Consider the following 57,671-nt stretch of genomic DNA (forward strand, 5'->3'; position numbering starts at 1 on the left):
CAGGAAAACGCAGTCGGCCGCGATGGCGGGCGGCTTGCCGAACTTCAGCGTGAAATCCACGCGCTTGCCCAGCAGCAGGATGCAATCGGCCTGCGCCAGCATTTGCGCGAAGGCGCCCAGGCTGGGATCGGCGACGCCGCGCGGGCTTTCCATGCCGATGACGGGGATGCCGCTGGCGGCCTCCAGTTCGCGTGCACGCGCGAGCGCCGGTCCCATCATGGCGGCCGGGCCGGTCAGGATCAGCGGCCGCCGCGCGGCCCGCAGTCGTTCGAGCAGGGACGCGGCGACGCCTGCATCCAGCGCCTGCGCGATGGCATCGAAGGATTGCGGCGCATCGGTTTGCGAGGTGCATGCCGCTTCCAGCGCATCGGTAGGCAGGCCCAGGCTGACCGGACCCGGGCGTGCCGAACGGGCGATGCGCATGGCCGTGCCGACCTCGCCGGCCATGGCGTCGGCGTTGCCGACCGTGGCGGACCATTTGGCCAGCGGTTCCGCGACGTCGGCCTGGCGCATTTCCTGGAAGGCACCCATGCCGATCTGGTTGTTGGGCGCGTGGCCGGACAGCAGCAGCACCGGCGATTCCGCCATCGACGCGGTGTACAGCGCCGACACCGCATTGGCGTGGCCGGGCCCGCCGGTGACCATGGCCACGCCGACTTCTCCCGTCAAGCGCGCCCAGGCATCGGCCATATGCACCGCGGCGGCCTCGTGGCGCACGTGCACCAGCTGGATGTTGGCGTCGATGCACGCATCGAACACCGGCATGATGTGATTGCCGGACAGCGTAAAGATGCGCTTGACGCCGGCGGCGCCCAAGGTCTGCACGAGCGCGTCGGCGCCATTGCGGGATCGGGTCATGATGCGGTCTTCCTCCGATTGTGGTTCTACTTGATCTGTATGTTCAGCTTGCCGCCCAGGTCGCGGAACAGGCGGTACTGTTCTTCCGCGAAGCGCGCGGTGGCGGCCGGCGCCATGACGTTCGGCACGGAACCGATATTGCGCACGCCGGCCAGCCATTCGTTGTCCCTGGACAAGCGTAGCAGCACATCGGCCCATTGCCGCACCAGGGGCGCCGGCATGCCGGGCGGGCCGTACAGCGCGCTCCAGCCGCTGATGCGTTCCAACTGGGGAAAGCCGGCTTCCTTGGCGGTGGGCACGTCGGGCAATTCGGGCAGGCGCTGCGCGGTGGTAGTGACCAGTGCGCGCAGGCGGCCGGCCTTGACGTTGCCGATCAGGGCCGTGACGTTGTTGCAGCTGAACTGCACTTCCCTGGACAACACGGCCGCCGTCGCCTCGCCGCCGCCCTTGTAGACGATCTGCGCGGCGGCCTGCGGCGGCAGGCCGGCGGCATCCAGCAGCATCTGGGTCGCCAGGTTCAGCACGGTGGCCGGGCCGGATGTACTGTAGTTGAGCTTGCCCGGCTGGTCGCGGATGGCCTGCACAAGTTCGCCCAGGGTGCGGTAGGGCGCGTCGCCGTTGACGACGCACACCATGGGGTTCAGGTCGAGCAGGCCCAGGGGCGTGAAGTCGTTCCACTTGTATTTCAGGTCAGCCTGCAGCGCGGGCAGGATGGCTTGCGAGCCGACGCGCGCCAGCAGCAGCGTGTAGCCGTCGGGCGCCGCTTCGCGGACGAACATCGAGCCGATCGCGCCGTTGGCGCCGCCCTTGTTCAGCACCACCATGGGTTGGGGCAGCATGGCCTGCACCGCCTTGGCCAGGTTGCGCGCCGCCAGGTCGGCATCGCCGCCGGCGCTGAAGGGCACGACGATGGTGATCGGGTGTTCGGGATAGCGAGGCTCGGCCGCCGCCGCCGCCGCGTTCAGGGCGCAGGCGAGCAGGGCGGCACAGGTCAGGATGGCCGTGCCGCGGAATGCGGCCCGGCCGCGCGCGGGCTGCCGGTGCCTCGGACGGGCCGCGGCGAAGGCGCGGCATGCGATGCGTTTCATAAGGGTCTCCTCCGGCGGCGTCCAGCCCCGCCGGGGTTGGCGCCACGCTGTTATCGATGTTTTTGTCCTGACCGGAGTCGCATTGCCGCCGGCGGCCCCCGGGATACCTTAGGGATAGCGATGCATGCGCCAGGCAGCGGCGCAGTTTATTGTTCTATATCATCTATATAAATCAAAAGCTAAATATTCTTCGGTCGAGACAAAGCAAATCTTCCTCTGCGCCGCCCCGCGCCAGAGGCGGCGCGCGCCCCAGCCATGTCCTCCATACGCACCCTGAAGACCTTCCTGGCCGTGGCCCGGCACGGCACCTTCGCTGCCGCCGGCAAGGAGATCGGCCTGACGCCCGCCGCGGTGGGCCTGCAGATCCGCGCGCTGGAAGAAAGCCTGAATTGCCGCCTGTTCGACCGTACCGCGCGATCCGCCGTGCTGAACCCCGCGGGCCGCGCGCTGGTGCCGGAAGTCGCCGACATCGTGCGCCGCTACGAATCGCTGGGCACCGAGGCCGGCGGCGACGGCATGTCCGGGACCATGGTGATAGGCGCGCTGGTGTCCGCCTTGATGGGCGCCTTCGCCGATGCGTTATGGACGGTGCGCCAGCGCTATCCGCGGCTGGATGTGCGCCTGTTCGCCGGCCTGTCCAGCGATTTCGCGATGCGGGTCGAGCGCGGCGAGCTGGACGCCGCGATCGTCACCCAGCCGCCGCATCCCTTGTCGTCCAATCTGCTGTGGACGCCGCTGTATGCGGAACCCATGATCCTGATCGTGCCGCGCAAGCCGCATTTTCCCCTGGCGTCCCGGGTGGACGACGTGCTGGGGGATGCGCCTTTCCTGCGTTTCGAGCGCAACACCTGGACGGGGATCCTGGTGCAGGAAGTGCTGGACCGGCTGGGCGCGAGCGTGCGCGAAAGCATGGAGTTGAATTCGGTGGAGGCCATCGTCGAGCTGGTGCGGCATGGCTTCGGCGTGTCCATCGTGCCCCGCTTGGCCAACGTCGCCTGGGCGCAGGACCGTGCGCTGCGGGTCGTGCCCCTGCCGGGCGTGGAGGTCTATCGCCGCGTCGGCCTGCTGGAACGGGGCCGCCACAGCCGGATCGCCTTCACCGAAGCGGTCAAGGAATACTTTGCCCTGGCATCCGAAGCGCCCCAGCCGCCCCACGAGCCCGGCCCGGATGCCAGGCGCGGCACCCGCCGGAAAACCGTGGCGGCTTTCTGATATAGTTGCGCCCTTCCCGCGAAACCGGGTCCCGCCGTCGATCGGCGGGCGCGCCAGGATCGGGGGGGACGACTTGAAGAGAAAGAAATTCGTGCTATAATCTTTCTTCTTTGCAGTACAGTAGTAATTTGAGCAGTACCAAGCGCCCGTAGCTCAGTTGGATAGAGTACTTGGCTACGAACCAAGGGGTCGTGGGTTCGAATCCTGCCGGGCGCGCCAATATCACTGCTTGATTGGTCAGACAATCAACTCAGGCAGTCAAAACGGCTTGAAGGTTCATCCTTCAAGCCGTTTTTCATTTCCGGACGGCTCGCCGTCCGACTCCTCCCGCCTGATTTATCCCGATCTAATCGATCGTCGCCCCCGACCGCTTCACCAGCGGCACCCACTTGTCGATGTCCTGCTGGATGAACCGGGCGAACTGCGTCGGGGTCTCGTCGCGGAAGACCTCGTAGCCCAGCGCCTTTAGGCGTTCCTGCAGCTTGGGGTCGTTCATGACCGCGCGCGTGGTCTCGTTCAGGCGGTCGATCACGGCCTGGGGGGTGTGGGCGGGGGCCAGCAGGCCGAAATCGACGGAGATCACGTATCCCGGAACGCCGGCTTCGATCATCGTGGGGATTTCCGGCAGCAGCGGCGAGCGTGCTTCGCCGGTGGTGGCCAGCGCCTTGACCTTGCCTTCCTTCACCAGCCCTGAGACGCTGGGCGTGTTGTAGAAGCCGAAGTCGACTTCTCCCGCCATGACGGCGGTGACGCCCTGGGGCGCTCCCCGGTAGGGAATATGCGTGGCGTTGGTATCGGTCAATGCCTTGAGGTTTTCGGCCGACAGATGATGGGTCGTGCCATTCCCGCCGGACGAAAACGTCAGGCGGCCGGGATGCTGGCGCATCGCGTCGATCAGCGCCTTGACGGAGTCGTACTTGCCGCCCTGCTTGACGATCAGCACGTTCGATCCGCCGGCCAGGTAGGCGACCGGCGCGAAGTCCTTCTGCGGATCGTAGGGCATGGTCTTGTACAGCCCCAGGTTGATGGCCCAGGTATTGTTCGACCCCATGACCAGCGTGTACCCGTCGGGGGCCGAGCGCGCCACGTAGTTCATGGCGATCAGGCCGCTGCCGCCGGCCTTGTTTTCCACCACGACGCTCTGGCCCAGCCGCTCGGAAAGCCCGGGCTGGATGGCGCGCGCCAGGATGTCCGCGGTGCTGCCGGCGGCCAGCGGCACGACGAGCGTGACGGGACGCGACGGGAAAGTGTCGGCCTGCGCCGAAAAGCCATAGCCGGCCAGGGCGGCCAGGCAAACCCCTAGTATTTTTTTCATGACGACTCCGACGGTCGATATTGGCGATACGCGGGCGAACCGCTACGTGCCTGTCGCTGGCGTTGCGCAGCGCACCAAAGCCCAGCCAGCGTATCGGACGCCACGCCCCGTCCCTAGGCCGCCGCGCTTATACCGTCATGTCGTCGCGTTATGCCCCGGCGCGCTTGCCGTAGGATTTGATCGTGTCGCGCGCCACCGAGGCGAAGGCCTGCGCGGCGGGCGACAGGGGATAGTTCGCCAGCCGGACCAGCGAAATCGGCCATTCCAGTTCCGGCTCGCTCAAGGGTATTCCCTTGATGCCGCGGGGCATCACCATGGTCGCGATGCGCGGCATCATCGCCACGCCCATATCCGCCTGGATCAGGCCCAGGGCGGTGGAAACCAGCACGGCGCGCTGTTCCACCCGGGGATAGATGTTGTGGGCGATCAGCTTGCGGCTGATGGCCAGCCAGGCATGCGCGTTCGGATTGAGCTGGATACAGGGGAGTTCGGCCAGGATCCGGGCGTCGACCGACGCGCGCCGCGCCAGCGGATGGTCGTCGCGGACGAACAGCGCCATCCCGCAATCCCAGAGATTTTCGACGACCAGCTTGGAGTCGTCGGGGGCGATCAAGGCTCCCAGGCCGATATCCGCTTCGTGGGCCAGCAGCTTGGCGCGGATGTGGTCGACCACGCAGTCCACCACGGTGACTTCGAGCTCCGGGTGCTTCTTGTGGAAGCGGCGCAGGATTTCCGGCAGCAGGGTGGCGGCGGTCACGTGCCCCACGGCAACGTTCACCGAACCGGCCTTCAATTGCGTCATCTCGCGGCACTCGCGCAGCACGGCGTCGATCGACAGCACGGCGCGGCGCGCCACGTCGACAATGGCGCGTCCTTGCGGGGTCAGGCAGGCGTCCCGGCCTCTGACCACCAGGGTCTGCCCCAGTTCGGCTTCCAGCCGCCGGACCAGGTGGCTGACCGAGGGCTGCGACATGCCCAGCTGCTCGGCCGCGCCGGTGAAACTACCCGAGTCGCCCACCGCGATCAGCGCGCGCAACTGCCGCAGCGACACGGGTTCCGAAGTGTCTTCCATAGCCTGGCGTCATGGAGAAATAGCGTATATACCATAGGAGCATGCCTGGCGCGCGCTTAGGATGCAAGGGTCCATACTGACCCGCGAGTCGTCCATGCCGCATTCCCTGTATGTCCGCCACTTGATGGGCGCCGCCGCCATCGAACCGACCGGCGAGTTCGAGGCCGGCAGCTTCGCCTGTTTCACGTTGACCTACACGGCCGGCTACTTCGGCATCGACGACACGGGTTCCCTGAAGATCGTGCACCGCTTCGCCAGCGACATGGGCAAGCCGCAGTTCGACGATCCGCAAGGCTGGAATTACACGACGGTGGAAGCCAGCAACGGCGCCGTGCTGCAGGTCGAATACGACGGCAAGCGCAACATCCGCCCCTGGGACAAGACGCTGTTCATCCGCGTCGTGCGCGGCTACCTGGAAGAGGGCGATCGCATCGTGGTGCGCTTCGGCGACACGCGCCAGGGCTCGCCCGGCATGCGGGTCCAGACCTTCCACGAACCCACCTTCGAATTCCGCGTGCTGGTCGACGCCTTCGCGACCTACAACTACACCGAGCTGCCCAACTCGCCGACCATATCGGTCGTGGCCGGGCCCGCGGCCAGCTACAAGGCGGTCCTGCCTTCGCTGGTGGAACTTGGCCAGCCCGTGCGGCTGGGTTTCAAGGGCGAGGACAAATGGGGCAATCCCTCGCATCGCGTGGCGGGCGACTTCAGCTTGCGCGGCAATCTGGACGTCGCTGGCATGCCGGCCGGTTTCACGGTGGCGGCGGGCGACTATGCCACCGTGATCGAGAACATCGTGCCGACGCAGGAAGGGGACCTCGAGATCGAAGTGCTGCGCGACGGCCACGTGGTGGCGCGCAGCAATCCCTGCCGCGTGTCGGCCCGCGTCGCGCGCCGCCATTTCTGGGGCGACCTGCATGGCCAGTCGGAAGAAACCATAGGTACCAATTCGGCGGAAGAGCTGATCGTCTTCGCGCGCGACCGCGCCTTCCTGGACGTCATGAGCCACCAGGGCAACGACTTCCAGATCACCAGCGACTTCTGGCGGGAATTGAATGTCCTCACCGCCAAGTACAACGAGGATGGCCGCTTCATCATTTTTCCCGGGTACGAATGGTCGGGCAACACCGGCCTGGGCGGGGACCGCAACGTCATGTACCTGCGCGAAGGGCGTCCCATTCATCGCTCATCCCACGCGCTGGTCGATGACCTGAGCGACCTGGACAGCGACTGCAACAGCGCCGACCAACTGTTCGACGCCCTGAAGGACGAGGATGTCGTCGTCTTCGCGCATATCGGCGGACGCTATGCGGACATCACCTTGTCGCATGACGCGCGCATCGAACGGTCGGTGGAAATCCACTCCGATTGGGGCACGTTCGAATGGCTGCTGGAGGACGCCTTCAAGCTGGGCTACCGGGTGGGCATCCTGGCCAACAGCGACGGCCACAAAGGACGTCACGGCGCCAGCCACCCCGGCGCGTCGCTGTTCGGCGCCTACGGCGGCCTGAGCTGCCTGATCGCCGACGAACTGACGCGCCCCGCGATCGCCGAAGCGCTGCGCCAGCGGCGTCACTACGCGACGACCGGCTGCCGCGCCTATCTGGACGTGCGTGCGCATTTCGCTCATCCGGCGCAGTGCTGGTCGGACGATCCGAAACTGGGCCAGCCGGTGACGCAGCGCCAGGTCGACAGCGTCGAGATGGGCGCGATCGTCGATTACGACGGCGACTTCGTCGAGTTCGAATTCGACGTCGCCACCCACGGCGCCATCGAACGCGTCGAAGTGCGCAACCGGATGGAAGTCGCGCATACGCTGTATCCCTACGCCCCCGGCGACCTGGGCAGCCGCATCCGCCTGGTCTGGGAAGGATCCGGCTATCGTGGGCGCGGGCGGCAGACCGTCTGGGATGGCGAGGCGACCCTGGACGGCAACGCCTTCGTCGATCCACAGCCGATCAATTTCTGGAACCTGGACAAGACGCTGGACCATCCGGAGCCCGCGCGCCTCTGCTGGAAGTCGCTCACGACAGGCGGGTTCAGCGGCGTCGACGTACGGCTGGCGGATTCGAACTCGGGCGTCCTGAAGGTGCGTACCCCGCTGATCGAGGTGGACGTCGACGTGGCGGACATCGGCCTGTCGCCCATCGTGCGGGAGAATGGCGGCCTGCAGCGGCGCCTGCAGATCTACCGCCTGCCGGATGTGAACGAAGTCCGCCGCATGCGCCGCCGGGTGCGCGTGCCGCTGCATGCCGGCGAGGATAATGCGATCTATGTACGCGTGACGACGGAGGACGGTTTCTTCATCTATTCCAGCCCTGTCTATATTTCGAGGAGATAAAGACCGCCCCGTCGGACGCCTCCCGATCAATAGATGATGTTGGGCGCCAGCTTTTCTCCTGTCAGGAAGCGCTTGTGCGACAAGTGCCGGAGCTCGGGCGCCGCGGCGCCATTCACGATCAAATCAGCCAGCATGGTTCCTGCGCCCATGGAGCTGCTGAACCCGTGTCCGCTGAAGCCGGTGCAGAGATAGACATTGGGCATGCCGTCCACCGCCGATACCACCGGGATGCCGTCGGGCGTATTGTCTATCGCGCCGCCCCAGGCGATATCCAGCCGTTCCGGTCCGAATCCGGGAAATACTTTTGCCGACGCTTCATAGGCAGAGCGTACCAGCGACATATCCGGCGCGGGGTCGAGCACGCGGTTTCGTTCGAAGGGCGATCGGTTCAGGTACAGGTAGCCGAATTCGTTCCATAGCTGGCGGAAGAATTCACGGCCGAATCGCAGGTTGATGCTTTTTCGGCGGCTTGCATACAGGCCCATGAAGCGCGTCCCGTATCGCAGGCTGTTGGGGACGATGGGCACCGATCCGCGGCCGCTCTTGGCCAGGATGTATCCACCGGCCGGCCGTTCCCGCAGTGAGAACTCGGGCGCCTTCAGCGGGCCTCGGAAATCCAGCTGCATGTCGTCGCGGGTCTTGGACGCGGATGAATAGACATTCAAGATCGGCAGCACGATTTTGTGCTTCACGCAGAACAGCGAAGACCAGGCGCCGCCGGCGATGACCACCGAACCGGCCCGCACGAGGCCTCGTTCGGTCTCGACTCCGGCAACGTTGCCTCCTTCGAAATACAGCCGGTTGACGGCACAGTTCTGCTGCACCGAAACGCCCATGCGAGCGGCATGCCGGGCGATGAGAGGTACCGCGCATGACGGGTCGGCGTATCCGTCGTGGAAAGTGCGGACGCCGCCTATCCAGGGACTGCCGTTTTCCGCGTAGACTTTGTTCGCCTGTTCGCGGCTCAGCATTTCGGCGCCGACGCCGGAGCGTTGCGCGAATTTGAACCATTCCTCCCAGCCCGCAAGCTCGGATTCGCTTTGCGTGACGAACGTGATGCCCGTCTCGCGAAAACCGACGTCCGCGCCGATCTCGCTGGATATTTCCGACCAGCGCCTTACGCTCAGCTTGGCCATGCCCAACTCGCGTGTGTCGCGGCCCAGCGTACGGCACCAGCCCCAATTTCGGCTGCTCTGCTCCGCGGCGATCCGTCCTTTCTCGAAAATGCCGACGGTCTGTCCTCGCTTCGCCAGCTCATATGCAGTTATCACCCCCGCGGCACCCCCGCCGATAACCGCGACGTCCACGTGTTTGGGCAGGGGGGTATTGAAGTCTATCTTCAGTAACGGCTGTCTCATGATGCTGATCGTTGGCGGCTATGCATTAGCGGGCTGCAGTTGCGGATATTGCTCTTTCAATTCGCCGAAGATCTCCGCGATCACCGCGGGACCCTGCGGGACCGTGCCCTGTCGTTCCCGGGCTTCCAGCGCATCGAAAATCCTGATCTTCAGGAAATGCCGCCAGTTCGGGGGGACGTCGGCAAGCACCGACGTCAGTGCGCCATAGCGTTCCTCCGTCCAGGAACGTTCGAATTCGTCCCGCCCCGGGCCGTAGTCGAAGTGCCTGGCCTCGGTGGCGGGCGTCTTCCCCTGCGCGGCCCGCAGGCGACCGGTCGCCGGGACGTCCACCGCACCATCGCGCACAACGACGAAATAGTCGTTCCTTGCAGACTCGACCGACACGTATCCGCAGCGGACGTCGTGCGCGACGCTCTCCGGATCGCGTTCGAGCGCGGGACCGTAGCCGCCGCCGCCGCATCCTTCCAGGCGGATCACGTCGCCCGGCTGGCAATGGATCAGATCGTTGACGCCCAGATTCTCTTCCCGCGCCGTGCCAGGATTGCGCAGGAACCTGGACACCGAACCGGCTTTGCCCCCCAGCACTCCCCAGGACGCGAAGCGCGACTTGTCGCGGTTGCGCGCGGTCACGATGGAGTTGGGCGCGAAGACCTTGAACTCCATCGCGGTGCCCAGGCCGCCGCGGAACTTGCCGACGCCCGCGCTGCCCGGCACCAGGCCATAGCGCGTGATCCGTATCGGCACTTCGGCTTCGTTGATCTCGACGGGAGTGTTGCGCAGGAACGCCACGATGGCGCCCGATGCTTCCGAGCCGTCGCCGTCGAGCGCGCCGCCGGCGCCTCCGCCCACGGGACCGATCGCTGCGATGACGTTGTGGCCGCTGCTCGAGGTTGTGCGCACGTTCATGATGCTCATGCCGCCCGCCGGCGACGCCGGCATGCGGTCGGGCAGGGCAAGCGAGAACGCGCCGATGGTCGCGTATTGCACCAGTTTGCATGTGAGACTGCGCATGCCCACCGCGGCGGGCGGCAACGGGTTGACCACCGTGCCTTCCGGCAGCACGCAGCGCGCCACGCGGATCATGCCGGCGTTCAGCATGATGCCGGGGTTCAGGGTGTAGAGCACGTAGTTCAGGCCGACCAGGGCAAGCACGTGTCTTTCCTTGCCACCCGTCGGCATGTTCAAGGACGAATTCAGTTGCGGATCGCTGCCGGTGAAGTCGAATTCCAGCTCCGATCCGCGTACGCGCAGGCACAGCGCGACGCGCAAGGGCTTGCCGTTGACAGAATCTTCGTCGGCGAACTCCGAAAAGCGGTATTCACCGTCCGGAATATCCGACACCAGTACGCGAGCCTGTTCCTCGGAGTAGTCCAGCAGTGCCTGGATGCCCTCCTTGAACGCCGCGGCGCCGAACCGTTCGATGATCTCCAGGACACGTCTTTCGCCGGTCATGAGCATGGATATCTGCGCGTTCAGGTCGCCTCGGTTCTGTTCCGGCGACCGTACATTGACCTCCATGGTCCTCATCAGTTCTTCGTTCAGTACGCCGCCACGCACGATCTTGGATGGGATGAAGCGGATGCCTTCCTGGTGGATTTCCGTCAAGGTTCGGGACAGGGATGCCGGGACCGCGCCGCCCATGTCGGTGTTATGTACGTGGCCGCCCACATAGCAGACGATCTCGCCTTCGTGAAAGACCGGCTTCCACATCATGATGTCGGGCGTATGGGTGGCGACATAGCCACTGTAGGCGTCGTTGGTCATGCCGACGTCGCCCGGTTCGTACGGGCCGGCCATCTCGATAACGGAGCTGAAGTCCAGGCCGGGATACCAGGTCGCGCCCAGCGTCTTGGGCGACGCGAAGGTCAGGCCCTGGGGCGTCATCAGCGTGCAGGAGAAGTCCTCGGTTTCCTTGATGAACGCGGAGTGTGCGGTCCGGACCAGCGTGTACGCCATGCTTTCCGCTGCGGCCACGCAATAGTTGGCGAAGATTTGCAGCGTGGATTTGTCGAAACTCATTTGTCAGTGCTCCTCGCTACCGCGGGCTTGTATTTCCAGGTTGCCGTAGGCGTCCACGTCGACGATGTAGCCCGGCAGGACCGTGGTGGTGCAGTCGTCTTGCGCGATGACGGCGGGGCCTTCCAGACGATGCCCGCGCAGCAGATCGGTACGGCGATACAGGGGGAGGTTCCGGTTCTCGCCATCCATCCATACCGTCATGTGCTTGATCGGTTGCGGCATCCCCGCGGCGCGTTCTACCTCGCGCAAGCTGGGCTTGGGGGTGCGCGACGTGATCACGAGGCGCAGCGCGACGATCTGCAGCGCGGCGTCGGCATCGCTGTGGCCGTACAGGCGGCGGTGCTCCGCGTGGAAGGCCGCGGCAATGCTGGCCATGTCGCCGTCTCGTATCCATGCGCTATCCAGCGGCGTGTCGATCTCGAACGACTGGCCGCGATAGCGCATGTCCGCCGAAATGGCGATGGCTGCCTTGCCTGTATCGCCACCTTCGGACGCCAGCCAGTCGCGCGCCTGGGCGTCCAGTAGCGCCCGCTCGCGCTCCAAGGCCTGCAGGGTCTGGGGCGTCAGGTCGTAGTAGGTGGTCTTGACGAAGTCGTTCTTCAGATCCGCGATAAGGCCGCCCAGCGCGGACAGTACGCCCGGCGTGGTGGGAACGAGCATCTTGCCGACGTTCAAGGCGCGCGCCAGATAGCAAGCCATCATCGGGCCGGCGCCCCCGAAGGGCATCAATGTGAACTCGCGGGGGTCGATTCCGAAGCGCGAGACAATGCGGCTGACGCCGGCATACATGCTCGAGACCGAGACATTCACGATCGCTTCCGCGGTTTCGCCCAGGTTCTTGCCGAGTTTCCGGGCCAGGGGCGCAATGGCGTCGCGCGCGGCCCGGACGTCGACCTTGACCGCGTTGTAGCCGAGTTCGGCCCCGCCGATGATGCCGAGCGCCGCGAAGGCGTCGGTAATGGTCGGCTGCGTGCCACCCCGGCCGTAGCACACGGGTCCAGGATTGGAGCCCGCGCTATCGGGCCCGACCTTCAGCACGCCGAAGCGGTCCACCCAGGCGATGGAGCCGCCGCCGTCGCCAACCGACGATACCGAGACCGAAGGGATATGGATCTGGAAATCGCCGATGTATTCGCCGGTGGCGTATTGCGGTTCACCGTCGATGATCAGGGCCATGTCCGCGGTCGTACCGCCTATGTCAAGGCTCATGCAGCGCTTGACGCCGCATTGCTGCGCAACGTAGGCGGCCCCGATCACCCCCGAAGCCGTGCCCGACAGGATCATCTGCACGCAGTTGCTCTTGCCGTACTCGGCGCTCATCACGCCGCCATTTGACTTCGTGACCTTGAGGTCGACGCCTACCCCTGCCTGCGCCAGCGCCCCCTGCAGCTTGGTCAGGTAGTTCGCGACCCGAGGCTGGACATACCCGCCTATGACGGCGGTAAGCGTCCGCTCGTACTCGCGGATGATGGGCCAGACCTCGTGCGAGCAGGATACGAACATTCCGGGGAGCGCGGCTTCGACGAGCTGCCGCACCTGCTTTTCGTGTACGGGATTGCGATAAGAATGAAGCAGTGAGATCACGATGCCCTCGCAGCCGGCGGCCTTCGCGGCGCTGGCCGCCGCCAGCACGCTCGCCTCGTCGACGGGCGTCTCTTCCGTGCCGTCTGCGGCAAGGCGCTCGATGACGCCGAATACGCGGTCCCGCGTGATCAAGGGAGCAGGGCGTTTGGAGGTCAGGTGATACATGTCCGGAATCTTCAGCCGGGCAATATCCAGGACGTCTTCGAAATTGCGCGTCGTGATGAGGCCGAGCTTGAGCCCCCGCCGTTGCACCACCGCATTGACGCCGACGGTCGTGCCATGCGTGAAGTAAGCGACGTCTTTCGGGTCGATGCCGTAGCGCTCGCCGAGCTTGGCCATGCCGGCCAGCACTTCGCTCCCAGGCTCATCCGGACGCGAGAAGACTTTCAACGTGCGGATCGTTCGCGTTTCGTCGTCCAGGACGGCGAAGTCGGCAAAAGAGCCACCGATGTCGACCCCGATTCTCAATCCCATTTTCTGCATTGCCCCATGTCGATTCCTGACGGTAGCGGGCAGTGTAAGTAGGGCGATATGCCGCGACAAATTCGAATCCGTCAGGAGGCCATACATTTTCGGTATGTCCGGATGGCGCCGCGCATATCAGAAATGTATGCCCCCCGCAGATATTCGAATTTGAGGCGGCGGCGGCACGGTCCTATGCTTGTCTCCGGGACTTGCGTCGAATCCGGCATCTCGCCCGTATTTCGCCTTCCCGACTAATCGGCACAAGCCCAAGAGGCGACAAGGGGAACAGGATGAAGACCACCAGAAGGGACTTTTTTTCGATGTGCGGCTCGGCCGGTGCGCTTGCCAGCCTGCCGTCGTTCGCATGGGCCCAGGAAACTCCCAAGAAGGGCGGCAACGTGCGGTTCGCTGTGCAGAACGGCTCCGTATCCGACACCCTGGATCCGGCCAAGGGCGCGCATTCCGGGGACTGGACCAAGCAGTTCTGCATCTTCAATGCACTGACCGAGTTCAATGATTCCTTGATTCCGGACCTGGCGCTTGCCGAACGACTGGAAAGCACCGACGGCGTACGTTGGCATGTGACGATCAGGAAGGGAGTCCAGTTCCATGATGGCGCCGAGTTGTCCGCCGATGACGTGGTGTATTCGCTGGTACGCCACAAGGACCCCGCGGCGGCGTCGAGAGGCTTCTCGATCGCCAAGGATTTCGCCGACGTCAAGGCGAACGGCAAGTATGAGGTTTCGATCACGCTCGTGCGCCCGAACTTCGATTTCCCTTCCGTGTTGGGCGCCAGTTATTTTCTTGTCGTCAAGAACGGCGCTACCGATTTCGCCAAACCGGTCGGGACGGGGCCATTCATGGTGGACACGTTCACGCCGGGGCGGGGATTCTCCGGCAAACGGAACCCCAATTATTGGAAGCCCGGATTGCCGCATCTGGATACTGTGGAAATCGTCAGCGTCCCGGACAACGCCGCGCGGGTCAATGCGGTGCTGGCGGGCGACATCGATATCTGCTCCCTGGTCACCCATGGCTATGCCGATCAGGTGAAGCGCAGCAATACTACGGATCTGGTGGTGAACAAGCTGGGGCTTTACACCGACTTGATCCTGCGGCAGGACAACCCGATCGCCAGCAACCCGGACTTCGTCGCGGCGGTGCGCTATATGCAGGATCGCAAGCGCATGGTCGACTACGTGATGCGCGGCTATGGCCTGATCGGCAACGATCACCCGGTGGCGCCGTGGGACCCGTATTACCTGGAAGGTTTGCCGCAACGCCCGTTCGACCTGGACAAGGCCAAGTACCACATGAAGAAAAGCGGTGTGGCTGGCCAGTCCCTGGAAGTGATCTGCCAGCCAGGCATCGCCAGCTCAGTCGAGGGTGCGCAGTTCCTGCAAGGCTTCGGCGCGGCGGTGGGTTTCAACTTCAAGGTCAAGCAGGTGCCGACCGACGGGTACTGGTCGACATATTGGGGCAAGTTCCCCATCACTTATGGTTCGATCAACAACCGTCCGAACGTCGGCATGATCTTCGAGCTGTTCTACACCTCGACGTCGCCCCTGAACGAAGCGAAGTGGATCGATCCAAAGATGGATCAGCTGCTGGATGCGGCGCGCGCGCAGGGGGATTTCCAGAAGCGCAAGGCGATCTATGGGGACATGCAGACTCTCGCCCATGAAAGCTCGGGGACGGTCATTCCGGTTTTCGACATGATCCTGGACGGCGTGTCGAAGAAGGTGCGCGGCTATAAGCCCAACCCCTCCGGCATGAGTATGGGATATCGCTTCGCCGAGGCGGTCTGGCGGGCATAAGCGCTGGAGACGGTGGGCGGCACGGCCCGTCCCGACGGATGCCTGTGCCGTCCGTGGCGTGCCTGTCAGGTCGCGGCCTGCAGTGCGGACCGCTGCTCGTCGATTCGGGCGCAGGAGTCCTCCAGCCAGCCGCGCCTTAGTTCAGGTACGGATTCCACCAGCAGGCTGGTATACGGGTGACGTCCCTGGCCGTACAGCTCCGTCCGCTTGCAGCTGTCCACCTTGCGGCCCTTGTAGAGTACCGTGACGTCGTCGCACGTCGTGGCCACGGTCGATATGTCGTGGCTGATGAACAGGTACGTCATGTTCAAGGCGCGCCGCAGCTCCACCAATAGATCCAGGATGGCGGCCGCCACGACGGTATCCAATGCGGAGGTCACCTCGTCGCAGACGATGAGGTCGGGTTCCGCAGCCAGGGCCCGGGCCAGGTTGATGCGCTGTTTCTGGCCTCCCGAAAGTTCGCCCGGCCGCCTGCGCGCGATGTCCGCCGGCAATTTCACCATGTCGAGCAGCTCGGATATGCGGCGCGAAACCTCGTTCCTGGCGCAGCGCTTGAAGAGCAGCAGCGGGCGTGAAAGGATGGTGGCGACGTCATGGGCGGGGTTCAGAACCTTGTCCGCGTTCTGGAAAACCAGTTGGATGCGCCGGTGCAGGTCGGCGCCGCGTTGCGTCACGCTGGCCGCGATCGGTTGCCCATCGAAATGCACCGAACCGCCGGCGGGCGCCAGCAGGCCGGCGACGACGTAGGCAAGTGTGGATTTGCCCGAACCCGATTCGCCGATGACACCCATGGTCGAGCCCCGGCGTACGGTCATGTCCACACCGTGCAGTATGGGGACGGCCGGCATGCCGTCGCGGTTGCGGCGACCGTAGCCGGCTGTCAGATCCTTGACCTCAAGCAGCAGGGGTTGTTGGGCGATCGCGTGCGCGTCGGCATCGTTCAAGCGCTCGACCGGCGCGGCCGCGGCCATGAGACTGCGCGTATAAGGGTGGACGGGCGCCTCGATGATCTGGTCCAGTCCGCCAGTCTCCTGCACGCGGCCATTGCGCAGAACGATGGCGCGGTCGGCTACCTGCGCGACGACGGCCAGGTCGTGCGAAACATACACTGCCCCGATGTGATGCTGTTTTATGACCTTCTTGAACGCCAGCAGGACCTCTATCTGTGTCGTGACGTCCAGCGCCGTGGTCGGCTCGTCGAAAATTACCAGCTCGGGATCCGACATCAGCGCCATCGCGGCCATCAGCCGTTGCAACTGCCCGCCCGATACCTGGTGCGGATACCGATCGCCTATGGTTTCGGGCGAAGGCAGCGCCAATGATCTAAAAAGGTTCACCGCCTTGCGCCGGGCCGCATTGGGCCGCATGATGCCCTGGACGCGCACGCTTTCCGTCACCTGGTCCATGATGCTGAGCGACGGATTGAACGAAGCCGCGGCGCTCTGGGCCACGTAAGCGACCTTGTTGCCGCGCAGGCGGCGCAGCCGGCCTTCGGGCGCCCGGGCCATATCGACCTCGCCGACGACGACGCTGCCGCCCGCGATGCGGCAGTTTCCGCGGGCGTATCCGAGCAGGGCCAGCGCGATGGTGGTCTTCCCGGAACCAGATTCGCCGATCAGCGCCAGCACTTCGCCTTTGCCGACCTTGAAGCTGACATCGTCGACGATCGTGGTGTCGCTCGACGCCGTGGCGTGCGCAACGACCCGCAGGTTTTGAACCGAAACCAGATCCTGTGTCATGCCTGCTCCCGCGGTCCGGCTGATTTTCGGGTGGCCAGGCTGTCGATAAACAGGTTAACCCCTATCGTCAGCGTGGCGATGGCCAATGCGGGGATCAGGATCGCCAACGCACCGGTCGACAGGCCGGACAGGTTCTCGCGTACGAGCGAGCCCCAGTCGGCATCGGGCGGCTGGACGCCCAGCCCCAGGAAGCTGAGGGCACTGAGCATCAGCACATTGAAAACGAAGCGCAAGCCGAAGTCCGCCAGCATGGGATGGATCATGTTGGGGAGAATATCGTGGCACGCGATATATACATGGCTTTCGCCGTTCAGCCGTGAGACCGTAACGTATTCCATGGCATTGAGGCCGACCGCCTGCGACCTGGCGATCCGATAGGCGCCCGGCATATATGTCACCGCGGCGGTCAGTACCAGGACTGGCAGGGATGACCCATAGATGGCGATCATCAATAGGGCCAGAATCTTGCTGGGCAGGACGAGCAGGGTGTCGACCAGGCGGCTCATGATTTCCTCGAACCATCTGCCCGCGACCGTGGACAGCAATGCCAACAGCGTTCCCGTGGTGCTGGCCAGCACGGTGGCGGCCAGTGACAGTCCGATCGAGTAGCGCGCGCCGTAAAGAATGCGACTCAGCATGTCGCGTCCCAGATAGTCGGTTCCCAGCGGGAAGGCCGCGCTCGGCGAGCCGAATATCTCGCCGCCGGAAAAGTCGGTGATGCTGTAGGGTGCGATCCAGGGGCCCACGATGGCGATGACCAGCCACATCGTGGTGAGACAAAGGCCCAGCCGGCCGGTACCGGACAGGGATAGAAAGAAGCGCCAGGGTCGGATAGCCATAGTCCTGCCTTCGCGCCTCAGCGCAGTTTCGGGTTCAGCACGATCGTGCAGATATCGGCGATCATCAACAACAGCAGATAGCAGGCACTGAAGAAGATCACGCAGAACTGCACGACCGGCAGGTCGCGGTTGCTGACGGCATCGACCAGGGTGCTGGCCAGCCCGGGATAGGAGAAGATCGTCTCGACGATGATCACGCCGCCAAGCAGATAAGACAGGCTCAGCGCCATCGCGTTGACGATGGGCCCGACGGCATTGGGCAGCGCATGCCGCAGGACCGCCCGCGTCATGCGCAGGCCTTTCAGCGCGGCCATTTCGATATATGGCGCATCGAGCTGGTTGATCAGGGCGGCTCGCGTCATGCGTGACATTTGCGCGACCACTACGCAGCACAGTACAAGAACCGGCAAGCTGTAGCTCCGCAGGAAGGCCCCCAGGCCCGTGCCCGTCGGCCCGAAGGACAGGGCGGAGACCCAATGCAGCTTGACCGCGAAAATCAATACGGCAAGCGTGGCCACGAGGAACTCCGGCACGGCGACGATGGACATGGTCGAAAGCGCGATGATCCGATCCAGCCGCGACCCGCGGTACATCGCCGCCAGTATGCCCAGGACGAGGGCCACGGGCACGGAAACCATCGTGACGACGGCTGCCAATGTCAGGGTATTGGGAACGCGAGGAAGCACGATGTCCCTGACGGCCATGCCGTTGGCGTATGAAATCCCGAAATCGCCTGTGGCCAGGCCCGTCGCCCACTTCACATAGCGCCAGAGCGCGGGCTGATCCAGTCCCAGCGTGTGCCGCAGTGCCGCTACGGTCTCAGGCGTGGCGGATTGGCCCAGCGACATCTGCGCGGCGTCGCCGGGAAGCAGACTGGCCATGAAGAATACCAATGCCGAGACCAGGAAGAGCGTAAGCAGCCCAACGCCGATGCGTTGACCGATCAGACGCAGGATCGGGCCATTCATAAGTGATATTTATCCTTTCGGTTGTCGGGACGATGCGGGCCGCGCCGCCTGGATTCAATACAGCAGATCCTTGACGCGGTAGTAGGCGCCGATGACAGGCAGGAACCAGGTTCTGCCGGCGTAGCCCGGTAGCGCGGGCCAGTTCTGGCGTGCCCACGGGTTTACCCTTCGCCGGCCCATGAGCGTGTCCGCCATCAAGTTGCCCATGTAGACGGACATCTGCGTGCCGTGGCCGCTGTATGCCATGGCGTAATAGAGACCTTCATGCTGGCCAGCGGATGGGAGCCGGTCAGCCGTGGCCTCTACCAGGCCACCCCAGCAGTAGTCGATACGTACGCCTTTCAGCGCGGGGAGCAGGCGCCCCAGGCCGGCTTCCAGGATGCGGCCGCTCTTGGCATCGGAGGCGGGATTGCTGCGCGCGAAGCGCGCGCGACCGCCCCATACCAGGCGATGATCGGCGGTGGGCCGGAAGTAGTTCCCAAAATTCAGGCTCGTCACATAATTGCGGCGATTCGGCAAGGTCCTGTCCAGAAGGCCGGGAACAGGCTCGGTGACGATGACGAAGCTGCCCACCGGCACGACGCGCCGCTGCCACCAGTCGAAGGGACCATGGTTGGAACAGCCGGTGGCCAGCAGAACCTTTCCCGCTTCGATGTCGCCACGGCTTGTGGTAACCCGGAACCGGTCTCCGCCCAGCGGGTTCAGGCCAGTCACCGGAGTGTGTTCATATATGCGGGCGCCGCGTCGGGCCGCGGCCGTGGCAAGGCCGGTGCCGAACTTGCCCATGTGCATCTGCGCGGCGCGCGGGTCCAGCAATCCGCCGTGGAACTGGTCCGTATCCAATTCGCGTCGCACGTCGGAGGCGGACAGCAATTCAACGTGCAGGTCGAGATGGCTGCGCAGCGCTTCGTAGTTGCGGGCCAGCCCGGCGACGTGGGTGGCCTTGCTGGCGAGCTTTATCTTTCCCCGGCGCACGAAATCGCAGGCGATTTGCTCTTCGGCCACGACCCGCTCGACGAAATCGACGGCGTCGTCGTAGGCTCGGTAGTAGCGCGTCGCGGTTTCGGCGCCGTACTTGTCGACGAGTTCGGCCAGCCCCTGGGCCGTGCCCGGGCTGCAGTGGCCGCCGTTGCGCCCGGATGCTTCTCCCTGGATACGCCCGGATTCCAGCAGCACAGTGTCGATGCCTGCGCGAGCGAGGGTCAGGGCTGCCGACAATCCGGTGAATCCGCCGCCCACGATCACGACATCGGCGCGGGTGGGTGGATCGCCGGCGGTGCCCGCCTCGAACGCCGGAGCCGTGGCCAGCCAATAGGGCTCGAATTTCATGATCAGAGTCCGACGACGGCGGCGAGTCCGCCGATGTCTCGGATTTCGGTATAGCCGTAGTACGGGGTGGACGGCTCGTGTCCGCGTGCCACGAACACCTTGTGACGGATCCCCATGTCGTGAGCCGTCATCAGGTCGTACCGCAGACTGGACGACACATGAAGAATGTCTTCCGGGCCGCAGCCCAATTGGTCGAGCATAAACTCGAAGGCCCGCATGTGGGGTTTGTAGGCTTGCGCCTGTTGCGCGGTATAGACCGCATGGAAAGGCACGCCGATCCGCTCGATGTTATGGGGAATCTGGGCGTCCATGGCGTTGGTCAGCGCCACCAGTGGGAACTCCCGCGCGACCTTGCGCAGGCCAGCCGCGGTGTCGGCATGGGGGCCCCAGGTGGGAACAAGGTCATAGATGTACTTGCCGTCACCATCCCGGTATTCCACGCCGCAACGCTCGCAGGTGCGCCGGATGGCGTTGTCGACGACATCGAGGTAAGGCTTCCACGCGCCCAGCACTTCATCGAAGCGATACGCCGCGAACACGTCGGTGAACTGCTTCATCCGTTCGGCGGGCACACGGTCGGAAAAACGCTGCGCGGCGGCGTTCGCCATTTCGAAATAGATCAGCGTGCCGTAGCAATCGAACGTAATGTATTTCGGCGTGAAGAGGCTCATGGTGTGTCCAAGGGAGGGAGGCAGGAAAAGTTTAAGAACCGGCCTTGGAGAAAACAAATGCGGATATACTCGCGGGGCATACATTTTTGATATGGGGTCGCCCGTGCTCAACTTTCGCCAGATCCAGGCCTTCCGCACCGTCATGCTCTCCGGTTCGATGACCCAGGCTGCGAAAGAGCTGCACACTTCCCAGCCGCACGTCAGCCGGGTGATCGGCGAGCTCGAACGTCGTATCGGATTGAAGCTGTTCGATCGGCATTCGGGAAAGTTGATTCCGACGCTGGAAGGCCAGGTGTTCTTCCGTGACGTTGAACATACTTTCGCCGGAATGCGCAGCCTGGAGGACGCAGCCGCGGCCATACGGCGTCGGGGCGCAGGCCGTCTTCGCCTTGCGTCCGTACCGTCGATGGCCATTGCCGTGGTGCCGGAGGCCATCAACGTGTTTGCGCAGCAGTATCCGGACGTCGACGTCACGCTGCAGGTCACCGACTCGTTGACGGTATGCCAGTGGGTTGCCAGCGGCTATGCCGATGTTGGCGTTGCCTCGGAGATATTCAACGCCACCGGGGTGGAATCGGAATTGCTGCAGCGTAACGTGGGCGTCCTGATCGCGCCATTGGATCATCGGCTGGCGCGGCGCAGGAAGACGATCACGCCGCGCGATCTGGTGGGAGAGAAATTCCTGTCCCTGAAATCCAGCGATATCGCTCGCAAGCAGATCGACGATGCCTGCCTGATCGACGGCGAAGAGCGTCGCATACTCGCCTATGAATCCCATTTCGCGGCGGCGATATGCCACATGGTTTCGCGCGGCATGGGCGTGAGCATTGCCAATCCGCTGGTGGCTAAATCCTATGCCGACCGCGTGGCCATCCGGCCTTTCACGCCCAGGATCGAGTTCTCCACTCACCTGGTCTATCCCTTGAACAGCCCGGTCAACATGCTGGCGAAGTCCTTCGCCGTAGGCCTGCGCGGCTGCTGCGATTAGCGGCGTGGCGTAGCGGCCACGGCGGGGGCGTGGAGCCCCGGCCGGGCCGCGTCTCGTGCTTCAGGTTGTCAGATCCGCTTCTTTCACAAAGGCCTGCCAGCGCACGATCTGGTCTTTCATGAAGGCGTTCACCTCTTCCCCCGACATCCTCGGCATGAGCGGCGTGCCCTGGTTCTGGAATTGAGTGACCAGCGCCGGCATGTCATGGCCGACGGCCATGGCGTCATGAAGGCGCTTGACGATATCGGCCGATATACCCGCTGGCGCCCACAGTCCGTTCCAAGTCGTGGTATCGAAGTCCTGGCCCAGCAGTTCGGTGGCGGTGGGGATATCCGGTGCGACGGCGAGCCTTTCCTTGGCGATCGTCGCCAGGCCGCGCAGGCGGCCCGATTTGATATGGGGCCCGACGACCGACCACGCGTCGACTGCAAACGTAAGCCGTCCACCCATGATCTCGGTCATGACTCCCTGCGAGCCCTGCTTGAAGGGAACGTGCAGCAGATTGGGCGCGCCCATCCGGTTGGCTAGCAGCTTGGAAGTGATGTGGCTATGCGCGCCCACGCCATTGGACCCATAGCTGTACTTTTCCGGATGTGCCTTGACGCGCGCCGCCAGGTCCTTGAAGTCCTTGATGTCGCTGTCGCCGCTGACGACAAGTACCGTGGGGATGGCGATGGTCACTGCGATCGGCGTGAAGTCGCGGGCGGGTTTGTAAGAGAGGTCGGGATAGACGAACGGCGCGATCGCCCACGTCGTCGCGGTGCTGTACAGCAGGTTGTATCCATCATTGGGTGCCCGGGCTATCACGCCCGCTCCGATCGTTCCGCCCGCGCCGGCCCGGTTTTCCACGAAAACGGATTCCGCGGACATTTGCCTGGCCATCAGTTCCGCATAGGTGCGCGCGGCGATATCCGTGCTGCTGCCAGGCGAAAAGGGGACGAGCAGTTTCACGGGGCGTGCCGGGTAGGTTTCCGCGGCGCCGGCGCCTCTGCTTGAGAGCAGGCCGCCCGCGGCGAGCGGGGTGGCCGCCATCGATCCGAGGAATTTTCGACGCGAGATATGCATGATGAAAAATGCTCCGCTGATTTGTATTGATGCTTCACGAGGGCTGTCGTACCCCGGACGTATGCGCTTCGGCATAGGCAATCCCCTTGACCCAGGCACAGGCGGGAGACTAAGAGCAAGGTCGGGGTGGGTCAAATAGGTGTTTGGCGCGGGGGTATACATTTTTGATATGCGGGTCGCGGCGCTGGCCGGCGTGGGAAGCAGCCCGCGCGACTAGACAGGATGGTGTGATTTCAGGGTAAACCCCAGGTCAATAATATTGACCGATTGTATGACGAGATTTAGTCTTGGCATGAGCCTGGGCGGGCATCGCGCCGCGCCGGCCATCGCGCACATCGATCACGCCTATACAGACAAGGTTTCCCCATGACGCAATCCCCCCCGCATCGCATCGGTTTCATCGGCCTGGGCATGATGGGCACGCCCATGTCGCGCTGCCTGGCCAACGCGGGCTTCTCCCTGTTCCTGGCGGACGCAGACGCCGCACGCACCGACACCCTCTGCAAGGAGCTGAACGCCGCCGCCCTGACGGAGGACAACGCCGGCACGCTCGACGCCCTGGTCACCATGCTGCCCAATTCCGCCATCGTCGAAAGCGTCCTGCTGGGCGATGGCGCCGCAGGCTGGGCCAGCCGCCTGAAGCGGGGCGCCGTGGTCATCGACATGAGTTCATCCGAACCCGCGCGTTCCCGCGACCTGGGCGCGACCTTGCGCGACATGGGCCTGTCCTATCTGGACGCGCCTGTCTCCGGCGGCGTCAGGCGCGCCACGGACGGCAGCCTGGCCATCCTGGTGGGCGGAGATCCGGCGGTCCTGGAACGCTGCATGCCGCTGCTGCAAGCCATGGGCAAGAGCATCCTGCGCATCGGCGACGCGGGGGCCGGCCACGCGGCCAAGGCCTTGAACAACTACGTGTCCGCGGCCGGCCTGCTGGCCACCGTCGAAGCCCTGCACGTGGCGGCGCGCTTCGGCATCGACCCGTCGGTCATGACGGACGTGCTCAATGCCTCCACCGGGCGCAGCAATACCTCTGAAAACAAGGTCAAGCAGTTCATGCTGAGCGGATCCTATGCATCCGGCTTTTTCATGCAGCTGATGAACAAGGACCTGAAGATCGCGCGCGCGCTGGCCGCGACGGTGGACTATCCCTTGCGCGTCGGCGAGACCGTGACCGACGTCTGGGACCAGGTTTCCCAGGACGCCACGCCCACCACGGACCACACCGAGATGTACCGCATGCTGGACCCCGACGCCGGCGCCCGCCATTCCTGAACCCTGCGCATTGCCGCCGGCCGTCCGGCGGAAATTTTTTGCCCGGATTGCAATAAGACAATCTGTCAATAAGATCAATAACGTGGAAGGAGCAACATGGCTACATTCGTACAGGCCGGCCACGCGCCCGCCATCGAGGCCTCCGTCGAGCAGAAACGCCGCAATGCCATCAAGGGCGCGTTCTTCTCGGAATTCATCGACATGTTCGACATCTACCTGCCGGTGGTCGTGCTGGCGCCGGTGCTGTTCTACTTCCAGCCGCGCGGCGTGGCGCCGGCGACCGAAGCGATCCTGGCATCGCTGGTGTTCATCACCACGCTGCTGGGTCGTCCCATCGGCGCGTTGATCTTCGGCATGGTGGCAGACCGCATCGGCCGGCGCATGGCATCGATCTGGTCCGTGTCGGGATTCGGCGTGGTGACGCTGCTGATCGGACTGCTGCCCGGCTACGACAGCATAGGCATCGCGTCCTACCTGCTGCTGGTGGCGCTGCGCTTCATCGACGGGATATTCCTGGGCGGGGGCTACACCGGCGCGATGCCCCTGGCCATCGAATACTCGCGCAAATCGCAGCGCGGCTTCGTCGGCGGCCTGATACTCGCGGGCTTCCCGGCGGCCTATGTCTGCATCAACCTGGTGGCGATGCTGATGTTCGCCCTGTTTCCGCTGGACGGCCCGCAGTCGCCCTACGCCCAGGTGGGCTGGCGCATCCCCTTCCTGATCGGCGCGGTGCTGGCCGGCGTGCTGGCCTGGTACTACATCCACAAGGTCGCCGAATCCGAAATCTGGCAGACCGAGGCGAAGAAGGGCGCCGCCGCCAGGAACCCGGCCAAGGCCGCGGAACGGGCCCGGGACAAGCTGCCCCTGATGGACCTGGTCAGCGGCCGCAGCGGCCGCAACCTGCTGCAGGTCCTGCTGCTGATGACCGGCTTCTGGCTGACGCAGAACCTGATCACGATCTACATGCCGACTGGCCTGCTCTCGGGCACGCTGCACATGAGCGCCTTCGATACGGCCGCCACGCTGCTGGTCTGCTATGCGGCGCTGTTCTTCAGCTATATCGCCTCGGGCGTGCTGGGCCAGCGCATCGGCCGCCGCCGCTTCTTCCTGCTGGCCGCGCCGCTGATCGCCACCGTGGGCGCGGTGCTGTTCTATCTGCTGTCGCACGCGGCGGGCATGCCCCTGCCGGTGATCATGCTGCTGGTGGTAGTGCTGTCGGTCCTGGTGACGTCGCCGTGGGGCGTCATCGTCACGTACATCAACGAGCGCTTCGTGACGGACGTGCGCGCGACCGGCTTCGGCGTCGGCTTCAGCCTGTCCGTGATCATTCCCTCGTTCTACGCCTTCTACATGAACTGGCTGGGCCGCTTCATGCCCATGCGGGCCACGCCGGTGGCGCTGCTGGTCATCGGGGCGGTGATCGGCACGATAGGCGCCTTGATGGGCCCCGAAACGCGGGACGTCGATTTCTGAAAGGATGGTTGCCATGCGCAATGACAAAGTGGGTTTCATCGGCCTGGGCAATATGGGCGGACGCATGACGCGGCGCCTGGTGGACGCCGGCATCCCGGTGCTGGGCTTCGATACGGATGCATCGCGCGCCGCCGCGTGCGGGGCGACGGCGGCGGGTAGCGTGCGCGACGTCGTCCAGGCCTGCGACGTGGTGCTGATGTCGCTGCCCGACAGCCACGTCGTCGAGGCGGTCGTGGAAGGCCCGGACGGCGTGCTGGCGCATTGCCGGGCCGGCCAGACCGTGGTCGACCTGAGCACCGCGGCCGCCAGCTCGACCAAGCGGCTGCATGGCGTGTTTCGCGACAAGGGCGTGCATTACATCGACGCCGGCATTTCCGGCGGCGCGGCCGCGGCCGAGAAGGGCACGCTGACGTTGATGATGGGCGGCGACGCGCAAGCCGTGGACGCCGTGCGCTGGGTTTTCCAGCCCTTCAGCACGAAGGCGCTGCATATGGGCGCCAGCGGCGCCGGCCACACCACCAAGCTGCTGAACAACTTCCTGAACGCCGTCAGCCTGGCGGCCACTGCCGAAGTCATGGTGGCGGGCAAGAAGGCGGGCCTGGATCTGCACCAGCTGCTGGACGTACTGAATAGCAGCAGCGGCGTGAACTTCGCCACGCAGAACCGCTTTCCGCACATCGTCGATGGCAATTACCTGGAAGGCGGCCTGACCAGCAAGCTCATGACCAAGGACGTGGTGCTGTACGTGGACCTGGCGCACGAACTGGGCGTCGCGTCGTTCAACGCGTCCGGCCCCATGTCCTGCTTCGGCCTGGCCACGGCGCTGGGCTACGGGGACAAGATCAGCAACCGCGTCGTCGACGCGATCGGCGACGTGTCGGGCGGCGTCCGGCTCAAGGACTGAAGAACAGGAAGCGACAGCCATGGAAATGACGGAACGGCAACACGCGCTCAAGGACGCGTTCATCCGCCTGCGCGGCGCCTGGGGGCCGGAATGGGAAAGCATCCTGCGCCTGGATGCCGGCTTCTTCGAAGCCTATCTGAACCTGGCCGCCGTGCCCTGGAAGAAGAACCATCTGGAAGACAAGGTCAAGGATTTCATCCACATCGCCGCCGACGCCGCCGCGACCCAGCTGTATCGCCCGGGCATACGCACCCATATCGAATCCGCGATCCGTCACGGCGCCACCCGCGAAGAATTGATGGAAGTGCTGGTGCTGACCAGCACCCTGGGCATCCATGCGTCGAATGTGGGCGTACCGGTGCTGCTGGAAGTCCTGCGCGAAGAAGGGTTGCGCGATGCGCCCGCGCCGCTGGACGCGCGCCGCGAGGCGCTGAAGGCGGACTTCCGCACGCAGCGCGGCTACTGGCACGAAACCTTCGAAGGCCTGCTGGAACTGGATCCGGAGTTCTTCCAGGCCTATCTGGATTTCTCGTCGGTGCCCTGGCGCGCCGGCGTGCTGCCGCCCAAGGTCAAGGAGCTGATGTACTGCGCCTTCGACGCGTCGGCCACGCACCTCTATGTGCCGGGACTGAAGCTGCACATGCGCAATGCGCTGGGCTACGGCGCCACGGCCCATGAGCTCATGGAGATGCTGGAGATCGTGAGCACCATCGGCATCCATGCGGCGGAAGTCGGGGCGCCCATCCTGGAACAGGCGTGGGCGGCGCGCGGCGACCCGCGCTAGCGGCCCGCCGCGCAGGCCTACTGCCGGGGCGGCACGTGCAGGGCGGCCACCAGCCCGGCCAGGGCGGGCGACGGCGGCGGATAGCGCAGCAGCACCTGCGGGTCGTGCCCCGGCACGATGTGGGCATGGCTGTCGGCCAGCGCATCCAGGCGGCGATGTCCTTCCAGCATCTCGCCGACGTTGAAGACGGCGGGGAAGGGCCGTCCTTCCTCCATGTTCCGGTAATAGTGCGACGCGTCGGACGCCAGCACGACCCAGCCGCGCGCCGTATGCACCCTGACCACCTGCAGGCCCCGCGTGTGCCCGCCGATATGGTGCACCGTGATGCCCGGGGCGATGTCGGCGTCGCCGTCATGGAATTGGACCCGGCCCGCATAGACCTGCTCCACCATCTGCAGCACGTCGCGCAGGTTGAAGGCTTCGGCGATGCAGCGATGCGCCATGTAGCGGCCCGTGGCGTATTCCATTTCGCGGTCCTGCAGATGGAAGGTGGCCTTGGGATAGGCAGCCAGGTTGCCCACATGGTCGTAATGCATATGGGTGACGATCAGGTCGCGTACCGCGTCGACGTCGACGTCCATCAGTTTCAGGGCGTCGCGCATGGGATGGATCAGCTTGCGGCCCCGCTTGCGGGCTTCTTCGGCATCGAAGCCGGCATCGACCACCCACACGCGCGCGGCATCGCGTATCAGCCACACGAAATAGTCCATGGGCATGGGCCCGTCATGCGGATCGCCGCCGATGAAATTGGCGCTGGCCGTGCGCTGATGTTCGCCGTACTTGATCGCGAAGACTTCGTACTCGGGCAGCATGGGTGTCTCCTTCGTTCTTCCGCTCTGGATCGAGCGATCATAGGTGAAGGTCTGACAGTCAGTCAATAATACAATCTTAGGCCCGACTTGCGGGTATCATGCATCCGCGAACGGCGGGTAGCCGTTCCGGGACGTTTCGGGACACAAGGAGATGAAGGGATGATCGTCGAAATGCGCGTCTACCACTGCGCTCCGGGCCGCCTGCCGGCCCTGCACGAGCGCTTCACCAACATCACGCTGGACTTCTTCAAGAAGTACGGCATCGAGCAGATCGGTTTCTGGACCACGCTGGTGGGCAACAGCAATCATGCGCTGACCTATCTGTTGAAGTGGGAAAGCCTGGCCGAGCGCGAGCAGAAGTGGAACGCCTTCCAGGCCGATCCCGAATGGGTGCGCCAGCGCAACGCGACGGAAGCCGAAAAGCCGATCGTCGAGCGCGTCGAAAACCAGTTCCTGGCGCCGACCGCGTATTCGGCCATGCGCTGAGTGCCTTGACGGCCTGCGCGTGGCCGGCTTGGGGCCGGCTCGGAGCCGACCCTGGGCACTGGCCTGCACGGCTGGTCCGGGCATGCCGTTTGCTGGCGGATACGGTTCACTTCGGGGAGAAGCACCATGAACTCAGGCCGCGACGGGCGCACCGTACAACACGGCGGTAGTTTCTACCACTTCCGCACCGTGGAACAGGCCACCGGCTTCTATCGCGGCATCCAGGAAGGCAAGAGCGTCGAGTCCTGCCGCCAGCGTTGGCGGCCCAGCCTGGTGCAGGTGGCCGTGGCCCCGCGGGTGGCGCCGCTCGCCGGGCAGCCGGCGCCCCCGAACTGACCTTACTTGACCGCCACCAGGACGGGCTGCTCCTGGTAGATGTCGGCGAACATGTGCTTCAGGTTGTCGACCTTGGGCAGGTCATTGAACACGATGTACGGATAGCGGGGATTGTTCACCAGGAAATTCTGGTGGTAGGCCTCGGCGGGATAGAAGCCGCGCAGATTTTCCAGCGTGGTGACGATGGGTTTGCCATAGACCCCGGCCCGATCGAGCTGCGCGATATAGGCCTTGGCGACGCGTTGCTGCGTTTCATTGCTGGTGAAAATGGTGGAACGGTACTGCGTGCCGGTGTCCGGCCCCTGGCGATTCAGCTGGGTGGGATCGTGGGCCACCGAGAAATACACCTGCAGCAGCTTGCCGTAGCTGACCTGGCGCGGATCGTAAGTGACCTGGACGGATTCGGCGTGCCCGGTGTCGCCGCCGCTGACCCGATCGTAGCTCGCGGTGCCCGGCTTGCCGCCCGCGTACCCGGACACGGCCTGGGTCACGCCGCGCACGTGCTGGAACACACCTTGCACGCCCCAGAAACAGCCGCCGGCGAACACGGCGGTTTCCGTCGCCGCCGTGGTGGCGGGTTCGTCCAGTGCGGGCGGCGGGATGACGACCGCGTCCTCGGCCGCCACGGCCGGCGCATGGCCGGCGAACAGGGCGGCGGCAACGGCGGCGCCGGCGGCCAGGACCAGGGCGGGGAATCTGGCGCGGGAGAGTATGGCGAACGGCATGGCGGACTCCTTGGAAGGTACGGGGCATTATCCCGCGCGCCCGCGCCCGCAAACTTAAATTAAACGTGATATTCGCCCGCGGGCGCCGACAGCGGCGCCGCGCTGCGCGACAATAGCCGCCGGATTACCGCCGGGCGCCTGCCCACGTCCGACCCCGCCCGCGCCGCCGTGCCGCCCGAGCCACCGCCACCATCGCCATGACTACCCTGAAACGCATCCTGATCGTCGAAGACGACGCCCACATCGCCGAACTGCTGCGCCTGCATCTGCGCGACGAGGGCTATGACGTCGTCCACGCGGCGGATGGCGACAACGGCCTGCGCCTGCTGGAAGGCGGCGGCTGGGATCTGCTGGTGCTGGATTTGATGCTGCCCGGCGTCGACGGCCTGGAAATCTGCCGGCGCGCGCGGGCGATGAGCCGCTATACGCCCATCATCATCACCAGCGCCCGCGCCAGCGAAGTGCATCGCATCATCGGCCTGGAGCTGGGCGCCGACGATTACCTGGCCAAGCCCTTCTCCATGATGGAACTGGTGGCGCGCGTGAAGGCCTTGCTGCGCCGGGTCGATGCCCTGGCCCGGGATGCCCGCATGGAAGGCGGCACCCTCGAACTGGCCGGCTTGCGCATCGATCCGATCGCGCGCGTGGCCCAGGTCGACGGCAAGGACGTCGACCTGACGCCGCGCGAGTTCGACCTGCTGTATTTCTTCGCCCGCCATCCGGGCAAGATCTTTTCCCGGATGGAGCTGCTGCATCACGTCTGGGGCTACCAGCATGACGGCTATGAGCACACGGTCAACACCCACATCAACCGCCTGCGCCTGAAAGTGGAGGCGGATCCGGCGGAACCCCGGCGCATCCTGACCGTATGGGGCAAGGGCTACCGTTACGCGACCGGCGCCGGGGAAGACGCATGAAACGCCTGAGCCTGACGCAACGCCTGTCCCTGGTCTTCGCCTTGCTGCTGCTGGCGTGCATGGCGGCGGCCGCCTGGCTGCAGATCGGCGCCAACCGCCTGCGCGAGGAAGAAACCGCGCAGCGCCTGTCCAGCGGCCTGGCGCGGCATATCGCGGAAACCACGCCCTTGATGGACGAAGGCGGCCTGCGTCCCGGCGCGGTGCGCGACCTGTTCGCCAAGCTGATGGCGGTGAATCCCAGCGTCGAGGTCTATCTGCTGGACAACGACGGCCGCATCGTCGGCGACGCCGCCCCGCGCGGCCGTCTCAAGCGCGACCGCGTGGATATCGAACCGGTGCGGCGCCTGCTATCCGGCGCGTCGCTGCCGATCTTCGGCGACGATCCACGCAGCGAAACGGCGCGCAAGGTCTTCGATGCCGCGCCCCTGCAGGTCGGCGGGCGCGACGCCGGCTATGTGTACGTGGTATTGCAGGGCGAGCGGCTGGAGGCCGTCTCCGCCAACCTCGCCGCCAGCAGCGTCCTGCGCACGACGCTGTGGTCCTTGGCCCTGGTGGCCCTGTGCTGCCTGATCGCCGGCCTGGTGGCCTTCAACCTGATCACGCGGCCGCTGCGGCGGCTGACCGGCGTGGTGCGTGACTTCGACGGCAACGAGGCCGCCGCGACGGCGACGCTGCAGGCCGCGCCGGCCCACGCGCTCCCGCCCGCCGGCGGCGACGAGATCGGCGTGCTGGAGCACGCCTTCCGCCAGATGGCCGCGCGCATCGCGGAGCAATGGCGCGAACTCAGCCGCCAGGACCAGCAGCGCCGCGAGCTGGTCGCCAACATCTCGCACGATCTGCGCACGCCGCTGACGTCCCTGCACGGCTATCTGGAAACGCTGCTGGTGAAGGCCGATACGCTGGATGGCGCCGAGCGGCGGCGCTACCTGGAAACGGCGCTGGGACAGAGCCGCAAGGTCGGGCGGCTGGCGCAATCGCTGTTCGAGCTGGCGCGGCTGGAATCCGGGCTGATCCATCCCGACAAGGAAGTCTTCGTGCTGCCGGACCTGGTCCAGGACGTCTTCCAGAAGTTCGAACTGTCGGCGGAGGCGCGCGGCGTACGCCTGGCGGCCGATTTCGACCGAGACCTACCGCCAGTGGAGGCGGACGTCGGGATGATCGAGCGCGTGCTTACCAACCTGCTCGACAACGCCATCCGCCATAGCCCGGCGGGCGGTACCGTGGATGTTCGCATGAGCACGCTGGACGGCGGGGCGCGGGTTTCCGTCAGCGATGACGGGCCCGGCATACCCGAACCCCTGCGGGCCAACCTGTTCACGCGCGCGTCGGTGTGGCGCGCCGATAACGCCCAGGCCGGCGGCCTCGGGCTGCTGACGGTGCATCGGATACTCGCGCTGCACGGCTGCGAAATACGGCTCGCGCGGCGCGCCGGCCGCGGCGCCGTCTTCGAATTCCGCCTGCCCGCCCGCGACGCGTCTCCGGCGCTCCTGGACGTTTGAGGTCTCTTCCCGTGACGCGGGCGGCGGCGTCCAGGCGCGCCGCGCCCCGTCCTGTCCATCGATAGATGTAGAGCCGTGCTTTCGATCTAGGAGGCCCCGCGCGGGCGCTCGCTCGTCCGTCCTAGGATGAACGCATTCTGGAGCTCTCGCATTACTGCGCGCACTATCTGCGCGGAGTAGGTACGACTGAACGCCCAATCGGATACGACATGGACAAGAAGACCGTTGCGTTGCTGGTGAGTGCCACGAACCAGGCGGGGTGGATACATGAAATCGCCCGGTGGCTCGCGCGTGAGGAGGATTTTCGAGTTGCCGCGCTGATCGTCGCATGGGATGACACCCCGTCGGCGGAACGCAGCCTGCCCTGGACGCGCGACCCCTTGGGCACCGTCGCCCGGCTCGAGTCGCGCATGCTGGAGACGCGCCATCGCGCGCAACTGGCGACCAGTGACCTGAGCGCGTCGCTGCCGGCCGGCACGCCGGTGCTGGACCTGGCCATCACGCGCGGCCCCGGCGGCCGCGTCGCCGCGGACGCCGACCAGTTGCGCGCGCTGATGGCGCTGCAGCTGGACGTCATCCTGGTGCTGGGCGCGCCGGCCGTGCGGGGCGAACTGGCTTCGCTGCCGGCTGCCGGCGTGTGGATGCCGGTGCATTCCGAGCTGAAGGATCAGCAGGACGTCGCGCATGCCGGCTTCTGGGAGGTCTACCAGCGTGCCGATCACACCACCGTCAAATTGTGGCGGCTGGGCGCCACCGAGCAGGCCGACGAGTTGATCGACGCCCGCAGCTTCAATACGGAAGTGTTCTGGCTGAAGAACCGCGCGCGCGCGCTGAGCCTGGGCAACCTGATGATCTTCGATACGCTGCAGGCGATGGTGCGGCCGGAACGCCGCAAGGAATTGTCGTCGTCGCTGCAGATCCATACCGCCATGACGCGGCCGCAACCCGCGCAGCGCGACGGCATGGCCTACCTGGCGCGGCAGGCCTGGCTGGCTTCCAGCATGGTCCTGCGCCGGGCAATGAAGCGCAACGTACGCTGGCGAATCGGCATGTGCCCGACCGGCCGCGAAGAAGTCGTGACGTCCGAGGCCGCCGTCATGGAGCCGCCGAAAGACCGCTTTTTCGCCGACCCTTTCGTCTACACCCGCAACGGGCAGCCTTTCATTTTCTTCGAGGATTACTACTTCCGCGAACGTAAAGGGAAGATATCCGTGGCGACGTATATCGACGGCGCCTTCCGCTTCCTGGGGGTGGTGCTGGATCTGCCGTACCACCTCAGCTTCCCGTACATATTCGAATACGGCGGCGCGACCTACATGGTTCCGGAAACCTGCGGTAACCGTACCATCGAACTGTGGAAATGCACCGAATTCCCGCTGAAATGGGAATTACATTGCACGTTGATGAACAATATTTCCGCCGTCGACACCATCGTTTTCCCGTACGGCGACCGCTGGTGGCTGTTCACCAATATCGACCGCACCGACGGCCTGAGCCATTGCGACGAGCTCTTCGCCTTCCATGCGGACCGGCCGGACACGGACAGCTGGCAGCCGCACGCGCTGAATCCCATCGTCCGCAGCCCCGTGAAGGCCCGCAACGCCGGAATGATCATGGCGCAGGACGGGAGCGTGGTGCGCTGCGCCCAGTCCCAGGGTTTCCAGCACTATGGCAAAGGGGTATCGCTCAACCGTATTGAAGAGCTGACGCCCCGGACCTACCGCGAAGCCGACGGCCCGGTGCATTACCCCAATTTCCTGAGAAAGCCATTCGCGTCGATGCATCATTGGCACCACCACGGCGGGCACACTGTCTTCGACTTTGCATTTATGGAATAACAAATACTGGTAAACGTTACAGCGCCTCGTGCGCTGACTATTCGCTGGACCCCGCAGCATAATCGCGGCGAATTGCAAGTGTTAGTAGCAGCGCTTCGCCGTTTCCCCCGAAAACCCCTTGAAACAAGGCTTGGAGCTCCAAATGAAGACACAACGCGCCCGGGACCGCTTGCAAAATCTTGCAGTCCGACTCCATTCAAAACTTTTTTAGTTCCGCTTTTAAACCGGCGCGGCAGTGCTGTTTAATCGTGCGGAAAAAATCAGGGAAGGACGGTGAGGAGCATTCGATTGATACTAACGGATGACTTCGCTTCCTGTCGGTTTATGTCCATTGGACAAGCTTGATTTTGAAGCGGCCTACCCATAACATGGTGCGTCATCCTAACGATGACTACTCAAGTTTCGGTCGGTTCGCCAACATCTCGTCCATGTGGTCGGCAGGCACACCGAACAATAATATTAATCGCCGTGTGTTTGCGCTACGTACCATTCACTGCTGCATCTCTGCTGCATCTAATGATGTCTTATGGGGAAAGCTATGTCGAAAATGGTCTTGATCGAGGCTCATCCACTCTTGAGGCTGGGTCTGCGTCAAATTCTGGGCAAGGTCGAAGGCGTGTGGGAAATCGTCGGATTGGATCTGGCGAATCTGGACGAAGCCGCTGAGCAGAACCGCAGTGCCGAATTGCTTATTTTCGGCCTGCCGATTGAAACCGAAACGGGCTGGCAAGCGCTGGCCGATGTGCGTCGGGTGTTGGCGCCCAAGCGCATCCTCCTGCTGGTCGATAACATGCCCATGCAGGCGTTGTCTCGCCTTCCGGAAGGAAGTATCCATGGCTGCCTCATGAAGACAGCCTCGATCGAGGTGCTTGAAGCAGCCATCCGGCTGGTGATGGCTGGTGGCCAATGTTTTCCGAGCGGCCAGATGGGGCAGGCGTCGGGGTCCGTCGAAGCGTCCATGGCGTCGGCCATGCAGCACGCACCGGCGGCCGCCTCGATGCTGATGTCCAGCGATGCCGATCACGGCAACGGGCCGAAGGCGATGCCGATCACCGCGGGCGCGCAATTGCTGAAGATCACGCCGCGGCAATACGAAGTCCTGGTGCTGTTGTCGCGTGGCTATCCGATCAAGACGGTTAGCCGCATGCTCAATATTTCCGTGGCGACCGCGAAGACCCATGCCTGCACGCTGTACCAGCGGCTACAGGTGAAAAACAAAGGGGAGGCGGTATATACAGCCTTGCAACGTGGCGCGACGCTGGATTGGGATGCTGGCGGCGCCAATGGAACAAGCTATGAGCGCTCCCGCCTATAGCACGGCAGCATCGCCAAGCAGGCCGGCAACCGAAGCAAGCCTTCCGACGTGAGTCGGGGCTTGCTTTTTTGCTTGGGGACGAAGGCCGACGTATACGTACCTGTCCCCATGCGTTTGCCGTCATGCGCACGGCCGAGAGTCACGGGGATGCGTCGCTGATACGATGGCGCAGGCAGTTCCCTAGCGGGCCGCGATCGATCCGATCCCGTGCGTGGCTGGGACGCTCAGCACATCGTGAGAGGCTCCCGGCGAATGACTACCGTCCTGATCGAGGAATATGCCATTCTGCGCATCGCTATCCAACACATACTGGAAACGGCGCGCAGTCCAGAAAGCGTCATGGCAATGGCGCCCATCAAATTGAATGAGTTATCACTGTCCGCTGTCAGACCGGTCGAGTTGCTGGTGCTGGGCGTGACGGGGATGACCGAAAATGATCTGCATATGTTGTCGGCGTCGATGACGCTGCTGGCGCCACGCCATACGCTGGTGCTGCACGACACGTTGGATCCGCGTTTCCTGCTGGAAGCGGCGCGCTCGGGCGCCTGCGGGCTGCTGCCCAAGTCGTCGACACCCGAGGCGATTACGGCGGCCGTGCATCTGGTACTGGCGGGCGGGCAATGCTTTCCGCGGACCATCGTCGAAGCGACGCAGGCCACGCCGCATATGCCTGGGCGCGGGCATACGGCGATACGCATGCTGACGCCGCGGCAGGAGGAGATACTGCGCCTGCTTGCGAAGGGCCGCACCATGCGTGAAATCAGCCGCGAGATCGGGATATCCGTGGCGACGGTCAAGAGCCACGCGCGGACCCTGTATTGGAAGCTGAATGCGCGGAACCAGGCCGAGGCGGCCTATATCGCGGTGCAGGAGGGCCTGCTGCGGGACGAGCCTCCCGCGCCTTCCATCACGCATGAAAACGGTGATGCGCCGCCGGGGTAGGCGCAGGCCCGCGAACGTCATCGCGGGGCCGCCATGCGCGGCCCCGGCGTCGATTCATATTCCGATTGCTGACGATGATCGCGCGATCGCGGATGGGGATGCGGATGGGGATGGGGATGCGGATGCGGATCGCAGCGTTGCGATCGCGCATCTTCGTATTCCGCGCCCTAAGCGTGCCTTCAGCGCGCCCTCAGCGCGGCCGCGCCGGGCGCGACCAGTTCTTGTAGTTGTTGTTCCAGCCGCTCCAGCACCGTATCGGTATGGAGCTGCGTGCGCGCGTACTCGAGCGCGGCGCGGCCCAGGGCTGCGCGCCGGGTGGGCGATGCGGCCAGGCGCAGCACCGCGCGCGCCATGGCCGGCGCGTTCTCGGGCTGCACGATGATGCCGCACAAGGACACGACGTAGGCCAGCTCGGTACCGGCCGCCGTGCCGCAGATGACGGGCCGGCCGCTGGCCAGCATGCCGGTCAGCTTGGACGGCATGACCAGGTCGGCGGCGCCGGCGCGTTGCGGGAGAAGATGCATGTCGGCGGTCGCGAGCAGCGCGGGCAGGCGTTCCGCCGGCTGCAGCGGCAGGAAGTGGACGTTGGCCAGCTCCGCGCAGCGCCGCTGCAGGTCCTCGCGCTGGTGGCCTTCGCCGCAGAAAATGAAATGGATGTCCGGGCGGCGGCGCAGTATGCGAGCCAGGTCGGCCAGCGTTTCCAGGCCCTGCTTGCCGCCCATGTTGCCCGAATAGACGGCCACGATATCGTCCTGGCCGATCCCCAGCAGGCCGCGATAGTCAAAGGCGTCGCGGCCATCGCGCGCCGCGGCGACGTCGATCCAGTTGGGAAAGAGCACCAGGCGCGACTCGTCGACGCCCTTGCGGCGGGCCAGCGCCAGCATGCGCGTGGAAATGGTCGATACGCGGTCGAAGCGCCGCATCAGCCAGCGCTCCATGCCGGCGACCATGCGTTTCAATGCGCGGCCCTTCAACAGGCCGAGCTCGAAGGCGGCGTCGACTTCGTAGTCCTGGATGTGCAGCCACGCTCGCGCGCCGCACAGGCGCGCCATGGCGGCCGCGGCGGGCGCGCAGAAGAGCGGAGGCTCGACCACGAGTATCACGTCCGGCCGACGCGCGCCGCAGGCCAGCAGCAGCGGCAGGCTGGACAGGGCGAAGGTGGCGAGATGCAGCAGCCGCTTGACGCCGCCGGGCTTGGGCGGCACCCAGAGCGGCGCCCGCAGCACCTTGACGCCCTGCCATTCCTGCGTCGCATAGCGCCCCGCCCGATACCCTGCCTGGACCTTCCATTGCGGGTAGTAGGGCGGCGCCGTGATCGCCGTCACGTCATGCCCGCGCGCCGCCAGCCAGGCGGCCATTTCACCGGTGTATTTGCCGGTGCCGGTGAGCTCGGGCGCGAAGTTGATGCCGTACAGGACGATCTTCATGGGAGTGTCCGGACGCGCGGGCGTACCGGGCGGCAGGGCGTGCCGTGGCAGACCATGTCGGACGGCATGTCCTTGAAGACGGAACTGCGCGCGCCGACGACGGCATTGCGGTGGATGGTGACGCCCGGCGCGATGAAGACGTCGGTCGCGATCCAGGCGCCGTCCTCGATGACGATGGGCCTGCCGCGAATCGGAAACTCGGGCAGGGCGGCGTCATGGTCGCCGGCGCAGAGATAACCGCGCTGGGAAACCACGGCATGGTTGCCGATATCGATGTCGGCCAGGCTGTAGAGCACGACGTCGTCGCCGATCCAGGAGTAGTCGCCGATACGCACCTTCCAGGGGTAGGTGATCTTGGCGCTGGCGCGCACCAGTACCTTGTGTCCCACCTGCGCGCCGAACAGGCGCAGCAGGAAGCGGCGGAAGCCGTAGGCGAACTGTGGCGAATAGCGGAATGCGGTGCTTTGCACCATCCACCACAGCTGCACGTACAGGGCGTTCCTGCCGCGGAAGCCAGCCGGCATCTGGAATTGGTTGAGTCTCTGGAAAGTATCCATGGCCGACTCCTTCTTCTAGTGGGTACCGCCACGCAGGGCGTCTGCTTCCGCGGTGGCGGCGGGTGAGGCGGTAGCCATCGCGGCGCGCAGTTCGCGCGACTTGATGCCGATCTGCCAGTAGTACATGGAGCGCGCCACAGCGTAATCCAGGCCGGCCTTGCCGTCCAGGAAGCCCAGGCGCAGGATGTAGCAGTGCACGAAGGCGGCGACCGCCTTGAAGGGCATGGCCGCGAAGATCCGCTTCATCAGGGAACGCATGCCGACGTTGGCCTCGCGCGGGTCGTTCAGCAGGCCCTTGACGCGCAGGTTGGCTTCCCAGTCGGAATACTTGTTGTGCTTGTCAAAGTAGTGGTACAGGCCATCGTGGTCGTGATGCGCCATGCGGCCCTTGAGCAGGAACACCGGGCCGGTGACCTGCGGCTGGTAATGGCCTTCCACTTCCCACATATTCGCCACGTCCAGGTCGTTGTAGTCCAGGAAGCGCGAACGCGTCCGCGACAGCAGGATCAGTTTGTAGACGCGATGGCCGTAGTTCAGCTGCTTGCCGCAGAACACGTAGTTGAAGCCGACGAACGCACCGCCGGCGCCCTGGGCGAAGCGCGGCAGGCAGGCGTTGATTTCGCGCGCCAGCTCAGGACTCATGACTTCGTCGGCGTCGACGTACAGCACCACGTCGTGCGTGAAGGGCAGGTTGTCCAGGCACCATTGCTTCTTCTTGGGATAGCGCTTGTTCCATTGGAACTGCACCACATGGGCGCCGAGGCCGGTGGCGAGTTCGACGGTGCGATCCGTGCTGTGGGAATCGACCACGAACACTTCGTCGAAATCGGCCAGCGCCCTGAGGCACTTCTCGATGTTCCGTTCCTCGTTCTTGGTCATGACGATGACGGATACCGGTACGCGGGTCATGTGCGTGCTCCTACGCGGTCCAAGCCCCCTTTGCGCAGCAGGGGCTGGAAGAGGTCGGCCACATTGCGGCAATGGCGTTCCAGGGAAAAGTCCGCGGCCCGTTGGGGGCCGAGGTCGGAAAGGTGTTCGCGGCGCGGGCGGTCCGCGGCGAGCGACTGGATGGCATGGGCCACGGCTGCCGCGTCGCCCACCGGGACCAGCTCGCCGAACTTGCCGTCTTCCAGGATCTCGGCGGGGCCGGACGGGCAATCCGTCGCCACCACCGGCACGCCCAGGCACAGCGCTTCGACCAGGACGATGCCGAAGCTTTCGCGCTCGGAACACGACAGGAAGATGTCGGCGCTGGCCAGCATCGGGAAAGGGTTATCCACGTGGCCGACCAGCCTGACCGGACTGCCGGGCTTGCGCGCGGCGATCTGGGCTTCGAACTCGGCGCGTTGCGGACCTTCGCCGATGACGGTGAAGACCACGTCGGGGTCGTCCAGGCGGCAGGCGGCGTCGATCAGGGTCTGGAAGCCCTTGGTGCTGACCAGCCGGCCGACCGAGACCACGTGCAGCTTGCCGTCGTCCGGCAGCGCCTGGCCCGGGGCACGGGCCTGCGCGCGCACTTCTTCCAGCGGGATGCCGTTGTAGATGTGCCGGCACTTGTCCTTCAGGGACGGCACCATGGCGACCAGGTCCCGGGCCACGCCGCGCGACACGCCGACCACTTCGTCGTGCGCGCCGTAGCAGACGCGCAGCAGCGCGCGCTTGAGCGCGCCCAGGCTGGTGGAGCGGTAGTGGGCCGACGGGCTGTTGTGCTCGAAGGCGACCGTGCGGAAGCTGCCGGGCATGAACAGGCGCGCGGCGGCCACCAGGATGTTGCAGATCAATCCGTGCGAGCACACCACCGCGGGTTGTTCGCGGCGGATCGTCGACATCAGCTTGAGCAGGCTCCAGGGGGCGGACAGCTGCATCGCGCGGTTGCCCAGCTTGCGGGCGACGCCCCGGGTCACATTGGCCTTGCTGGGCGTGAACTCATGCTCGATTTCGCGCATGCAGAACAGGGAAGTACTGAGCCCGTGCTTGGGCAGTTCTTCCAGCATGAAGTGGACGCATCGGCCCACGCCACCGCGATGCAGGTCCGGGACAACGAATAGGATATCAACCATGGTGCGGCAACCTCGGGTAGGCGGTTTTGCCGGGCGACTGCCCGGTTACGATCGGACGCGGATCGCCCTGGGGCGGCCACGCGGGCGGAACAGGCCGTACCGGCGCCACGGACCGCGCCGCCGCCGCCTCGAAGGGAGGCCGCGGCGGTTGGTAGTTGCGCATCAGGGATAGGCAGTAGGTCAACAAAAAACCGGTCAGGGCGGTCTTGGGCGCGTAGGCCAGGCCGCCCGAGAGCGAGTCGATGAAGACGTAGATGGGCACGCAGGCGATCAGGTAGCGGCGATGCATGTCCAGCCCGACGTTGCCGTTGCGCCTGGACAGCGACAGGATCAGGAGCAGCAATGGCGGGCCCATGATGACGATCGTGCCGACCAGGCCGAACTTCATCAGGTAGAAGGCCCACGAGTTGTGCGCGAAGGTGCCCAGCTCGAAACCGTCTTCGCCCATGACCCAGAAGCGATAGCCCGCGCCGTGGCCAAAGAAGGGCTTTTCGCGGAACTGGCCCATCTGGCCTTCGTATTCCTGTACACGCGCGCCGTAGCTCGAATCGTCGTCCAGCGCCTCGACGGTCAGCACGCGGCTGGCCAGCACGTCCAGGTAGCCGATGGCGTAGAACACCACCAGGCCCGCGACGATGGCCGGCGCGAATATCACCGTGACGCGCTTGAGCGCGCCGACCTTGCCGCCCAGCACCACGGCGATGCCCACGGTGATCGCCAGCTGCAGGTACTGGCTGCGGTTCAGCGAGAACACCAGGGCCATGAACATGAACATGATCAGGAAGTAGGCCGTGCGCGACTTCAATCCCAGCACTTCGCGGAAGTACAGGATGGACGTGATCGCCATCGGTATGCCCCAGATCCCCAGGTTCACGTCGCGGACCGGATCCACCGTGCTGAAGCCGATCGCCACCTTGATGATCATCTGCGCCGCCACGGCCAGGCCGGCCGCCACGATGGCCCATTGCAGCTTGCGATAGGCCGCGGGTCCGTCGATGTCCTTGTAGCAAAGGTAGGGCGTGATCAGGAAATACACGATGATGCGCATGTCCCGGAAGGTGTCGCTCAGCTCGATGCCCGGCGGGGGCGGCGCCATGTAGATCAGGTAGCCCCAGGCCAGCAGGTTCAGGCCCATCAGCGCGGTGACGGGCGGAGAGGGCAGGCGATAGGCGTCGGGATCGGCCAGCCTGAAGAACTTGACCGCCAGTATGGCGACGAAGATCAGGTCGAACAGCGACAGCTTGAAGCCGCCCACCGCGATCACCAGCGCCTCGTTGCTCATCGCGAGCGAGGTGAACAGGAAGGCGCACAGCAGCGGGACGGTCGAATAATGCCTTTGGACGTGGCGCATGATGGCGGGCCTCTAGTGCGCGTTCCAGTCGTCGCGACCGGCCACTTTGTGCAGCAGCTTGTCGAACAGATAGTCCAGGTCGCCCTGCCGCGCGTGCGCAGCCACCTTGGCGGCACGGCAGGACAGGCCGAACAGCGGGCCGATGCCGCGCTCGGTGGCGCGGATATCCCCGATGATCTGCTCGCGTTCGCTTTCGAGCACGTCCTGCAGCAGGGCGGTCTTGGTCTCCTCGTGGGCGGTGTAGACCCCCATGGCGGAAGGCACCAGGACGTTGGGGCCGTCCTGCAGCAGGCGGCTCCACAGCTCCAGGTCCATGCAATAGCGCATTTCTTCCTTCAGCAGGCCGTGCCGCTCCAGGCAGTCGCGGCGGAACAGCGCCACCTGGTTGGGAATGGACGCCTTGATGATCGTCAGCTTGGAGCGGGTCAGCGGGGTGTAGAAGACCTGGCGGAAGATGCGGTTGTCGGCGTCGGCGATGTACAGGTGGCCGTTGACGATGGGCGGACGCCGCTTGGCGGCGGCCCGGCCCAGCTTGACCAGGGCGCCGGCGCAGTACAGGTCGTCGGAGTTCTGCCAGCCGACGTAGTCGCCGGTGGCCATGGCGAAGCCCTTGTTGATGGCATGCGACTGTCCGCGGTCCTTCTTGCTTTCCCAGTAGGCCAGGTACGGTTCGTACTTGCGGATGATGTCCACGCTGCCGTCGGTGGAGCCGCCGTCCATGATGATGTATTCCAGGTTGGGATAACCCTGGTTCAGCACGGACAGGATGGTGCGCTCCAGGAAGCGGGCCTGGTTGTACGACGGCGTGACCACCGTGACCTTCGGCAGGCTGTCGGCGTCCTGCGGCGGCGGCGGGATCTGCAGCCGGCTGACGAAGTCGACCAGGTCCCGGGTGGATTTCAAATGGCGCTTGCGCATCAAAGACCTCAGCATAGGCGTGAAACTTATCGTGTTGCGGTGGAGACCGGCCGTTGCGCGTGCGGGACCAGTGGCGGCGGCCGCGACTGGCGCAGGGCCAGGTAGATGCCGTACAGCGTCGTCACCGAATAGGCGATGCGCGCCCAGCCCGCCGCGCTTTCGCCCACCGGCGCCACCAGCATGAACAGCACGCAGACCATGCTCAGGCCGGCCAGCCCGTTCAGCACGGCGACCGCGCGGCTATTGCCCAGTCCCAGCAGGGAAAAGTGCGCCACGACGTTCAGGGACAGCAGGCCGGCGGCGACGATCAGCAGCCGGAAGGTCATCAGGTGGCCCGGCGTGTAGGCATGGCCCAGCATCAGGGAGAGCACGGGGGCGCTGATGGCCAGCGCGACGGCGGTGCCCAGGACGGACAGCGTCAGGTTGACCGCCATCAGCCGGCGCACTTCCCGGTACACGGCCCGCACGCTGTCGGCGCCGGCGGCCAGGTGGCTGATGCGCGGCATGGTCTTCTGGAACACGGCGACGGACGCCGTATGGATCATCTGGCCGATCTGCGCGCCCACGGTATAGATCGCCAGCGTCGCGGGACCCAGCAGCGAACCCACCAGGATGCGGTCCACCGAGCCGAAGGCCACGGCGCTCAGGCTGTTCAGCCAGGACCACCGCGAAAACCGGAAGGCCGCGCCCATGGCGCCGCGGTCCATCAGCGGGCGCACCACGTAGTGCCCGTCGCGCCGCGCGAACAGGTGCATCTTGATCAATCCGGTGGCCAGCAGGCCGCCCGCCTGCGTCATGGCGGCCAGCGTGGGCGATTGGGTCATCACCGCCACCGTGCAGGTGACGGTGTAGGCCGTGAAGCGGCCGCCGACCTCGCACAGCGCGGTGGTGGCGAAAGCCTCGCGTCCTTTCAGGCAGCCGGTGAACAGCTGGTCGAACTGCTGGCTCAGGTAGACGATCATCGCCGGCAGCGCCAGCGTGGATACCGCGATGCCGCCGAACGTGGCGTGCGGCCATAGCCAGGAGACGCCGCCCCAGGCCAGCAGGGCGACCGCCATCACGAAGACCAGCGCACAGCCCACCAGGGCGAAGCTGACGCTGGCGCCGCGCATGGCGCCGCCGGGTTCATGCAGGCGCTCGGACACCAGCTTGGTGCCCGTCACCGCGGCGCCCAGGTTGGCGACGTTGCCGAAGCCGGCCAGCGCCATGATCATGGCGAACTGGCCGAAGCCCACCGTGCCGAGCTGGCGCAGGAGTATGGGCGTGGCCGCCAGCGCGATCAGCGGTCCCAGCCCATATTCCATCAGGCCCCAGAACGATGCGTTTCCGGAGATGTATTTCTTGACGAGCACACGCATGAGCGCGATTCCCCTACGTCGGTTGTCGGTTTGCGCGGGCCCTGGGGGCGGGCCTGCCTAGGCAAGCGGTAGCGCCTGCCGGGGGGCATGGCGCAGGTAGTCGTGGTAGGTGGACTCGATACCCTGGCGCAGGCCCATTTCCGCGCGCCAGCCCAGCGCATGGATGCGGCTGACGTCCAGCAGCTTGCGCGGCGTGCCGTCCGGCTTGCTGGTGTCGTACACCAGCTCGCCGTGATAGCCCACCGCCTGCGCCACCATGGCGGCCAGTTCCGCGATCGACACGTCGGTACCGACGCCGATGTTATAGACGCCTTGGGCGCTGTCCGATTCGCCCAGCGTGACGCAGGCCCGCGCCAGGTCGTCCACGTGCAGGAACTCGCGCCGCGGCTGCCCGGTGCCCCAGATGGTGACGGTGGGCGAGCCCTGTTCGCGCGCTTCATGGAACTTGCGGATCAGCGCCGGCAGCACGTGGCTGCTTTCCAGGTCGTAGTTGTCGTTGGGGCCGTACAGGTTCGTCGGCATGGCGCACAGGTAGCGCGCGCCATACTGGCGGTTGTAGGCTTCGCACAACTTCAATCCGGCGATCTTGGCGATGGCATAGGGCTCGTTGGTCGGCTCCAGCGGCCCGGTCAGCAGTACCTCCTCGCCCATGGGCTGCGGCGCCATCTTGGGATAGATGCACGACGAGCCCAGGAACAGCAGTCGCTTGACGCCGGCCGCATGCGCCGCATGGATGACGTTGCATTCCATCATCAGGTTGCGGTACAGGAAGTCCACCGGATAATCCCGGTTGGCCAGGATGCCGCCCACCTTGGCCGCCGCCAGGTACACCGTATCCACCCGCTGCGTGCAGAAGAAGCGGTTGACCTGGTTCTGGTTCTCCAGGTCCAGTTCGCTGTGCGTGCGGGTGATGATGTTGCGGTAGCCGCGTTGGCGCAGCTCGCGCTCGATGGCCGAGCCGACCATGCCGCGATGGCCGGCGACAAAGACGTACTGATCCAGGTCCGCCATGGTGCTACTCCTTGTAGGCGTACACTTCGTAGCCGTTCTGCTCGACCAGGGCGTCGCGCTGGGCTTCCTTCAGGTCGCTGGCGATCATTTCCTTCACCAGGCCTTCGAAGCTCGTGCGCGGCGTCCAGCCCAGCTTCTCGCGGGCCTTGGTGGGGTCGCCCAGCAGGGTCTCGACTTCGGTCGGGCGGAAGTAGCGCGGGTCGACGCGCACGATCACCTGGCCGGGCTTGACGGCGTCATAGGCCGGGCTCAGCAGCACCGTCGCGGTTTCGTTCACGCCTTCGCCTTCCCAGGCCAGCAGCAGGCCCAGCTCGCGCGCGGCGACGTTGATGAAGTCGCGCACGCTGTATTGCATCCCCGTGGCGATCACGAAGTCATCCGGCTTGTCCTGCTGCAGCATCAGCCATTGCATCTCGACGTAGTCGCGCGCATGGCCCCAGTCGCGCAGCGCGGACAGGTTGCCCAGGTACAGGCAGTCTTCCAGGCCCAGGGCGATGCGGGCCAGCGCGCGCGTGATCTTGCGCGTGACGAAGGTTTCCCCGCGGCGCGGCGATTCGTGGTTGAACAGGATGCCGTTGCAGGCGTACATGCCGTAGGCTTCGCGGTAGTTCACGCAGATCCAGTAGGCGTACAGCTTGGCGACCGCATAGGGGCTGCGCGGGTAGAAGGGCGTGGTCTCCTTCTGGGGGACTTCCTGCACCATCCCGTACAGCTCGGAGGTGGACGCCTGGTACAGGCGGGTGCGGTCCTCCATTTTCAGGATGCGCATCGCTTCCAGCAGGCGCAGGGTGCCCAGGCCGTCGGCGTTGGCGGTGTACTCGGGTTCTTCGAACGAGACGCCGACGTGGCTTTGCGCGGCCAGGTTGTAGATTTCATCCGGCTGCACGGCCTGGACGATGCGGATCAGGCTGCAGGCGTCGGTCATGTCGCCGTGATGCAGCACGAAGTTGCGCGGGCTGGTGTGCGGATCCTGGTACAGATGGTCGATACGGGCCGTATTGAACAAGGAGGCGCGGCGTTTGATGCCGTGCACCTCATAGCCCTTGTCCAGCAGGAATTCGGCGAGATAGGCGCCGTCCTGGCCGGTAATTCCCGTAATCAATGCCCGTTTTGGCATGGCTGTGTCCTTAAGGCTGAGAGGTCCAAGAAGAGTACTGAGGTAGCGCTAGCCGGGGTATCGGCCGGAAGGTCTAAGGCACGGCCCCGGTGGCCGGCCACACGAAGGAGGCGCCGGGCCCGTCTCCCGGGCGCGGCGCCGCGGGCGTCAGACGCGCCCGTACATGTCCTCGAAACGCACGATGTCGTCCTCGCCCAGGTAGGCGCCGGACTGCACTTCGATGAGCTCCAGCGGGATCTTGCCGGGGTTTTCCAGGCAGTGGACCTCGCCGAGCGGGATGTAGGTGGACTGGTTTTCCGAGAGCAGGAAGGTGCGGTCGCCGTTGTGGATGCGCGCCGTGCCCGATACGACCACCCAGTGTTCCGCGCGATGATGATGCATTTGTGAGGACAGGCGCGCGCCCGGCTTCACGGTGATGCGCTTGATCTGGTAGCGCGGGCCCTGGCCGATGGAGTCGTAGGATCCCCATGGGCGCTTGACTTCGCGGTGGTGGGTCATCTCGTGCCGGTGCTGGGCGCGGAACGTCTCCACCACGCGCTTGACGTCCTGGGTGTGGTCCTTGTGCACCACCAGGACCGCGTCGGCGGTCTCGATGACCACGATGTTGTCCAGGCCAATGGTGGCGACCAGCCGGTTGGTGGAGTGCACCAGGCAGTTGCGCGAGTCCTCGATCAACACGTCGCCCGCCGTCGAATTGCCGTCGGCGCACTTGGTCGCGATGTCCCAGACCGCGTCCCAGGCGCCGACGTCGCTCCAGCCGGCATCCAGGGGCACGGCGACCGCGCTGTCGGTGCGCTCCATCACCGCATAGTCGATGGAATCGCTGGGGCAGGCGGCGAAGGCGGCCGCGTCCAGGCGGAAGGCGCTATCGTCGCCCACGCCGTCACGTACGGCGGCGCGCACGGCGTCCAGCATGGCCGGCGCCAGCCGTTCCATTTCGCCCAGGAATGCCGAGGCGCGGAAGGCGAACATGCCGCTGTTCCAGTAGTAGCCGCCGTCGCGCAGGAATGCTTCGGCGCGTTCGGCATCGGGCTTTTCCACGAAAGCCTCGACGCGGCGCCATGCGCCGTCGGACGGCTCGGTGCGCAGATAGCCATAGCCGGTGAGCGGCGCGGTCGGCCGTATGCCGAAGGTCACCAGGGCGCCGTTGCTGGCGGCTTCATGGGCCACGCGGAAGGCGGCGCGCAGGGCTTCGCCTTCTTCCATGACGTGGTCCGAGGGCACGACCAGCATGACCGGGTCCTCGCCGTCGCGCATGGCGCGCAGCGCGGCGGCGGCGATGGCGGGCGCCGTATTGCGCGCGCAGGGTTCGAGCAGCAGTTCGGGCTGGATGCCGTCCAGCTCCTGCAGCTGTTCGGCGGCGATGAAGCGGTGCGCGTCATTGCAGACCAGCAGCGGCCGCCTGGCATCGGCGCTGTTCGCCAGGCGCATCACGGTGTTCTGCAGCAGGCTGCGCTCCCCCGTCAGGCGGATGAACTGCTTGGGCAGCAGCTCGCGCGAAAGCGGCCACAGGCGCGAACCGGATCCGCCGCAGAGGATGACGGGGCGAAACTCGGGATAGGGTCCAGTCATGGATGTTGCTCCGTGAAGTAGGCCTTCGTATAAGGATGTACGTCCGCGTCGCGCGCGGCATCCTCGGGGGTGTCCCAGCGGTAGCCCAGGTGCTGGGTGGCCGGCAATGCCGTGGCCAGTGGGCCGGACGGCAGCTGCGTTTCGTAGGCCAGCACCACGTAATGGGTGGGCATGCCCGATTCGCCGGCGAAGTTGACGTCGTAAAAGTGTTCGTACACGCCGTGCAGCCGCCAGCTGGCGGGCGGCAGCGTCATGCCCAGTTCCTCGGCGGCCAGGCGCTCCAGCGCCTGCGCCAGCGTTTCGCTCTTGCGGATGCGGCCGCCCGGCACGAACCAGCGGCCCTGCGCCGGCGGATTGCCGCGCAGCCCCAGCAGATAGCGTCCGCCGGCGTCGCGCAGCAAGAGGTCGATGGATACCAGCGGAAGCATGTCCACCGCTTCGCGAAAGCGCTCGGTGCTGAGCCGGCCGGCGCCCGGTGAAGCGCGCTGCTCAATAGACATTTTTTCCGGTCCAGCCCGACACGGCGGTCTTGGCGATGATGCGCATGTCCATCAGGAAGGTCCAGTTCTGGATGTAGTACAGATCGAACTCGACGCGGCTGCGCATCTTGTGGACGGTATCGGTCTGTCCGCGATAGCCGTTGACCTGCGCCCAGCCCGTGATGCCGGGCTTGACGCGATGGCGCAGCATGTAGCGCGCGACCACGTCCTTGTATTGCTCGTTGTGCTCCAGCGCATGCGGGCGCGGGCCGACCACGGACATTTCTCCGCGCAGCACGTTGATGAACTGCGGCAGTTCGTCCAGGCTGGTACGGCGCAGGAAGGCGCCGATGGACGTCACGCGCGCATCGTTGCGGGTGGCCTGCGTGACTGTGCCTTTTTCCTGGTGCACCGTCATGCTGCGGAACTTGTAGACCTGGAACACGCGGCCGTCGACGCCCAGGCGTTTCTGCGTGAACAGCACGGGCCCGCGCGAGGTCAGCTTGATCATCAGCGCGATCGACAGCAGTACCGGCGACAGTCCCAGCAGGACGAAGAAGGCGAACACGCGGTCGAACACTTCCTTGGCCATGCCGCGGATGCCGGCGGCCGGCAGGCTGTTCAGCTCGATGGCGGGCACGCCCAGGAACTCGTCGACGCGATGGCCCAGCAGCCGTACCGACATCACGTCGGGGATCCAGCGCACGTCGATGGGATCGTGGCGCAGGTGATAGATGGCTTCGCGCACCAGCGCGCTGGATTCCACGGGCAGGGCGATCCAGACTTCGCGCACTTCGTGCTCGCGGATGAAGGGCGACATTTCGGTGAGCGCGTTCAGGCGATGCGCCTGGGTCGGCAGCTGCTCCTTCGTGTTGACGTAGATGCCCGCAATTTCATAGCCGCTGCTGCGTGCCGCGGCCGCGCGCCGCCACAGGTCGTGGCCCAGGGTGCCGAAGCCGATCATCAGGACGCGCTTGCGGTCCAGGCCGCGATCGCGCGCCTCGCGCAGGATGCCGTGCACGGCCAGGCGCAGGCCGATCAGCCCGGCCGCCGTTCCGGCATACCAGCACAGGGCCCACAGCCGCGAGATCGCGCCGACCTGGTGATTCAGGAAGCTGATAAGGATGCCCAGCGCGAACACCGTGGTCCATGCGGCGAAGCTGCGCGCCGACAGGTCGAACAGGCTGCGTCCGCGCCATGAGCTGTACAGGCGGAAGGCCGGGAAGATGGCGATGGTGCCGAAGCTGCACAGATACACCAGCATCGCGTGTATGGGGGCGACGTCGAGACCTTGTCGTGCATCCAGCCATGTGGTCGCGCCCAGTCCGACCGCCGCGACCACGGCGGCATCGGTCAGTCTAAACAGCAGGCTGGTATCGGCAAGCCTGCCCGATACGTTCACCGGGGAAGTGTCCATGGCGTGCTCCAAGGTGATTCGGTCGGCGCGCCCAATGGGCTGCGCGGCGCCGCAATATGGCGACCGAAAAATCATAGGGAGCGCTCATCCTGGTCGAAACGTCCAAAGGGCTTATGCGAGGTATTAGGCCATCAGCCCAATGTGCGGCACCGCGGAAATCGCGTGCAATGTCGCAACCCGTTACGCGGCCGTAGTACCGCGAAACAGTAGGCCTAGAAAGGTCTTTAACCGTGGAAAGCCAATGAATACGATCCTTCGCACGCTTTGCCGGGGCGGCCTCATGGTCGCTCTCGTTTCTTTGTTGGGCGCCTGCGCATTCGCGCCCGGCATGCGCTACAAGGCCGACTTCCTTGTGGATCCGAACGATCCAAACTCACGTGTGGCGGTCAAGGACATCACGCCGCAGCTCGCGGTCGAACAGACGCAGGCAAGCGAAAAGCCCGTCTCCGATAACGTTCGTAAACTTATCGGCACGCCGAAGCCCTATGTTATCGGCCCAGGCGACATCCTTTCTATCGTGGTCTGGGACCACCCGGAACTAGTGCTTCCGACCCAGACCTACAGCATCGGCACTGGACCCACCGAACTCACCTTTGGGGATACGGGCGCCGGCATTCCTGGCTATCCCGTGTCCTCGGATGGCTACATTCAGTTCCCCTACGTAGGCCTTGTGAAGGTAGCCGGGTTGACTGAGTCGCAAGTCCGCGGCGGCTTGATACGCGGCTCCGCCAACTTTATTCAGGATCCTCAAATCACGGTACGCGTGCTAGGTTATCGCAGCAAACGCGTATTCATCGAAGGCGAGGTAAAGACCCCCGGTCCGCTGCCGATCACCGATGTGCCGATGACGCTGCCGCAGGCCATCAACACGGCTGGCGGCGTCCTGCCCACCGCCGATCGCAGCCGCGTGTATGTGACGCGTGACGGCCAGACGACGCGTGTGGATCTGCCCGCGCTGCAGCAAGCCGGCATCGATCCCACGTCGATTCTGCTGCAGTCCAACGACATTGTCCGCGTCGTTCCGCGCGACGAGAACAAGGTCTACGTGATGGGAGAAGTAACGCAGCCGCTGGCGCTGACGATGCGTGACGGCTTGTTGACGCTGGGAGATGCCTTGGGCGAAGCCGGAGGCCCCAGCCAGCTGACCAGCGAACCGGCGGATATCTATGTCGTTCGTTCCATGCCCAATGCCACACCGGAGGTATTTCGTTTGAACAGCGCATCGCCCCAGGCCCTGGCGGTCGCCCAGAAGTTCCCGCTGCAATCGAAGGACGTGGTGTTCGTCGATGCAGGCAACCTGGTGCGGTGGAATCGCTTTATCTCGCTCCTGTTCCCCAGCGCGCAGACGGTCCAGACGGTGGACGCGGTCCGCAGGCAGTAACCCCTTCCGCACGCGGCCCGCATGGCGTGACGATGCGGGCCCCCGTGTGCCGGCCCTGGCCGGCGCGATGTTTCTTCCTATTAGCGAGTCGACAATGAAGCAGCCTCCTCTCCAGCTGGAATACGCCAACACCGGCGGCACGCCTCCGGACACTCCGATGATGTCGTACGTGGACGTATTGCTGGCGAACCGTTTCATGATCATCGTCCTCACCGTGCTCGCCACGCTGATCGGCGTGGCGTACTACATGGTCAAGGCACCCGTGTACCAGTCGGACATCGCGGTGCAGGTGGAAGAGGAGTTGCCCAGCGGCCAGCGCACCAGCACGCTCAGCGACGTGTCGTCGATCTTCGACATCAAGCAGGCGGCGTCGGGCGAGATGGAAATCCTGCGCTCGCGCATGGTGGTGGGCCACGCCGTGGACTACTACCAGCTGTACGTGCATGCCACGCCCGATTACTTTCCGGTGATCGGCCGCTGGCTGGCCAAGCGTCATGAGAGCTTCGCGTTGCCCGCGTCCATCACGGACGCGATTCCAGGCGGGTGGGCCTGGGGCGGCGAACGCATACAGGTCAATCGCATCGACGTCCCGGACGATCTGATCGGCAAGAAGCTGCACGTGATCACGCTGGGCGGCGGGGCCTACGAACTGGTGGATCCGGTGCACGATCGCCGCTTCGAAGGCCGGGTCGGCCAGCTGGAGCGCTTCGAGGTGCCTGGCGGCGCCATCGAAGTGCAGATCGACGCGCTGCAGGGACGTCCGGAAACCAGCTTCACCATCGTGCGCAATTCGCGCCTGGAAGCCATCGAGTCGCTGCAGACCCGCATGAACATCTTCGAACGCGGCCGGCAGTCCAACGTCATCGGCGTGAACCTGACCGGCCAGGACCCCGTGCTGACGGCGGCGGTGTTGAACGAGATCGGCCAGGAATACGTGCGGCAGAACACCAACCGCAAGACCGCGCAGGCCGAGAAGTCGCTGGCCTTCCTGGACCAGCAACTGCCGGTGTTGAAGAAGCAGCTGGAAGATTCCGAAACCCGCTACAACGCCTTGCGCAACTCGCGCGGCACCATCGACCTGACGGAAGAGGGCAAGCTGGTGCTGGGCCAGTCGGTGCAGACGCAGAACCGCATCTTCGAACTGAAGGCGCAGCGGCAGGAGCTGATCACGCGCTTCGCGCCTTCGCATCCCAGCATCACCGCGATCGATCGCCAGATCGCCTCGCTGACCGGGGATATGAACAAGCTGAACAGCAAGATCCGCGAACTGCCCGACCTGGAGCAGGACGTGGTGCGGCTGACGCGTGACGTCAAGGTCAACACCGACCTGTACACCGGCCTGCTGGCCAACGCCCAGCAGCTGCGCATGATCCGCGCCGGCAAGGTGGGCAATGTGCGCGTAGTGGACACGGCGGTGGCGGCGGAACGTCCGCTCAGCCCCAAGGCGCCGATCGTCATCGGCGTGGCGGCGCTGGCCGGCCTGATCCTGGGCGTGGTGGCGGCCTTCCTGCGCAATGCGCTGTTCGGCGGCCTGACCGATCCCGATGAAATCGAGCGCTATACCGGCCTGCCGGTACTGGCCACCGTGCCCTACAGCGACCTGCAGGATCGCCTGTGGCGCCGTGCCCGCCGCAAGAACACGCGCATCCCCGCGCTGCTCGCGCAGAGCAACGGCAGCACGCCGCCCATCGAGAGCCTGCGCAGCTTCCGCACGGTGCTGCAGGTGGCGATGCGCGATTCGTCCAACAACATCGTGGTCTTCACCGGGCCGCTGGCCGGCGTCGGCAAATCCTTCCTGTCGGCCAACTTCGCCTTCATCCAGGCGGCCGTCGGCAAGCGGGTGCTGCTGATCGACGCCGACTTCCGCCGCGGCACCCTGAACCGCTATTTCGCGACCTCCGCGGAAAACGGCTTGTTCGAAGTGCTGGCCGGGACGGTGCCGCTGGAAGCCGTGACCAAGCGCAACATCATGAACGGGGTGGACTTCATTTCCACCGGCCGCGTCACCTTCGACCCGTCCGAACTGCTGGCGTCCGACGCCTTCGGCGAATGCCTGCACGCGCTGGCCGCCGACTACGACATCGTCATCGTCGATACGGCGCCGGTGCTGTCGTCGTCGGATGCCGCCGTCGTCGGCGCCCATGCGGCGGCCGTGATGGTCGTGGTGCGCTCCGGCATGAACACGGTGGGCGAGATCCGCGAAACCAACAAGCGCCTGCAGCAGGCCGGCGCGCCGGTGGCCGGCGTGGTCTTCAACGGCCTGAAGCTGCAGTCCGAAGGCTGGGGCTACCGCTCCAAGTACGGGCCGTACCGCTACTCGCGTGCGTCGTACTACGGCGAGAACCAGCCCTAGCCCATCGGAGACGTCATGGATTCATTGGGTCTTCCGGAAATGTCCGGATTCCCGCCGCACGTCTTCCGCACCGATGACATACGTGGCCGCGTCGGCCAGGAAATCGACGCCCGCTTCGCACACGCCCTCGGCCTGGCCGTGGGGCGGTGCGCGGCGGAGCTCGACCGGCGCGCGGTGGTGATCGGCAAGGATGCGCGGCTCAGCAGCGTCGAACTGGGCGCGGCGCTGCAGGCAGGGGTGCGCGAATCGGGCATGGCGGTGATCGATATCGGCATGGCGCCGACGCCCCTGACCTGGTTCGCGGCGCGCCTGACCGACACGGCCGCGGCGGTGTCGGTCACGGGCGGGCAGGACGAGGACGCCTACAACGGCTTCAAGATCATGCTGGACGGCGAGACGCTCGGCCAGCCGGCGCTGCAGGCCTTGCGCGGGCGCATGCATGCCCAGCCGGCCGAGCCGGCGCGCTCCGGCGGCCGGGCCAAGATCAATGCGGCGCAATGCTATATCGCGCGCGTCGCCAGCGATGTCCGGCTGGAGCGCGCCATGAAGGTGGCGCTGGATTGCGAGCAAGGGGCGGCGAACAGCCTGGCGCCGGACCTGTTGCGCGAACTGGGTTGCGAGGTCACGGAGATCGCCGGCGATATGCCGGGCGCCTATCCCGACGCCACGCGGCTGCAGGGCGGCCGCCATCTGGCCGACCTGGCGGCGGCCCTGCGCTACAGCGATTGCGAGCTGGCCCTGTCGATCGCCGGCGACGGCGACCGCGTGACGGTGATCAGCAAATCCGGCGCATGCATCAGCTCGGATCGCCTGCTCATCCTGTTCGCCCGCGACATGTTGGCGGGCACGCAGGGCGGGGCGGTGGTGCATGACGTGAGAAGCAGCCGCAATGTCGCGCGCGAAATCCGCGCCCTGGGCGGCATGTCGGTGGTCAGCCGTGGCGGCGACGCCCATATCGGCGCGAGGATGTTCGAGACCGGCGCGCAGCTGGCGGGCGAAACCGGGGGCGGCATCCGCTTCCGGGATCGCTGGTACGGCTACAGCGATGGCCTGTACGCGGCCGCGCGCCTGCTGGAGCTGCTGTCGCGCCACGACGATGCGTCGAGCGTCCTGGACGCGCTGCCGGAATCCTGCGCGACCCCGGAACTGCGGCTGGATACGGCGGACGGCGAGCAGTATCGGCTGATCGAAGCCTTGCGCGCGAACGGCCGTTTCATGGGGGCCCGCGAAATCGTGCACCTGGACGGCGTGCGCGTCGAATACGAAGACGGCTTCGGGCTGGCGCGCGCGGTGAGCGCGCAGCCGGCGGTGATGCTGCGCTTCGAGGGCGACAACGGCGTGGCGCTGTCGCGCATCCAGGAGGACTTCCGGCGCCAGCTGCTTAGCGTGGCACCCGGATTGCGCCTGCCCTTCTAACGATAACCGGCTAGGGAACGACAATGACGACGTTATTGGTCACCGGCGGCGCCGGGTATATCGGCAGCCACACCCTCATAGAACTGATGGGCGCGGGCTACCGCCCCATCGTCATCGACAATCTCTGCAACGGCAGCCGCGCCGCCGTGCGGCGCGTCGAACGCATCGTCGGCACGCATATTCCTTTCGTGGAAGGCGACATCCGTTCCGCCGGATTGCTGGATGGCCTGTTCGCGCTGCAGGAACGGCAGGGCCAGCCCATCGAGTGCGTGCTGCACCTGGCGGGCGTCAAGGCCGTCGGCGAATCGGTGCGCGATCCCATCAAGTACTTCGACAACAATGTCTCCGGCACCGTGGCGCTGCTGTCGGCCATGCGCGACCACGGCATACGGCGCCTGGTGTTCAGCTCATCCGCGACGGTGTACGGGGTGCCGCGCTTCCTGCCGTTCACCGAGGAACATCCGCTGCATCCGACCAATCCGTATGGACGGTCCAAGCTCATCGTCGAGCAGATGCTGCAGGATGCCTGCGCCGCCGATGCCGAGTTCAGCGCGGTGACGCTGCGCTACTTCAATCCCATCGGCGCGCATCCCAGCGGCCTGATCGGCGAGAACCCGCGCGACGTGCCGAACAATCTGTTCCCTTTCATCACGCAGGTGGCGGTAGGCAGGCAGCCTCACCTGAAAGTCTTCGGCAACGACTACGACACCGAAGACGGCACCGGCGTGCGCGATTATCTGCACGTCATGGACCTGGCGGCGGGCCATGTGCGCGCCGTCGATTACTCGCTGCGCCATGCCGGTTTCGTGGCCGTCAACCTGGGAACGGGCAAGGGCACCAGCGTCATGGAGCTGGTGCGCACCTTCGAACGGGTCAACGGCCTGCGCATTCCCTGCCGGATCGAGCCGCGGCGGCCCGGCGACGTGGACCGGGTATGGGCCGACGCCAGCCTGGCGCGGCGGCTGTTGAACTGGCAGACCTCGCACGGTGTGGAGAGCATGTGCCAGGACGGGTGGCGTTGGCAGCAATCCAACCCGGAAGGGTACGGCGCCACCCACTGAGCACGGCCAGGCCGCCGGCCGCGACGGCCGGCGCGTTGCCTGGAAATGGGGCCGGCTCTGGGGGCCGGCCCAGGGGCCAACCGAGAAGCGTGGGCACGCAGCTTGCTCAGTGGACGCACCGATAACGCCGCGGCCGCGAGGCCTCCGGTCCCCGCCCGTTTCCTGGTCCACACCCACCCATGAGTGCTCAGCCTCGCGTGCCGTCCGCCCAAGCGACGACCGTGTCAGAAACCGCCGTGCAGACGGTCCAGGCTGCCGCGTCCACACCCGGCGATGGCGCCACCGCGATGCCCCCGCCGCGGGCCTTCGACCGGCGCCATGCGCCGGTCACCATCATCGCCGTGCTGGCGGTGGTGTTCGCGCTGCAGCAGGCGCGCGATTTCGTCATCCCGGTGGTGCTGGCCATCATACTTTCCTATGCGCTCGACACGCCCATGACGTTCCTGCATCAGCGCCTGCGGCTGCCGCGCGTCATTGCGGCCACCGTGGTGGTGCTGACGATGCTGGGCATCGTGGTGTTCGGGGTGTTCGCGCTGCGCGGGCAGGTAATGTCCATCGTGGACAGCCTGCCGCAGACCGCGCAGAAGGTGTCGCGATCCCTGGCGACGTTCAGCGGCGGCAACGGGTCCATCGTCGACAAGGTCCGTTCGGCGGCCAATACCCTGAGCGCGCCGGAAAAGCCGCGCAACGGCGGCGAGCGGGTCGTCGTGACGCGTCCGGCCGACAAGCTGGAAGATATGCTGCTGGCCGGCTCCCTGGGCATCGCGGCATTCGTGGGCCAGTCGCTGATGGTGGTGTTCCTGGCGTTCTTCCTTTTGATGGCGGGAGACACCTTCAAGCGCAAGTTCATCCACATATGCGGTCGCAACCTGAGCGAGAAAAAGGTCAGCGTGCACATGCTCGGCGAGATCCACCGGTCCATCCGCCTGTACATGATGATGATGGTGGTGACCAATGCCCTGCTGGGCGTGCTGACGTGGCTGGCCTTCCGCGCCATCGGCCTGGACAACGCGGGAACGTGGGGCGTGGTCGCGGGCGCGTTGCATATCGTTCCCTATTTCGGCCCGCTGCTGGTGGCGTTGTTCACCGGCGTCGCGGCGCTGTTGCAGTTCGGCGAGCTGGGCCCCGCTTTCCTGGTGGCCGGCGTTTCCCTGCTGATCGCGTCCCTGATCGGTTTCGTCGTGCAGACCTGGATGACGGGGCGGATCGCGAAAATGAACCCGGTGGCGGTGTTCGTCATCCTGCTGCTGTTCACCTGGGCCTGGGGCATCTGGGGCACGCTGCTGTCGATCCCGATCGCGGTGATCGTCAAGGTGGTCGCCGACCACGTGCAGGGTTTCCAGGGCGTCGCCGAGTTCCTGGGCGAATAGGGTTATCCCCAGCTTCTGTGGACAACCCTTTGGATAGTCTGCGAACAGGGAGCAAAAACCGTTTGCTGGTAAGGACTTGGCGCGTCAGGTCAAAATCAGGCCAGGTCCGGGGCGGGCCTGCCCGGGTCCGGCCGGGACGGTAGCAGGGGCAGCAGGCCGGCCAGGGTGTCGGCACAGGCCCGTTCCACCTTGAGCGCGAGCAGGTCGTCGGCGCGGGTGCGTCCCAGGTTGATGGCCGCGATCGGCAGCCCGGCACGGCCGGCGGCGGCCACGAAGCGATAGCCCGAATAGACCATCAGGGACGAGCCGACCACCAGCACCGCCCCGGCGGTCGCCAGCGCCTCGTTGGCCCGGTCCACCCGGTCGCGCGGCACGGTTTCGCCGAAGAACACCACGTCGGGCTTGAGAATGCCGCCGCAGACAGGGCAGGGCGGTACCTGGAAACCGGAAAAGTCCATGTCGTCCAGGTCGGCGTCGCCGTCCGGCGCGTCGGCGGCCGCCAGGTCGCGCCACAGCGGATTCAGGGCTTCGAGGCTGTCCTGCATCCGGTCGCGCGGCAGCAAATGCCCGCACTGCGTACAGATGACGCGGTCCATGCGGCCATGCAGATCGACGACGTCGCGGCTGCCGGCCCGTTCGTGCAGCCCGTCGACGTTCTGCGTGACCAGCAGCGTGAACCGGCCCTGGTCCTGCATCTGCGCCAGGGCCAGGTGGGCCGCGTTGGGCGCCACGCTGCCGAACATGCGCCAACCTATCATTCCGCGCGCCCAATAGCGCGAACGGGACAGGGCG

The 57,671-nt window shown here is 65.4% G+C and carries 48 protein-coding genes and 1 tRNA gene (2 of these 49 only partly in view); 21 read left to right on the forward strand and 28 right to left on the reverse strand.

All coding sequences use genetic code 11. The features are described 5' to 3' along the window. Nucleotides 1-858, reverse strand: the 5' portion of a protein-coding gene (locus tag CAL26_RS07295; protein ID WP_094846268.1) for a thiamine pyrophosphate-binding protein. The gene continues 789 nt to the left of window position 1, outside the view; only the first 858 of its 1,647 coding nucleotides appear in the window; its start codon is at nt 856-858; its stop codon lies beyond the left edge, outside the window. A 26-nt stretch (nt 859-884) separates the two neighbouring features. Further along, nucleotides 885-1,946: a tripartite tricarboxylate transporter substrate binding protein gene (locus CAL26_RS07300; protein WP_094846269.1), complete on the reverse strand. Its 1,062-nt coding sequence runs from the start codon at nt 1,944-1,946 to the stop codon at nt 885-887. A gap of 255 nt (nt 1,947-2,201) precedes the next feature. Here CAL26_RS07300 and CAL26_RS07305 point away from each other — a divergent pair, with 255 nt between their 5' ends. Next, complete coding sequence (locus CAL26_RS07305) at nt 2,202-3,158, forward strand: LysR family transcriptional regulator (RefSeq protein WP_094846270.1); 957 nt, start codon at nt 2,202-2,204, stop codon at nt 3,156-3,158. 142 nt (nt 3,159-3,300) lie between these two features. After that, nucleotides 3,301-3,377, forward strand: a tRNA-Arg gene (locus tag CAL26_RS07310). Between the two features lie 127 nt (nt 3,378-3,504). Here the strand turns inward: CAL26_RS07310 and CAL26_RS07315 are convergent. Together CAL26_RS07315 and CAL26_RS07320 are read right to left on the reverse strand one after the other, a co-directional pair. Next, complete coding sequence (locus CAL26_RS07315) at nt 3,505-4,473, reverse strand: Bug family tripartite tricarboxylate transporter substrate binding protein (protein ID WP_094846271.1); 969 nt, start codon at nt 4,471-4,473, stop codon at nt 3,505-3,507. A gap of 148 nt (nt 4,474-4,621) precedes the next feature. Next, nucleotides 4,622-5,545 carry a LysR family transcriptional regulator gene (locus CAL26_RS07320; RefSeq protein WP_094846272.1) on the reverse strand — a complete coding sequence of 308 codons (924 nt, stop codon included), beginning with the start codon at nt 5,543-5,545 and terminating at the stop codon, nt 4,622-4,624. Nucleotides 5,546-5,639: 94 nt separating this feature from the next. Between CAL26_RS07320 and CAL26_RS07325 the strand changes: the two genes are divergently transcribed. Then, entirely contained in the window at nt 5,640-7,886 is a 2,247-nt protein-coding gene (locus tag CAL26_RS07325) for a DUF3604 domain-containing protein (RefSeq protein WP_094846967.1), read from the forward strand. A gap of 26 nt (nt 7,887-7,912) precedes the next feature. Here the strand turns inward: CAL26_RS07325 and CAL26_RS07330 are convergent, their stop codons facing one another. From CAL26_RS07330 to CAL26_RS07340, 3 genes are read right to left on the reverse strand one after another with little or no spacing between them, the layout of a single operon-like run. Then, the gene (locus tag CAL26_RS07330) at nt 7,913-9,253 is read right to left on the reverse strand and encodes an NAD(P)/FAD-dependent oxidoreductase (RefSeq protein ID WP_179283329.1); all 1,341 of its coding nucleotides are present in this window, start codon (nt 9,251-9,253) and stop codon (nt 7,913-7,915) included. Between the two features lie 9 nt (nt 9,254-9,262). After that, nucleotides 9,263-11,263 carry a hydantoinase B/oxoprolinase family protein gene (locus CAL26_RS07335; RefSeq protein WP_094846274.1) on the reverse strand — a complete coding sequence of 667 codons (2,001 nt, stop codon included), beginning with the start codon at nt 11,261-11,263 and terminating at the stop codon, nt 9,263-9,265. Between the two features lie 3 nt (nt 11,264-11,266). Continuing rightward, nucleotides 11,267-13,321, reverse strand: a complete 2,055-nt coding sequence (locus CAL26_RS07340) for a hydantoinase/oxoprolinase family protein (protein ID WP_094846968.1) — start codon at nt 13,319-13,321, stop codon at nt 11,267-11,269. A gap of 281 nt (nt 13,322-13,602) precedes the next feature. Here CAL26_RS07340 and CAL26_RS07345 point away from each other — a divergent pair, with 281 nt between their 5' ends. Next, entirely contained in the window at nt 13,603-15,129 is a 1,527-nt protein-coding gene (locus CAL26_RS07345; protein ID WP_094846275.1) for an ABC transporter substrate-binding protein, read from the forward strand. A gap of 65 nt (nt 15,130-15,194) precedes the next feature. On the opposite strand, the gene CAL26_RS07350 is transcribed toward CAL26_RS07345, so the two are convergent. The 5 genes from CAL26_RS07350 to CAL26_RS07370 are packed head-to-tail and all read right to left on the reverse strand — an operon-like array spanning nt 15,195 to nt 20,675. Next, nucleotides 15,195-16,868 (reverse strand): ABC transporter ATP-binding protein, encoded by a 1,674-nt coding sequence (locus tag CAL26_RS07350; protein ID WP_094846276.1) that lies wholly within the window; start codon nt 16,866-16,868, stop codon nt 15,195-15,197. Beyond that, nucleotides 16,865-17,707: an ABC transporter permease gene (locus CAL26_RS07355; RefSeq protein WP_094846277.1), complete on the reverse strand. Its 843-nt coding sequence runs from the start codon at nt 17,705-17,707 to the stop codon at nt 16,865-16,867. The genes CAL26_RS07350 and CAL26_RS07355 overlap by 4 nt, the downstream gene beginning before the upstream one ends. 17 nt (nt 17,708-17,724) lie before the next feature. Continuing rightward, complete coding sequence (locus tag CAL26_RS07360) at nt 17,725-18,675, reverse strand: ABC transporter permease (RefSeq protein WP_094846278.1); 951 nt, start codon at nt 18,673-18,675, stop codon at nt 17,725-17,727. A 54-nt stretch (nt 18,676-18,729) separates the two neighbouring features. Further along, on the reverse strand, nt 18,730-20,004 hold the full coding sequence (locus CAL26_RS07365; protein WP_094846279.1) for an NAD(P)/FAD-dependent oxidoreductase: 1,275 nt from the start codon (nt 20,002-20,004) through the stop codon (nt 18,730-18,732). Between the two features lie 2 nt (nt 20,005-20,006). Then, complete coding sequence (locus tag CAL26_RS07370; RefSeq protein ID WP_094846280.1) at nt 20,007-20,675, reverse strand: haloacid dehalogenase type II; 669 nt, start codon at nt 20,673-20,675, stop codon at nt 20,007-20,009. A 91-nt stretch (nt 20,676-20,766) separates the two neighbouring features. Here CAL26_RS07370 and CAL26_RS07375 point away from each other — a divergent pair, with 91 nt between their 5' ends. Then, entirely contained in the window at nt 20,767-21,663 is an 897-nt protein-coding gene (locus CAL26_RS07375) for a LysR substrate-binding domain-containing protein (protein ID WP_094846281.1), read from the forward strand. A gap of 60 nt (nt 21,664-21,723) precedes the next feature. Here the strand turns inward: CAL26_RS07375 and CAL26_RS07380 are convergent, their stop codons facing one another. Next, the gene (locus tag CAL26_RS07380) at nt 21,724-22,728 is read right to left on the reverse strand and encodes a Bug family tripartite tricarboxylate transporter substrate binding protein (RefSeq protein WP_256988151.1); all 1,005 of its coding nucleotides are present in this window, start codon (nt 22,726-22,728) and stop codon (nt 21,724-21,726) included. Between the two features lie 366 nt (nt 22,729-23,094). Here CAL26_RS07380 and CAL26_RS07385 point away from each other — a divergent pair, with 366 nt between their 5' ends. From CAL26_RS07385 to CAL26_RS07400, 4 genes are all read left to right on the forward strand, one after another. Next, complete coding sequence (locus CAL26_RS07385; protein WP_094846283.1) at nt 23,095-24,000, forward strand: NAD(P)-dependent oxidoreductase; 906 nt, start codon at nt 23,095-23,097, stop codon at nt 23,998-24,000. Nucleotides 24,001-24,096: 96 nt separating this feature from the next. Next, complete coding sequence (locus tag CAL26_RS07390) at nt 24,097-25,473, forward strand: MFS transporter (RefSeq protein WP_094846284.1); 1,377 nt, start codon at nt 24,097-24,099, stop codon at nt 25,471-25,473. Between the two features lie 13 nt (nt 25,474-25,486). Then, nucleotides 25,487-26,377: an NAD(P)-dependent oxidoreductase gene (locus CAL26_RS07395; RefSeq protein WP_094846285.1), complete on the forward strand. Its 891-nt coding sequence runs from the start codon at nt 25,487-25,489 to the stop codon at nt 26,375-26,377. Between the two features lie 19 nt (nt 26,378-26,396). After that, a complete protein-coding gene (locus CAL26_RS07400) occupies nt 26,397-27,161 on the forward strand; it encodes a carboxymuconolactone decarboxylase family protein (protein WP_094846286.1) in 765 nt (254 codons plus the stop codon). Nucleotides 27,162-27,178: 17 nt separating this feature from the next. Here CAL26_RS07400 and CAL26_RS07405 read toward each other — a convergent pair whose 3' ends face one another. Continuing rightward, nucleotides 27,179-27,973: an N-acyl homoserine lactonase family protein gene (locus tag CAL26_RS07405; protein WP_094846287.1), complete on the reverse strand. Its 795-nt coding sequence runs from the start codon at nt 27,971-27,973 to the stop codon at nt 27,179-27,181. A gap of 159 nt (nt 27,974-28,132) precedes the next feature. Between CAL26_RS07405 and CAL26_RS07410 the strand changes: the two genes are divergently transcribed. Next, complete coding sequence (locus tag CAL26_RS07410) at nt 28,133-28,459, forward strand: NIPSNAP family protein (RefSeq protein WP_094846288.1); 327 nt, start codon at nt 28,133-28,135, stop codon at nt 28,457-28,459. Nucleotides 28,460-28,585: 126 nt separating this feature from the next. Then, nucleotides 28,586-28,795, forward strand: a complete 210-nt coding sequence (locus tag CAL26_RS07415) for a hypothetical protein (protein WP_094846289.1) — start codon at nt 28,586-28,588, stop codon at nt 28,793-28,795. Nucleotides 28,796-28,797: 2 nt separating this feature from the next. Here the strand turns inward: CAL26_RS07415 and msrA are convergent, their stop codons facing one another. Beyond that, nucleotides 28,798-29,520 carry a peptide-methionine (S)-S-oxide reductase MsrA gene (gene msrA / locus CAL26_RS07420; RefSeq protein WP_094846290.1) on the reverse strand — a complete coding sequence of 241 codons (723 nt, stop codon included), beginning with the start codon at nt 29,518-29,520 and terminating at the stop codon, nt 28,798-28,800. Nucleotides 29,521-29,717: 197 nt separating this feature from the next. Here msrA and CAL26_RS07425 point away from each other — a divergent pair, with 197 nt between their 5' ends. From CAL26_RS07425 to CAL26_RS07445, 5 genes are all read left to right on the forward strand, one after another. Next, entirely contained in the window at nt 29,718-30,437 is a 720-nt protein-coding gene (locus tag CAL26_RS07425; protein WP_094846291.1) for a response regulator transcription factor, read from the forward strand. Then, on the forward strand, nt 30,434-31,936 hold the full coding sequence (locus CAL26_RS07430) for a sensor histidine kinase (RefSeq protein ID WP_094846292.1): 1,503 nt from the start codon (nt 30,434-30,436) through the stop codon (nt 31,934-31,936). Before CAL26_RS07425 ends, CAL26_RS07430 begins: the two co-directional genes overlap by 4 nt. Before the next feature lie 209 nt (nt 31,937-32,145). After that, nucleotides 32,146-33,774: a glucosamine inositolphosphorylceramide transferase family protein gene (locus tag CAL26_RS07435; protein ID WP_094846293.1), complete on the forward strand. Its 1,629-nt coding sequence runs from the start codon at nt 32,146-32,148 to the stop codon at nt 33,772-33,774. A 538-nt stretch (nt 33,775-34,312) separates the two neighbouring features. Beyond that, entirely contained in the window at nt 34,313-35,089 is a 777-nt protein-coding gene (locus CAL26_RS07440) for a helix-turn-helix transcriptional regulator (protein WP_094846294.1), read from the forward strand. 252 nt (nt 35,090-35,341) lie between these two features. Continuing rightward, nucleotides 35,342-36,031 carry a helix-turn-helix transcriptional regulator gene (locus CAL26_RS07445; protein ID WP_094846295.1) on the forward strand — a complete coding sequence of 230 codons (690 nt, stop codon included), beginning with the start codon at nt 35,342-35,344 and terminating at the stop codon, nt 36,029-36,031. Between the two features lie 179 nt (nt 36,032-36,210). Here CAL26_RS07445 and CAL26_RS07450 read toward each other — a convergent pair whose 3' ends face one another. The 12 genes from CAL26_RS07450 to CAL26_RS07505 form a co-directional block, all read right to left on the reverse strand. After that, the gene (locus CAL26_RS07450; protein WP_094846296.1) at nt 36,211-37,458 is read right to left on the reverse strand and encodes a glycosyltransferase WbuB; all 1,248 of its coding nucleotides are present in this window, start codon (nt 37,456-37,458) and stop codon (nt 36,211-36,213) included. Further along, on the reverse strand, nt 37,455-38,015 hold the full coding sequence (locus tag CAL26_RS07455) for a putative colanic acid biosynthesis acetyltransferase (protein ID WP_086064000.1): 561 nt from the start codon (nt 38,013-38,015) through the stop codon (nt 37,455-37,457). The genes CAL26_RS07450 and CAL26_RS07455 overlap by 4 nt, the downstream gene beginning before the upstream one ends. A gap of 15 nt (nt 38,016-38,030) precedes the next feature. Next, nucleotides 38,031-38,924, reverse strand: a complete 894-nt coding sequence (locus CAL26_RS07460; RefSeq protein WP_094846297.1) for a glycosyltransferase family 2 protein — start codon at nt 38,922-38,924, stop codon at nt 38,031-38,033. After that, the gene (locus tag CAL26_RS07465) at nt 38,921-40,075 is read right to left on the reverse strand and encodes a glycosyltransferase (protein ID WP_094846298.1); all 1,155 of its coding nucleotides are present in this window, start codon (nt 40,073-40,075) and stop codon (nt 38,921-38,923) included. The genes CAL26_RS07460 and CAL26_RS07465 overlap by 4 nt, the downstream gene beginning before the upstream one ends. Then, nucleotides 40,068-41,426, reverse strand: coding sequence for an O-antigen ligase family protein (locus CAL26_RS07470; protein WP_094846299.1), 1,359 nt, complete (start codon nt 41,424-41,426; stop codon nt 40,068-40,070). Before CAL26_RS07470 ends, CAL26_RS07465 begins: the two co-directional genes overlap by 8 nt. A 12-nt stretch (nt 41,427-41,438) precedes the next feature. Next, complete coding sequence (locus tag CAL26_RS07475) at nt 41,439-42,344, reverse strand: glycosyltransferase family 2 protein (RefSeq protein ID WP_094846300.1); 906 nt, start codon at nt 42,342-42,344, stop codon at nt 41,439-41,441. Nucleotides 42,345-42,370: 26 nt separating this feature from the next. Beyond that, nucleotides 42,371-43,702: a lipopolysaccharide biosynthesis protein gene (locus CAL26_RS07480; RefSeq protein WP_094846301.1), complete on the reverse strand. Its 1,332-nt coding sequence runs from the start codon at nt 43,700-43,702 to the stop codon at nt 42,371-42,373. Nucleotides 43,703-43,759: 57 nt separating this feature from the next. Beyond that, complete coding sequence (gene fcl / locus CAL26_RS07485; RefSeq protein WP_094846302.1) at nt 43,760-44,713, reverse strand: GDP-L-fucose synthase; 954 nt, start codon at nt 44,711-44,713, stop codon at nt 43,760-43,762. 4 nt (nt 44,714-44,717) lie between these two features. Continuing rightward, nucleotides 44,718-45,830: a GDP-mannose 4,6-dehydratase gene (gene gmd, locus CAL26_RS07490; RefSeq protein WP_094846303.1), complete on the reverse strand. Its 1,113-nt coding sequence runs from the start codon at nt 45,828-45,830 to the stop codon at nt 44,718-44,720. A gap of 147 nt (nt 45,831-45,977) precedes the next feature. After that, complete coding sequence (locus tag CAL26_RS07495) at nt 45,978-47,402, reverse strand: mannose-1-phosphate guanylyltransferase/mannose-6-phosphate isomerase (RefSeq protein ID WP_094846304.1); 1,425 nt, start codon at nt 47,400-47,402, stop codon at nt 45,978-45,980. Next, a complete protein-coding gene (locus tag CAL26_RS07500; RefSeq protein WP_218831518.1) occupies nt 47,399-47,902 on the reverse strand; it encodes a GDP-mannose mannosyl hydrolase in 504 nt (167 codons plus the stop codon). The genes CAL26_RS07495 and CAL26_RS07500 overlap by 4 nt, the downstream gene beginning before the upstream one ends. Next, the gene (locus CAL26_RS07505; protein WP_094846305.1) at nt 47,892-49,298 is read right to left on the reverse strand and encodes an undecaprenyl-phosphate glucose phosphotransferase; all 1,407 of its coding nucleotides are present in this window, start codon (nt 49,296-49,298) and stop codon (nt 47,892-47,894) included. The genes CAL26_RS07500 and CAL26_RS07505 overlap by 11 nt, the downstream gene beginning before the upstream one ends. A gap of 241 nt (nt 49,299-49,539) precedes the next feature. On the opposite strand from CAL26_RS07505, the gene CAL26_RS07510 reads away from it, so the two are divergent. From CAL26_RS07510 to CAL26_RS07530, 5 genes are all read left to right on the forward strand, one after another. Next, nucleotides 49,540-50,679, forward strand: a complete 1,140-nt coding sequence (locus tag CAL26_RS07510; RefSeq protein WP_218831519.1) for a polysaccharide biosynthesis/export family protein — start codon at nt 49,540-49,542, stop codon at nt 50,677-50,679. A gap of 94 nt (nt 50,680-50,773) precedes the next feature. Further along, nucleotides 50,774-53,032 (forward strand): polysaccharide biosynthesis tyrosine autokinase, encoded by a 2,259-nt coding sequence (locus tag CAL26_RS07515; RefSeq protein WP_094846306.1) that lies wholly within the window; start codon nt 50,774-50,776, stop codon nt 53,030-53,032. A gap of 15 nt (nt 53,033-53,047) precedes the next feature. Continuing rightward, on the forward strand, nt 53,048-54,448 hold the full coding sequence (locus tag CAL26_RS07520; RefSeq protein ID WP_094846307.1) for a phosphomannomutase/phosphoglucomutase: 1,401 nt from the start codon (nt 53,048-53,050) through the stop codon (nt 54,446-54,448). Between the two features lie 23 nt (nt 54,449-54,471). Beyond that, nucleotides 54,472-55,509 carry a UDP-glucose 4-epimerase GalE gene (gene galE / locus CAL26_RS07525; protein WP_094846308.1) on the forward strand — a complete coding sequence of 346 codons (1,038 nt, stop codon included), beginning with the start codon at nt 54,472-54,474 and terminating at the stop codon, nt 55,507-55,509. Between the two features lie 221 nt (nt 55,510-55,730). Further along, complete coding sequence (locus CAL26_RS07530) at nt 55,731-56,879, forward strand: AI-2E family transporter (protein WP_256988162.1); 1,149 nt, start codon at nt 55,731-55,733, stop codon at nt 56,877-56,879. 95 nt (nt 56,880-56,974) lie between these two features. On the opposite strand, the gene CAL26_RS07535 is transcribed toward CAL26_RS07530, so the two are convergent. Then, nucleotides 56,975-57,671, reverse strand: the 3' portion of a protein-coding gene (locus CAL26_RS07535) for an NAD-dependent protein deacetylase (protein ID WP_094846309.1). The gene runs 194 nt beyond the window's last position; only the last 697 of its 891 coding nucleotides appear in the window; the start codon falls outside the window, past its right edge; the stop codon is at nt 56,975-56,977.

Origin of the sequence: Bordetella genomosp. 9 (assembly GCF_002261425.1) — a bacterium.
In the GTDB taxonomy this organism is placed as follows: Bacteria; Pseudomonadota; Gammaproteobacteria; order Burkholderiales; family Burkholderiaceae_B; genus Bordetella_C.

Bases quoted from the DNA above. Each gene is read 5' to 3' on its own strand.
- galE (WP_094846308.1), top strand. From the start codon at position 54,472: ATGACGACGTTATTGGTCACCGGCGGCGCCGGGTATATCGGCAGCCAC.
- CAL26_RS07335 (WP_094846274.1), bottom strand. From the start codon at position 11,263: ATGAGTTTCGACAAATCCACGCTGCAAATCTTCGCCAACTATTGCGTG.
- CAL26_RS07320 (WP_094846272.1), bottom strand. From the start codon at position 5,545: ATGGAAGACACTTCGGAACCCGTGTCGCTGCGGCAGTTGCGCGCGCTG.
- CAL26_RS07520 (WP_094846307.1), top strand. From the start codon at position 53,048: ATGGATTCATTGGGTCTTCCGGAAATGTCCGGATTCCCGCCGCACGTC.
- CAL26_RS07435 (WP_094846293.1), top strand. From the start codon at position 32,146: ATGGACAAGAAGACCGTTGCGTTGCTGGTGAGTGCCACGAACCAGGCG.
- CAL26_RS07460 (WP_094846297.1), bottom strand. From the start codon at position 38,924: ATGACCCGCGTACCGGTATCCGTCATCGTCATGACCAAGAACGAGGAA.
- CAL26_RS07395 (WP_094846285.1), top strand. From the start codon at position 25,487: ATGCGCAATGACAAAGTGGGTTTCATCGGCCTGGGCAATATGGGCGGA.
- CAL26_RS07365 (WP_094846279.1), bottom strand. From the start codon at position 20,004: ATGAAATTCGAGCCCTATTGGCTGGCCACGGCTCCGGCGTTCGAGGCG.
- CAL26_RS07370 (WP_094846280.1), bottom strand. From the start codon at position 20,675: ATGAGCCTCTTCACGCCGAAATACATTACGTTCGATTGCTACGGCACG.
- CAL26_RS07480 (WP_094846301.1), bottom strand. From the start codon at position 43,702: ATGCGTGTGCTCGTCAAGAAATACATCTCCGGAAACGCATCGTTCTGG.
- CAL26_RS07440 (WP_094846294.1), top strand. From the start codon at position 34,313: ATGTCGAAAATGGTCTTGATCGAGGCTCATCCACTCTTGAGGCTGGGT.
- CAL26_RS07385 (WP_094846283.1), top strand. From the start codon at position 23,095: ATGACGCAATCCCCCCCGCATCGCATCGGTTTCATCGGCCTGGGCATG.
- fcl (WP_094846302.1), bottom strand. From the start codon at position 44,713: ATGGCGGACCTGGATCAGTACGTCTTTGTCGCCGGCCATCGCGGCATG.
- CAL26_RS07495 (WP_094846304.1), bottom strand. From the start codon at position 47,402: ATGACTGGACCCTATCCCGAGTTTCGCCCCGTCATCCTCTGCGGCGGA.
- CAL26_RS07405 (WP_094846287.1), bottom strand. From the start codon at position 27,973: ATGCTGCCCGAGTACGAAGTCTTCGCGATCAAGTACGGCGAACATCAG.
- CAL26_RS07355 (WP_094846277.1), bottom strand. From the start codon at position 17,707: ATGGCTATCCGACCCTGGCGCTTCTTTCTATCCCTGTCCGGTACCGGC.
- CAL26_RS07445 (WP_094846295.1), top strand. From the start codon at position 35,342: ATGACTACCGTCCTGATCGAGGAATATGCCATTCTGCGCATCGCTATC.
- CAL26_RS07305 (WP_094846270.1), top strand. From the start codon at position 2,202: ATGTCCTCCATACGCACCCTGAAGACCTTCCTGGCCGTGGCCCGGCAC.
- CAL26_RS07350 (WP_094846276.1), bottom strand. From the start codon at position 16,868: ATGACACAGGATCTGGTTTCGGTTCAAAACCTGCGGGTCGTTGCGCAC.
- CAL26_RS07315 (WP_094846271.1), bottom strand. From the start codon at position 4,473: ATGAAAAAAATACTAGGGGTTTGCCTGGCCGCCCTGGCCGGCTATGGC.
- CAL26_RS07380 (WP_256988151.1), bottom strand. From the start codon at position 22,728: ATGCATATCTCGCGTCGAAAATTCCTCGGATCGATGGCGGCCACCCCG.
- CAL26_RS07300 (WP_094846269.1), bottom strand. From the start codon at position 1,946: ATGAAACGCATCGCATGCCGCGCCTTCGCCGCGGCCCGTCCGAGGCAC.
- CAL26_RS07390 (WP_094846284.1), top strand. From the start codon at position 24,097: ATGGCTACATTCGTACAGGCCGGCCACGCGCCCGCCATCGAGGCCTCC.
- msrA (WP_094846290.1), bottom strand. From the start codon at position 29,520: ATGCCGTTCGCCATACTCTCCCGCGCCAGATTCCCCGCCCTGGTCCTG.
- CAL26_RS07475 (WP_094846300.1), bottom strand. From the start codon at position 42,344: ATGCGCAAGCGCCATTTGAAATCCACCCGGGACCTGGTCGACTTCGTC.
- CAL26_RS07415 (WP_094846289.1), top strand. From the start codon at position 28,586: ATGAACTCAGGCCGCGACGGGCGCACCGTACAACACGGCGGTAGTTTC.
- CAL26_RS07455 (WP_086064000.1), bottom strand. From the start codon at position 38,015: ATGGATACTTTCCAGAGACTCAACCAATTCCAGATGCCGGCTGGCTTC.
- CAL26_RS07505 (WP_094846305.1), bottom strand. From the start codon at position 49,298: ATGGACACTTCCCCGGTGAACGTATCGGGCAGGCTTGCCGATACCAGC.
- CAL26_RS07425 (WP_094846291.1), top strand. From the start codon at position 29,718: ATGACTACCCTGAAACGCATCCTGATCGTCGAAGACGACGCCCACATC.
- CAL26_RS07345 (WP_094846275.1), top strand. From the start codon at position 13,603: ATGAAGACCACCAGAAGGGACTTTTTTTCGATGTGCGGCTCGGCCGGT.
- CAL26_RS07500 (WP_218831518.1), bottom strand. From the start codon at position 47,902: ATGTCTATTGAGCAGCGCGCTTCACCGGGCGCCGGCCGGCTCAGCACC.
- CAL26_RS07360 (WP_094846278.1), bottom strand. From the start codon at position 18,675: ATGAATGGCCCGATCCTGCGTCTGATCGGTCAACGCATCGGCGTTGGG.
- CAL26_RS07515 (WP_094846306.1), top strand. From the start codon at position 50,774: ATGAAGCAGCCTCCTCTCCAGCTGGAATACGCCAACACCGGCGGCACG.
- CAL26_RS07410 (WP_094846288.1), top strand. From the start codon at position 28,133: ATGATCGTCGAAATGCGCGTCTACCACTGCGCTCCGGGCCGCCTGCCG.
- CAL26_RS07430 (WP_094846292.1), top strand. From the start codon at position 30,434: ATGAAACGCCTGAGCCTGACGCAACGCCTGTCCCTGGTCTTCGCCTTG.
- CAL26_RS07470 (WP_094846299.1), bottom strand. From the start codon at position 41,426: ATGCGCCACGTCCAAAGGCATTATTCGACCGTCCCGCTGCTGTGCGCC.
- CAL26_RS07510 (WP_218831519.1), top strand. From the start codon at position 49,540: ATGAATACGATCCTTCGCACGCTTTGCCGGGGCGGCCTCATGGTCGCT.
- gmd (WP_094846303.1), bottom strand. From the start codon at position 45,830: ATGCCAAAACGGGCATTGATTACGGGAATTACCGGCCAGGACGGCGCC.
- CAL26_RS07325 (WP_094846967.1), top strand. From the start codon at position 5,640: ATGCCGCATTCCCTGTATGTCCGCCACTTGATGGGCGCCGCCGCCATC.
- CAL26_RS07340 (WP_094846968.1), bottom strand. From the start codon at position 13,321: ATGGGATTGAGAATCGGGGTCGACATCGGTGGCTCTTTTGCCGACTTC.
- CAL26_RS07465 (WP_094846298.1), bottom strand. From the start codon at position 40,075: ATGGTTGATATCCTATTCGTTGTCCCGGACCTGCATCGCGGTGGCGTG.
- CAL26_RS07400 (WP_094846286.1), top strand. From the start codon at position 26,397: ATGGAAATGACGGAACGGCAACACGCGCTCAAGGACGCGTTCATCCGC.
- CAL26_RS07450 (WP_094846296.1), bottom strand. From the start codon at position 37,458: ATGAAGATCGTCCTGTACGGCATCAACTTCGCGCCCGAGCTCACCGGC.
- CAL26_RS07375 (WP_094846281.1), top strand. From the start codon at position 20,767: ATGGGGTCGCCCGTGCTCAACTTTCGCCAGATCCAGGCCTTCCGCACC.